This is a genomic window from Halomonas llamarensis, assembly GCF_023555005.1.
Lineage (GTDB): Bacteria > Pseudomonadota > Gammaproteobacteria > Pseudomonadales > Halomonadaceae > Vreelandella > Vreelandella llamarensis.
Genome location: NZ_JAMJPJ010000017.1, coordinates 1 through 57,671 on the forward strand (window position 1 = coordinate 1; position 57,671 = coordinate 57,671).

Genomic DNA, 57,671 nt, shown 5'->3' on the forward strand with positions numbered 1-57,671 from the left:
GTTTTTCCCAACGCAATAAATCGGCTAAGGTTAGCCCTTGTTGCGCAGCATACTGGCTTAGCGGCCTCTGGGTGACGGATGCGTGATAGAGATGGCCGAGCCAGAAAGCCTGCATGGCATTGAGTTCGTGGTTCATGAGAATCTCCTGGATAAAGGGAGCCTCAGTGTGGTCAGCAAAACTCAACGTGAGAAGATGTGTTTGGTGGAGCGCTTACGTAAGTGGGTAAGCCAGAGTGGGGGCGGAATTCTTCATCCTGCACAGTTACGCCCATTGAAAGCGTCGTGTCGGGCGATAAGTCGAACTCCAATGTGCCATAGCCAACCTGGTTCTCTGAGTAGACGTGGTCGATGAAAGAATCCCTATCATCATAAACGCCAACGAAGCGCCCTCGAACTCGCCCTTCGCTGTCCAGTGCGCCGGTAACGTCGACAACACCCCGGTAAGCATCATCCGTACCGGCAGAAAGGGAAACAGAAGATTGGCTTTCAGCTAGTGCGCCTTTGCGCACTAGGTTGATGGTACCGCTGGGTTCACCGGAGCCATGGAGAATCCCCGCAGGCCCGCGCAGAACCTCGATACGATCAAGTAGGGCTGTATCAAATACGCCTGCGCTCTCCCAGGCACTTCCTGCACTCTGAGCAGGGCTGCCATCCATCAGAAAGGAATCGACGCTATAGCCCCGTGCTTTGATTTCATACTGATTGGTCCCGTACTCACGCACGGTCATACCAGTGACATTGCGTATGGCCTCGGCCAGAGAAGTAGTTCCTTGGTCATCCAAGCGTCCCCGCGTTACAACGCTGACGGACTGAGGTGTTTCCTTAACTGACTGCGAAAACAGCCCGATACTAGCGCTTTCACTCGTATAGGAATCGCTGTTCTCGGTCATGCCGTAGGGCAGACGCGCTCCAGTCACCTCAACCGTCGACAACGCCACCCCATCTGGCCGCTCCTCCAACCGATAACTCCCATCCCCCTGCCGCACGGCCCTAAGGCGGGTGCCATTCAGCAGCCGCTCGAGCCCTTCGTCTACCCCATACTGGCCCTGCAGGCCGGGACTTTGGCGCCCTTGCCCCAGCTCGCCCGCGCCGCTGATAAAAACACCGGCCTCAGAGGCAAAGCGATTAAGTGCTGTGCTGACCGGGCCCGCAGGGATATCGTACTGGCGTGTTTGCTGCTGGCTGGTCTGCGCCATGGCGGGTAGCGACAGCAGCGGCGTGGCTAACAAACCGGCGGCGGCGAGGTGAACCGCCAGTGCGAGGGCGCGGCGGCGCTTTGGTAACGGACGGGTGGCGGTAGGCGATGGTTGTATTGCAGAGCGTTGTTGCGGCATATTGATTCCCCTTGCAGATGGTTTTTGGCTGCTTACATAGGGGAATCGAACCCGCGCGGAAAAAGGGAACCAAGAAAATCAACTTTTTCTCTTTTATTCTTGGCGCGCTTTTATTCGCGCTCTGACTCAGCCGCTTCGATCTTGATCCACCAGGGCATGACTCGGCGCACCGTCACCGGCAGCGTAGTTTCGACCATGTGCAAAGTGCGCTCCAGGTCGTCAAGCGGGAAAGCGCCAAGCAGCGTGAGATCCGCCACCGCCGGGTCGACCTCTAGACGGCCACGGTGATGCTGGCTCAGCTCCGCGGCGAACGTCTTCAGCGACATATTTTCCGCCAGCAAAACACCGTTGGCCCAAGCAGCCCGCCTGCCATCGGCAGGATTGAGTTCGCCAATGCCGCCAGCGGCGTAGCTGGCCTGTTGCCCCGCATCAACCACCTGGCGCTGGCTGGCATGGTCAGTATCGCCACGGGTCTGAATAGCCACCGCGCCCTCAAACACCGCCAGCAGTTCGTCGGCTTGGCGTTGGCGCACGCTAAAACGGGTGCCCAAGGGCGTTAGCCGGGCACTGCGGGTATCTACATAAAAGGGTCGTTCGGGGTCTTGGCTGGTCGTAATCAGCACTTCGCCCGCCACTAGTTGCAGTCGGCGCCGCCGGTGGTCGTAATCAACATCCAGCGCCGAGGCGCTGCTTAGCCACACTTGGGTGCCATCCTCTAATTCAATGCGGGTAATGTCACCGGTAGCGGTACGGTAGTCGGCGCCCCAGTACGCGACCCATTGGGGCAATGGCGTCCACTGCCAGGAAAGCCCGATCAACACGGCCGCAAATGCCAAGCTAGAAAGGCCACTCAGCAGGTGCCACCGCCCTCGCCGTCGTTGCCGCGCCGAGCTGATCACCCGGTCGGCGGTGTGGCGCTCGGCCTCATCCAGGTGATGGGTAAAACGTTGGCTAACACCTTCCACCTGTTGCCAGGCCCAGCGGTGGGTATCGCTGGCCTCCAGCCATGCCTGCCAACGCTCACGCTGGTCTGAAGAGAGCTCGCCTGCCTGCCATTCAGCAAACCACTCGGCGGATTCTGCCAGCGCACGGCGCTTGGCGGCTTCATCATGGCTAGCGGCAGAGGCCATGTTAGAGACTGGCCTCAAAACCAGCTTCGATCAATGCACATTGCAGCATGGCCTGGGCCATGTACTTCTTGACCATACGTTCGGAAACGCCGAGTTCTTCAGCAATCTGGCGATAGGGTTTGCCGTGGAGTTGCGACGCCAGGAAAGCAGTGGCCACCTTTTCGGGTAGCCGCGTCAGCATACGGTCGATCTCGCACAGAGTCTCGATGACGATCTGCTGGTGCTCGACGGAGGGCAAATGCGCCTCTGCGCGGGCAGCCAGCGTCTCTTGCCAAGCTCTTTCGATATCCTGGCGTCGCCAATGATCAACGCACAGCCCTTTGGCCATGCGGCTAAGGTAGGCTCTGGCACCGTCGAAGCTATCCAAATGCCGCGGCGTTTGCAGCAGGCGTACAAAGGCCTCCTGGGCCAGGTCCGCCGCCGATTCGCCGCAGCCCAGCCGCCGGCTCAGCAACTGCTGCAGCCAAGGCTGGTGATGGTGATACAATTGGCCGAGTGAGTCCCGGCAGCCGGTGTGATACGCCGTGGTCTTGGCTGATTGGGGAGCCGCCGCCATAAGAAAGAGTCCAACGCCACTTACGAAAATGATTCTTATTCTTTTTCAATTTGAAGGCAGTGTCAATGTTCAACCTTGAATATTGCGCCTAAGCGCTGGCGTTTGACCTCTGAAGGGTTGATGCCAAATTGCTTTTTGAACGCGGCGGCAAAGTGGCTCGCATTGGTGTAACCAAGCTCAGCGGCGACGACCAATACAGGCAAGCCCAAGTTGAGTAGCCGTCGCGCTTCCTGCATGCGTTCTTGCTGAAAAAGCCCGTAGACGGTATTACCAAAGAGTTGTCGAAATCCACGTTTGAGTTTCAGTAGACTTAGGCCTGCCTCTTGCGCGAGCTCGGGCAATGTGGGTGCGGCGCTCAAGTCATGTAACAAAAAGTCCCTCGCACGGAGCAGATGTTGTTGATCACGCCAGGGTATCCGATCAGAGTAGGGGTCTGAATGAGCGTTTCCTTCCTGTATCAGGCTCACCATAACCAAACATTGGCCGAGCAACCAAAGCGGTGGGCGATCACTACTGCTGCCAGCAAATGCCTGAGTAGCACACAGCCCTTGGCTCAACATCTGAGCTGTCGTGCGAAGTTCTGCATTGCAAGCGCCACGGGTTAGAAAACAGTCTTCGCCAGTGATATTTAGTGGGATCGCACCCGTATCACAGAACCATCCTTCCAAGATGTCAGGCCGCACCATAATCGTAATACTGTCGAATTGCCCCGCTTGGGTGAAGGTGCCATGGCGCCCAGGATGGAAGCTAATGCTGGCTTCTTTTTCTTGCAAGGTGTGTATAAGCGGTGAGGCACCATCATCGAACCGACTTTGCGAGCTACCTGCAAGCGAACAGGAAAAACTAATCCGGTGATCGTCATCATGAATATCGAATTCCAGCGGCCGGGTCAATCGCCCCTTCCACACAACGATATCAACGCCTTCCTGAAGAGTGCGCCTTAACAGTGTGCACGTATCTTCCTGCGCCACTGGCAGTGATGAACCCATCCCTGGCGCTAGCAATGTCGACACGTCGATCTCTGCCTTAGCGTCAAATGAAGAATAAATCGGCATAGCACCACCTTTCCTCGACTTAAGCACTCGCCAACCAAATCGGGTAGAGATTGATCCGATTCGAGTAGATACGCAAATGATTATCAATCATAAATAGTGCTGTATTTTTGAAGAAATGTCGAGCTCCACAAGCTCACAGCGCTAATCGGTTGCCATGCCCTGCAAGGTCAAGTTCGCCGGTTGCGTCTATCCGTCACATTATTGCGAGGAGCTATCAATGGGGATGAAAAGATCAAATAACAGCCTGGTTCGCCATGATGTTTTAGGAGCGCACGATGCAGGATACATAAAGCTGCTCATCTGTATCTCTTTGTTGTCGATGAATGCAGCTCATGCCCAGCAGAACGATATCGTGCCAGATTTGGAAGCAGAGGAGACGGTCATTCATCAACTGCCAACCATCACTGTCTCAGCGCGGGGGAGCCAGACACAGGAAGATCCTAAAGATCTTCCTTTTGGCATTACGCGGGTGTCCGGCAAAAAGCTCGAGGAGCGCGGCTTAACGTCGGTCGAGGACGTATTACGCGCCACGCCCGGCGTGAACGTCAATTCGTCAGGTGGTGCCAACGTATCCACCCTTTACATCCGCGGCGTCGGCGCTCTCTACCCAATGAGTATGGATGATACTTCCGTTGCCGTGAATCTCGACGGCAGCCCGCTCTCCTCCCGGCACATTTCACTGGGCAATTTGGATGTTGAACATATTGAAGTGCTTAAAGGATCGCAAGGTACCCTGTTTGGTGGCTTGGCCGAAGCAGGGGCTATCAACATCACCACCCGCAAACCCACGCGCCACCTCGAAGGCTACGCACGGGGTGAGTATGGTCAGGAAGGGCAGCACCTGATGGCGGGTGCTATTGGTGGGCCTCTCTCCGAACAATTGAGCGGCCGCATCGCTATTCAACAATCGGCTTTTGACTACCCCATAACCAACCTGCAAACGGGTGAGCCGGTTTCCGAACCGGACCTGCTGGCACTCCGCGGCAGCCTAATGTGGGACTTCACACCTGAGACCTCCATTCTCGCCAGCATAGAACGGCAAAAGACTCGATACATGGGAGAGAACATCGTTCTTTATCCCTACGAAGACGATCCGGTAATGGATGTGAGCCCAGACATTTATGACGATAGCCATAAAACGGTGGAGCGCTCCTCCCTACAGATCGAGCATGAATTCGACAATAGCCAGTTTACAGCCGTGACGTCCTATACCGACGGCTTCAATACCTCACCCGTCGTCTACGATCGGTTGATCCAGGCATCCAGAACCGGAAACCCTAACGCCACCGAATATTGGCAGGTTCAGGAATCCCATGAGCAAGTGCTGACCCAGGATCTTCGCCTATCATCGCTACCCGGTGCACATACCTTCTGGGTCGGTGGGTTAAGTCTTTTGCACTCGGATCGCTCCTATGACAACCCGCGCAATACCTATGGCAGCTCTAACGCCCAGTTCCGGGATTTCACCACGAAACGCTATGGCCTTTATGGGGAAACGACGCTTCCTCTCTCCAGGGACTGGAAACTGACCGCGGGGCTACGCCACACCTGGGACAGCAAGACTTTCGATGCCACCTATCTTTCTGGCGGAACGGCAGTAGGCGAATCGGAAGCGTTAGACGACAACTTCACCACCGGTCGTATCGGGTTAACCCATGCGCTAACGTCAGAGGTTAATGTTTACAGCATGCTCTCTCGCGGTTACAACCCCGGTGGATTCCAGGATTACGGCAATGCCCCAGGCACAGCCAGTTACCGCGCGGCAACCTCTCAATCTGCGGAGCTAGGATTTAAGTCGGCAATGGCAGACCAGCGTCTGACCATGAATGGCGCCCTTTTCTACACGGATGTCGAGGATAACCACCTGCTTTCCTACGACTCTGCCACCTACGCCGTAAGCGCGGTAAATGCCGACACCCGCAGCATGGGTGCCGAGTTACAAGCAAGCTGGCATTTTGACAGTGGCCTCACTCTGTCAGGCGATGTGAGCTATATCGATGCAGAAATTACCACAGATGCTTTCGGGATAGGGGATGGTGACGTACATGCCGGTAATCGTATGCCCGATATTCCCAAGTGGTCTAGTCACTTGGCGCTCGTCTATCAACGACAAGTTTCACCCTTCCTGGGTATCTCCTCTCCATTGTTAAACGCTCGGTTGGATTATAACTATCAAGGGGCGAGACCTGCCGACCCTCAAAATTCCTTCGACCTCGACGCCTACCACAAGATCGATATGCGTCTTGGCGTCGGCAGCGGCAACACTGAAGTGTATGTATGGGGGCGCAACCTGCTGGATGACCACTACGACCTGTATGGCTATTTTGCACCACCGTCTACCTACTATGGCGCGCCAGCCCAGGGCCGCGCCCTAGGGCTGGGTGTAAACCACACGTTCTGATTGTCATGAGGTCTCGCATGAGTTCGAAAACATCCAAATTTACCTGGTGTCTATTGGCCAGCCTGTACACGACGCAGTATCTCGGCTTGGGGTTCCTGGTAGTGGCGCTGGTGGTCATCCTGCGAGAACAGGGGGCCACGTTGGGGCAGGTGAGTCTTATCTATCTGATGGGGATGGTCTGGCCTTTCAAATTCCTTTGGGCACCCCTTGTGGACAAATTCAGCATTGCCCGTATCGGTCACTACCGAACCTGGCTGATCGTCATGCAGAGCGGGCTGGCGCTGACCTTTCTGGGGTTCGGTCAATTCGATCCACTCAACGACTTTACGGTGATTTATACGCTGTGTTTGTTCGTGGCGGTGTTCTCGGCAACACAGGACATTGCCATCGACGGGCTGGCGTGCCGCCTACTCTCTCCCGATGAACGAGGCTTGGGTAATGGCATCCAGATCGCCGGCGGCTTATTAGGCAACATGCTGGGCGGGGGCGCCGTGCTACTGGCCTATCCTCATCTAGGGTGGCATGGCAGTGTGGTGATACTTGCTGTCGGCACTTGTTTACCCCTGACACTACTGGCAGGGTTTCGTGAGCCACGTTGGGATACGTCGCAAGCAACTGGCCATGCTCTGATACGGTGTATCAGGTCATTCTGGCGGCAACCCAATGGCCGCCGCTGGCTCGTATTGTTGCTGGTTTATCCCATGTCGAGCAGCCTTGCCTACGCCCTCATTACACCGATACTTGTCGATGCAGGATGGCGAATGGAGCGCATCGGCTTTTCCGTCAATATCGTCGGCTCATCGCTGGGTGTATTAGCGGCACTATCGACCGGCTGGCTACTTACCAAACTGGGGCGGCGCAAGGCGCTCATCGGTGCTGCCCTGGTGCAGATTCCAGGAATCGCGATCATTGCCCTTCCCGTGTTTGACTATACCAGCGAAATGGTCGCTACCCTGTCCGTTGGCCTCTTCTTTCTACTTTACAACCCGGCGGCGACCGTTCTCGCCACGGTCATGATGGATCATGCCTCATTCGAACGCCCGGCGACCGACTATACGTTTCAGTACAGCCTCAATATGTTCGTTGCCATGGGCATGATGTCTGCGGGTGCTGCGCTAGCGGACACATTCGGCTACGCAGGTGTATTGGCACTGGCGGTATTGGCGGCGATCATCGCTGCACTGCTGTCATGGCGTTACCGTCCAACGGGAAGAGCCTTGTATCCCACGGATGATGTGTCGTTTCCGTCTGCCACATCGGCGATTGCTGAGGAGGCGGGATGAGTAAACCGTGGGATATCCTTCGACCGGTTCAGAGACAAATACAGCTTGCCATGTTGCTCTCGGGCACAAGTGTGGTGCTCGGGCTCGCATCGCTTGCCCTGCTGGCGCTTGTCCTGGGGCATTTGATCCAACACCCCCACGTCTGGCCCTGGCTACCCATGGCCTTAGCCACTGCCAGCCTGGCCACCAGTCTGCTACTACGTCTAAGCGCCTTCAACCAGTCCCACTATGCCGCCTTTCGTTTGGAGACGATTCTGCGTACTAACATGGCACAGCATTTGGCACAGGTGTCGCTAGGGCACATACAACAGTATGGAGCGGGAGCACTGGCCAAGGTGATGCAGGATGATATCAAGGCGCTGCACATTTTCGTGGCCGACAGCACGCCGCTATATGCCCGCGCGACTGTGGCGCCATTATGCACCTTGCTGATCCTTGTCTGGTTGGATTGGCGGCTCGCATCCGGTGCAGTGGCCGTACTGCTATTGGGGCTGGGCGTACTTGGCCTGGCAATGCGTAATACAGGTCCGATGCAGCGTCGTTACAACGCCGCGCGTGAACGCGTTAACGCGGCTATCGTCGAGTTCGTCCAGGCCATGCCCGTGGTGCGCAGCTTCGATACCGGCCATGCGACCTTCAGCCGCTATCAGCAGGCACTGGAGTGCTATCGAAAGGTGCTCAACGACTGGTACCAGCAGGCAGGTTTCACAGCCCGTTACTCCTTTGCAGTGCTGAACCCACTGCCGACCCTGATCGTATTGCTGGGACTAGGGGGATGGTTAGCGACCCAAGGCACGCTGAATTTCGCTACCTGGGCGGCTGTGCTGTTGCTAGGCGCCGGTATGGCCGAGGCCGTTATGCCATTAATGGCACTCCATAACCTGGTTGCCAGGGCGAAGCTGAGCATTGGCCGTATTCAGCAGGTCATGGCGCTGCCCGCATTGCCACCCCCCGTGCAGGCTCGCTTGCCAGCGAGTAACGCTATCGATTTTGAGAGTGTCAGCTTTGGATACGGTGCTGACCCGCTGAGCGACGACGAACTTGCCCTGTGTGATGTCACCTTCCATGCAGCACCCGGCACCATAACCGCACTAGTCGGCTCCTCGGGCGCTGGCAAGACAACCATCGCTCGGCTGATACCACGCTTCTGGGATGTCAATGCGGGATCCATTCGGATCGGTGGCACCGATATCCGAGATATGACCACCGAGACGCTCATGGCCCAGGTCGCCTTTGTCTTTCAGGAGAGCTTCCTGCTCGCCGACAGCGTTGCCAATAACATCCGCCTGGGGGTGCCGGAAGCGACCATGGAGGAGGTGGTGGCAGCAGCACGCGCAGCCCAGGCGCACAGCTTCATCGAGAAGCTACCCGAAGGCTACGCCACTCCCGTAGGGGAGCGTGGAGGTCTTCTCTCCGGTGGCCAGCGCCAGCGTATTACGATTGCCCGCGCCCTTCTACAAAACCGCCCTATTCTGGTTCTCGACGAGCCCACTGCCTTTGCCGACCCAGAAAACGAGGCAGCAGTGATGAAGGCGCTGTCAGCGCTGATGCGTAACAAGACCGTGATGATGGTGACACACCGGCTTTCCACTATCCGCGAGGCCGATCAGATTCTGGTCTTAGAGCGAGGCCAACTGGTGGAGAACGGTCAACACGCTGAGCTGGTGACGCAGAGCGGTGTCTATGCCCGACTCTGGCAAAACCATGAGCAAGCCCAGCGCTGGGCGCTGAAGCGTCAACCTGCAGCCCTGGGGGATGATGATGCCAAGGAGAATAAACGATGAACCCCACCGGCACAGACCGCAGCCCCACCGCCTCCTGGCTCGCAACTTGGCGCTGCTTACTGAAGACCGCCGGCGGGCATGCTGCGGCACTGCGCAACAGTCTGCTCGGTTTATTGGCGGCCGCCATTGCCCAAGGCCTGGCACTGGCCTGCCTGTTCCCGCTATTCAGGGCGGTGCTCTCTACTGGCAATGCTGAAGCAGCACTGTATTGGCTAGCGATCATGTCGCTCCTGGCCATCGCTGCCACTCTTCTGCGCTGGCGCGCACAGGGTTTTGAGTACAACGGCCAGTTGGCAGCGATGACCCACGCGCTGCGCACCCGCTTAGGTGAACAGTTGCGACGCATGCCATTGGAGCGCTTGCAAGACAGCCGTACGGGGGAGATGAGTGCCGTATTGCTTGGCAACGTGGACGAGAACCTCAATTACACCCTGGCCATCGCCAATCTCATCATGCTGGCGGTAGTGACGCCGCTGACCGTTGCCTTGGCAGCGCTGTTCGTGGATTGGCGGCTGGGTGTCATGCTGCTATTGATCTTCCCCGTCATTCTGCCCCTCTACGGCTGGCGCCGCCCTGCCATGCGGCGCGGCATGCGCCAGCTTAACCAAGCGCATCGGCGCACCAGTGCCGACATCGTCGAGTATCTCCAGGGCCTGCCGGTTCTGCGCGCGGCGTGCAGCGAAGGGGCAAAAGCGGCAGCACTGCACGCCAGTTTCCAACACCTTGAAACAGTGCAGACCGAAACCCGTCGACAAGCGGCCAAACCCGACGTTGTCGTCGCTAGCGTAGTGGAGCTTGGCTTATTCGGGGTGGCTGCCTGCGGCATCACATGGGTGGTGATGGGAACCCTTGATATTGCGTCTCTAGCGGCAACCCTGGTCATCATCGTGCGCTTTTCCGAACCACTGGCCACCTTTGTCAGCTATACCATGATGCTGGAAATGATCGAGGCAGCACTGGAGCGCATCGAAACATTGCTGGCGGTCGCCCCTCTGCCACAGCAGACTCCCGCTGCCCTGCCCGATACCTTCGACATCCGCTTCGAGGATGTCTCCTTTCGCTATACACAAGCCGGCGCTCCTGCACTCGCAGGCTTCAGCGCCATGTTTCCAGCGTGTAGCATGACGGCGCTGGTGGGCCCTTCGGGCGCAGGTAAGACCACGGTGACGCGACTTCTGATGCGCTATGCCGACCCCCAGCAAGGGCGGATCACGTTGGGCGGCACCGACCTGCGCCAGATACCCAGTGAGGCACTGAACGGTCTGATGTCGGTAGTATTCCAGGATGTCTACCTGTTCGACGACAGTGTCCTTGCCAATATCCGTATGGCGCGACCCGAGGCAAGCGAAGACGAGGTTCGGGCCGCCGCTAAGACTGCGCAGTGCCTGGCCTTTATCGAGCGCTTGCCCCAGGGTTGGCACACACGGCTGGGAGAGATCGGTGACCGACTTTCCGGCGGTGAGCGCCAGCGTATCTCGATTGCCCGAGCACTGCTGAAAAACGCTCCAATCGTCATCCTCGACGAACCCACTGCGGCGCTGGATGCAGAGAATGAGCTGGCCGTGCAGCACGCCATCGATGCACTTGTGCGCAATCGCACAGTGATCGTCATCGCCCATCGCCTGTCAACCATCGTCGGCGCCGACCGCATTCTGGTCGTTGAAGACGGCCAACTTATCGAGCAAGGACAACATGACGAGCTGCTGGTAAAGGCTGGCCGCTACCGGACACTATGGGATGCGCAGCAAACGGCCAGCATGCGGTTTCTTTGATGAATAAAGAGCGGCAACGGTAGGGCTATCCAGAGGTCTGCAGCAGGTTGGCGGACAACCCCATTGCTCACCGATCCAGAGCGGGATAGAGGCTTATTTGAATGCTTTAGACAGATTTTTTGGCTGCTTAAATGTGACATTTACTGGTTTCGCAGGGCGTCTCGGGGTTCAGCCAAAGGTGATGAAGGGTGATAGAAGACGATGTGGTATCCGCCCCACGCCGATGGACACTGCCATAGACGTCATCGTCCTCTGCTGTCTTTCCCAAGTACCTCAAGTTTTCCTCGACTCGATAAGTCTGACGGCCAGCATCGCCTTCCAGCACATACGCCAACCCTTCGGGCAGTGGGCAGGTATTGCGGACATACCCCAGCATGATGGCGCGATCCACGGCCCAGGCATAATCCCCTCTCACGAACCGACTGATACCAGCCTTACAATAGGTGCTACCAACCGGATGTTTCGAATCGATGGGCTTGCACTCGACGAAGATCGCTGCCATGGCACTGCTTCGCGTGTCCAATTGCCCTCTTAGCGGGCGGAAAGCGAGATCGGGCTGGTTATCGAGCTTATCCCCTGCTCGGTTAGCCAAATTGCCTTCCCGAACCGGGAGCTGAAACAGTGAAAACCCTCGAATGGTGTCCGGCTCATTGGTGTAGAGATCATCCAGGATCATGTAGAGCCGTTCAGTGATGACATCTTCATGCTCACTGCAAATAGCGAATTGGCCCTTGGCGCATTCCTCGAGCAACAGCCGCCAAGCGTGGGCGAGGGCATTCTGGGCCACTGTCATCAAGGACATGGGAATCGCACAGGGTCTTCCCGCCGCCGCTCCGCGCCCTGTCATCAATCCTCGCATTACTGACTCAGCTCCTCTAGGCGCGCCCCGAATTCCCAGATCAGCTCCGATGCCAGCAGCCGGGCCTGACTCTGCGTCCAGTATCGGTAGCGGTTGAGCAAGCCCACGGTCAGGCTAGGCTGGTCTGCACTCAGCAAGGTGATTCGGCTAACACCGAGGTTACCCACCTGATCGACCCACTGCGTGGGAAGTTCAAGCGGCGGAGTAGCACCTTCCAAAGCGATGGAGAAGAAGCGCCAAGGCAGTGCCTCACTCGGGCTGTTCAACGCCTGCACCCGTACACTATGCCCACCTAGATCAAAGACAGAGGCTAGCTCTTTTTCCAGGTGATTGATGAATGTTTGGGCCTGTTGCTCCGTAATACGAGCTAGCCCCCTGTTGCGAGCAGAGGCGTAGGGGGCATTGATCGCCAGGGTATCGGACACGACTTGCTGGTCAGCCGATGATAACCCATAGAGGTTCGCCACAGTACGATCCAGCATTGGCCAGTCAGGTTCATTGTCGACCAGTTGCTGGGCGCAAGCTGCTATTGACTGGCGCTGCTTAGAAGACAGCTTTTCAAGTGAAACAAATGGAAACTGGTTGACATCCATTTCCTGAAGAACTTCACGTTCTACTCCAAATCTACCACTTACCATCAGAGCAAGATACTCAAACACTTGGCTGTGCATAAGGACAAGTAAATAGTGAATTAGAAATGCTCCTTGGGGATATGAAGCGGCAGAGTAACCGTAATAAGATCTTGAATAAGCAACATCATTACGACAAATCAAAGCGCGACCCCTGGTTCGATCAGCCCGACATGCTTCCCTGACTAACAATAATGGGGCTTTGTATATCCTTGAATGACGAGGCCACTGGAGACCCTGAGGCTTATAGCCATGTAGCCTCTCATCCAAAACAACAAAAGGATGCAGATCGTAATCGGCTTGCAACTCTGGTTTTCCTTCGAGGAAAGTGTCGTCGTGAGACCGGTTAGCAACTTGAAAGCCCTGTCCCTTATTAAGCTCGGCGTTCTCTTTCCAGTATTCGCCGACCGTATATTCTGCTCGCTGCTTGATCTTATTGACAATGACCACATCCAGCACCGTGCCGCGATACAGAGTCTTCAGTGCAGCTGGGGTGCTCGTCACCAGATGAAAAGCCACTGGATTAGCATCACTGGCATCGACCCTTAACAGCCCCTTATCATTCAAGGCTGGCTCATAATGTGGGCTAACGAAAACGAATTGGTCATCTGGCTCAGGCAGCACATTGTCGGCAAATAGCAAGCAAAACGGCTGATCTACACTGGGCCATACTTGGGTCTGCCGCAGCGCAGCACCGTTCAGAATCCCCGTTACTTTCAGCGCTTCGAACAGTGCATTGCGGGCGGCAATGCCTTTTGGAGACTGCTTGAACAGCCAGCGCCCAGCCAGTGCCAAAGCAATGCGACCACCGGGCTTGGCCCACGCCATGGCTCCCCACACAAAAGGCAGGTCAGGCACGCGATCCGGATTATGGTAACTGGCGGCAATCTCATCTAAGCCGCGCTGTGCAGCCACCTCACGGCATCGCTGGGTAAAAACGCCATCAATGGCGTTGTATTGCGCGGTCAGGCTCGTCCAGGGGGGATTGCCAATCACCACATCGAAAGCTTCTCGGTAGTGATCAAACACATGGTCACCCAAGCTTCCTGCCATCGGCACCAGTTCATCGGCTTGACTGCCAGGGTCAGCGACATCAATCAGAGTGCTGCCTTCCAATTTCTTGAAACGCAGCGCTTCCACCGGTGTCGGGTGTGGGTCAAGCTCCAAAGCGGTAAGGTACAAGGCCAATGCCGCCAGAGTGCGTGCGTGACCATTGATATCGAGACCCACCAATTGCTGATGAAGAATATCTCTGATCTGCTCACGAGTCGGACGCTCGCCAGTTTCACGAAAGCGCACCTCCACCAGCTTGCGCAACCCCGCCACCAGAAACACGCCAGCCCCGCAGGCCGGGTCCAGCAGCCGCGCTTTCGAGCCCACCGGAAGCCCGTGAAACGCCTCTTCTACCATGTATTCGGCTATATGATAGGGCGTATAATAAACACTGGTGGCGTGACGTGCTGATTGATCGAAACGGTGGATCAACTCTTCATAGGTCTCGCTCAATAGGCCGATGGGTAGGTGGTCGAAATCCAGATCGCCCCACTCCAGCTGCCGTTGTGACACCCCTGGTTCAATGGCGGTATCCAGCGTCAAGATCGCACTTAGGGGCTGCGTGACAGCCTGTCCGTATTGCTGCACAAGCTGGCGAAAATAAGCGATGTAATCCGTTGCAGGGAGTGCGAGAAGATCACCGTTAAAGGTGTTATCCAGCCAGTGATTTGCCTCTGCCAGTACGACGTCGGAGCTCATGCAGGCATCCAGCGAGGCAGCGCTGGGCGCGATTTTGGACAGGTGGTCGGGTAGTACGATCTTACGCCCAATCAGATAACGCAGAAATAGCGCCCGCCCGGTCAGCGCGATGGCCTCGTCGGTGGATACGCCAAGGGCACGCAAAGCGTCTCCTGCATCAATCATCAATTTGAGTAGCACATCGCGTAGGCGTAAAGTGGTGGGCGGTGCTAGGTTTTCCCCCTGCGCCAGCCGGGGAAGAATACTGGCTGCGTCGCGGGAGTCCCGCGAAAACCAAACCGGCAAGGTATCGGCAGCAGGCTGTAAATCAGTGGCATAAATATCCAGCCGTCCCGGCTTTAATACCCCCAGCCAGGCTGGCTCACCACGCATGGCCAAAATGCGTTGAAGATTAGGAATTGGCGTGTCGTCGTGACGAAAACGGGTCTGGTCGACAACATAGAGTAGCGCCTGAGATTGCTGTTCAACCACGGAGTCGACTAACGGTGTGTGTCGATTGCGGATTAAATCAGTGTATCTCAGGCGACGAGCATCTTGATCGTTGTGCAGGTCGACGCAGCTCTCGCTAGGTGCACCGTATGCTTGTAACAAATCCATAAGCCAGCCTATTGGCGCCCCGACTTAACGTCCGAGATTAAAGAAAGTTCCTGTTGCGGCGGTGTAAAGCCCAGATAAAGATCGATACGTTCGCGCTCCTTAGCCATGTCAATCACCCAGCCTGGGGTGGCAATTTTCTGCCCCTGTACTAAACGTACAGCCCCTTCCTCCCTCGGGATAAAGACCCACTCTTCCATAGGCGCCTGACGCGGTGCGCTGACATAGTGATGAATAGCGGCTGATATGCGACCAATGTTCCCGCGCCTCATGCCAAAATAATCCTCAAGCGTCTGTAAAATGGCAAACGTCAGCAAATCGGCTTTTGTAAAGCGTCGCGCACTTCTCTCACGAGTCGGCCTTTCGGAAAAGGGTGGCAGCTGCGCCCATGTGTGCAGCCTTGAGCGGCTAATACCTCCCAAGGCGGCACAAACATCCTTGGCGGTGAAAGATTTGGTCGAGGACATTTTCCACTCTTTGTTTTAAGAAAAAAGCAAAACTGCTTTCAGTTTAAAACAGTTTATCGTCCCGCGATACCCTCTTCTAGTATTTATACCGGCGCAGTTGGTTGGGGAGGTCAAGGACGCTGAAGCACGGCCTCAAGCCTCCTACTCCCCAGTAGCGCCAGCACCACTACCGCCGCCATGCATAGGGCTAGCGCCGTGAACATAGCCGGGTAGCCCAGCCTGTCAAGCACAATACCCGCTAGCACGGGCACGGCTAGGCGTGACAAGGTAAATAGACTTGCCTGTAGGCCGTAATCCAACGCCCGGCGCCCCGCACGAGCGAAATGCATCATCAGGCCGAACATTACGCCCGATAGCGCTCCCATGGCGCAAGCTATCAGGCCCGCTCCCCACAACCATAGCGACTGCCCGGCCGCCATGTGGCTCACCAGCCCCAAGGTCGCCAAGGCCAGTGCTCCCAAGCCTGCGAACAGCGGCACCGCTCGGCCAAGCCCAATACCTCGTGCCAACCGTTGCCCCGCCAGACTCGCCAGGGCGCCCGTTACGCCACCGCCAACCCCCACCCACCAGGCAACTTGCTCCACTGGCATACCCAGGTCGAGCATCAGCGGTTTGAGATAAACCCAGCCAGCGCCAACGAAGGGAAAGAGCAACATCAACAACGCTACCCAGACACCAACGGCAGGTTGGTGGAAGAAGCCCATTGCCCCGCCATCGCCGCGTTCCGAAACGGCCAATACCTCCGGCTCTTTTTCTGCCTCTGCAGTCACCACCCTGCCGCATAACATAATGACGCCCAACGCGAGTAGCAGCGCCATCAGCACGAAGGGAGCCGCCCCACCCGCTCGCTGGTGCAGCACCAGTAGCAGGCCACCGCCCACCACTGCAGCCAGGAACAGCGCCGCCGAACGAATCCCACCGGCGCGTAGCCGCTCTTGGGCGGGCAGGCAGCGAATCGCCAGCGCGTTAACGGGCACATCTGCCCAGGTTGCCAACCAGCTGATCAGCAGCACCCAGGCATAGAAGCGCGACGGCTGCGCGAGTGGAAAATCGTACGCTAACCCCAGCAACGCCAAGCCCAACAGCAACCCAAGCAGGCCAGCCCAGGCGCGGTAGCCTCCACCCCCGAGGCGGTAGCGCTCAACGGGAATCGCCATCACCAGTTTGAGCACCGCTGGCAGGCCCGCCAATTGCAGTAGGCCAATCTGGGTACCGCTCCAGCCCTGCTCGCGCAGTACCAGGGGCATTCCCAACAGCAGATAGATACTGGGCAAGGCTAAGGCGAAGTGGAGCCAGCCGAACGCCAGTTGCTTAGCCATCAGAGAGCGGTTCATTTTACCCTCCTGCGTGCCACCAGGGCCGTGGCGGGCGCCATAGGAAGCGTAATCGGGCGCTCCTCACACACCTCAAAATCCTGCGCAGACAGTGCCTCACACAGCTCACCGGCCTGAGTCACCCGGCGCCCCTGCCACAGCAGCGGCAGATAGTAGGACAGCATGCGGCGGGCTGCCTCGGGTTCGTCAGGAATTTCAGCGTGCACGCAGATCAACTCACCGCCGGGTTTCAGCGCGGCATGCAGTTTGGCCAGGCAAGCCGAGAGATCCGGCACGAAGTGCAGCACCGAGGAGCACCAGATCAGGTCATATCCGGTGCCGACGCCATCCCTGACCACATCCCCGCCCCGCGCTTCGAGACGTGATGCCAGACCAGCCTGGGCGATGTGTTGCGCAGCGACATCGGCAGCTTCGGGTAGCTCAAAGACCACACCGCTCATCTGCGGAAACGCCTTAGCCAGGGCGACGGCGACTAGCCCTGGGCCACCGCCTAGATCCAGCAGCCGCCAGGCTGCTTCAGGCGACATCCGTTGTGCCACCACTTCACAGGCGGCAGGCGCTGTCACCGATATCTGCTCACGTGCCAGATGGCTACGTGCCGCCGCGGCCCAGCGCTCACCGCTGGCTAGCGTCGCTGACCGCCCCTGTTCGTGCAACCCCTCGGACAGCCCTGCGCCAGAGTCTCGCAGCGAGGCGAGCCGAAAGCGCCAAGCTTCGCCACAGTACAACGGCGAAGAAGATGCCAGGTAGCGCTGTGCAACGTGAGTGCTGATATAGCGCCACTCACCTGCGGCATCTCGATGCCGGTCGATAAGGCGCATGCTCCACAGCAGGGTCAACCAGTGTTCGACGCTCACTGGCCGCCACCCTCTGGCGTTGGCCAAAGTCGCCGCCGAGTGAGGTTGCTGAAGCGTTTCGAAGAGCCCCTCTTCCAGCGCCAATTGCAGGGCCTCGGCCTGCACGGAGGCCAGCGCTAGATCCCAATAGGGTTGCAGTGCATGGGGAAGGAGGTCGCCAGCATGGTTCATAACGACACCCCCAAGCGCAGGCCAACCTCACGGGGCGGGCTGTACTCCCGCACGCTGCCATTGAGCAGGCCGACGGCGTCGTAACGCCGGTCAGTCGCGTTGTTTACGTAAACCCCCAATTGCCATGGCCCATGGCGATAACCTCCCGCCACATCAAGCAGAACATGCCCAGGGCGGCTGAAGCGGTTGGCCGCATCCAGGTAGGTTTTGCTCATGCCGCTGAGATTGGCCTGGGCATACCAGTTCTGAGGCGAGTCGTAGCGCAGCCCCAGACGAGCGCTAATATCGGGCGCAAAGGGGTTATGGTGACCGGCATGGTCACCGCTAAGATCATTGAACTCACGAAAACGGGTACGATTAAGGGCCAGGCCCGCTTGGAGCGTCCAATGTCCGCCCAGCAGGTAGTCAAGATCCAGTTCGAGACCCCGCGAGCGTGCGGCGGCGGCATTGGTGATCAGTACGCTGCCGGGCTGGAGAACCTGCTGCACCTGCATGTCATCAATGGTCATCCAGTAACTGGCGAGCCCATAGCGAAGTCGTTGCGAAAACGCCGTCCCCTTAATACCCAGCTCATAGGAAGTAACTTCTTCTGGAGCGTAACCGGGGTAGCCACTCTGCGCCGAGAAGGCGTTGAAACCACCGGCACGAAACCCTTCGGCATAGCGGGCATACAGCCAGTCGTCATCACCCAGACGGTACTGCAGAGCCAACTGCGAGGTAACATCACTCCAGCGCTCACTGCGTTGCCCGGCTCCCTGGGGCGTCAACGCCACCCGGCTCTGCTCTAAGCGCAGGCCTGGTGTCAGGCGCCAACGCTGGCCCAGCGGCAACGTCCACTGCCCGAACAGTGCCAGGTTTTCAGCCTCTAGCGTCGCCTCACTGCGCTGGATCCCCATCGGGTTGTTTTGTTCGAACCGTAGTTGATGATCATCGCGGTCGCCGTAAAGGCCCAGCACCCAACTGCTTTGCCCCTCCTCGCCCTGACGCTCCAGGCGCAGTTCCTGCGAAAGGGTGGTCAAACACTGGTCGCGGCCTACGGCAAAACGCTGGGCTGGCGTCAGATCGGTGTCCTGGGTGACGCGGTCATGAACTTCCCGTCGAGCGGTAATAGTGCGTAGCGTCAGATCTGGCGTCAGTGCATGGCGCACATCCAGAGAGGCATCTTCACCGGACGAGTCATTGCTGCCAGGATCAACCGATATCACGCGGCGTGGCTCACTTTCGGCTCGCCCCCAGGGGGCAGCGCTATCGCGATAGTCCAGCCGACCATAGCGCAGGGTAACGTCTGTATCCTGTGCCGGTAGCCAGCGTAGGCTCAGGCGACCACTCTGGCGCTGGCGGTCATCCGCTTCGTTCCCATCCGCCAGGTTCACCACAAAACCGTACCGCTGACGCCACTCGCCGCGGATGCCCAGGTAGAGCCGTTCGGGCACCAGCGGCTGGGCGGCGTCGACGCGTAACGAGGTTAGATCACGGCTTCCCAGCGTCGCCTCCACCTCGGCATAAGGACCTTCATCCGGCGGACGGGTATGCACGCTAATCACTCCGGCCTCGGCATTGCGACCATAGAGAGTTGACTGGGGCCCGCGCAGCACTTCGACCCGCTCCACGCCCAACAGGTTGTGGTCGAACCCTTGACCACTCACCACCGGCACACCGTCGACCAACATTAGCACCGATGAAGAGAAAGCCGTGGCGCCCGAGGTCAGCCCGCGCATTACCGGCAATGCGGTACCCGACTGGCCAAAGGGCTGAAAACTCAACCCAGGCGTATAGTGCGCTAATTCGGTGATATGGGAAGCGCCTGTATCAGCTAGCGTCTCGCCCCAGATCACCGCCAGACTCGACGGCACCTCCTCTTCGGCCTGGGCTACCTTATTGGCCGTCACCTTCACCACAGGCAGCCCTTCCCCTTGAGCGATGCTGATCGCACCATAGCCTCCCACCACGAGCATAACTGCGACTTTCTTTAGCCCTTTCTTTAGCCCTTTGCTCTGCATCGTTCCCCCTTAAACGCTGTTTCTGCCTCCTACTGGCGCAGGAGTGCTTAAGGGAGTAGGCTAGCGACAAACGATATCAATTATCATGCTCATTCATATGCAAACCAATTCACTTCTTATGCATAGCGATACACCATTGCCCTCCGATAGGCCTCTGCAAGGCTCCCACTGCTGCGTTCTAGATGATGGCCTCTCGGTGGTGCTCACCCGCTATCGTGCTCGCCAAGCGCTGGTCGAAGAGAGCCATACCCCTCATACGGGGGCGGGCGTGATTATTACCTTCGGTTTGCAAGGCCACTCTGATTATCGAGAGCGCTGGGGGCCGCGTGTCGATTTTCACCACGGCCACACCACGGTTACCGCCTTTGACCATAGCCAAGGAGAACGTCATATACCGGAAGGTGAGGCGGTGCTTCAGCTACGCCTTGTTGCCAGCACCGGCTGGCTAGCGCGCTATTTGGGGGAGCGTTATCAGTCAGCACTCCCCGCCTCTAAGGGCGTTCGATCACTGGCGTTTCAGCCCACGTCAGCGGGCAGTCGCGCGCATCTTCAGGCGCTCCAGGTTTCCCTTCAAACAGATAGCGCTCGTATCCAGAAGCACATTCACGCCCTAAGCCTGCTGGGAGAACAGCTCGAAGCGCTGCTACCGGAACCCCGCCATACACAGCCCATCGCCACCGCCGACGTCGAACGCATCGTTCTGGCCCACGAGATTCTTCTCAACGAGTTAGACCGTCCATTAACGCTGGCTTATTTAGGGGCTCGGGTAGGATTAGGGGAACAGAAACTCAAGCAGGGGTTTCGTCGCATGTTTGGCACGACACCTCAGCACTTTCTTCATCAACAGCGCATGCGTCACGCCCATGCACTGCTGGAAAGCGGCCAACAGGTCGCTCAGGCTGCCTACGCCACGGGCTATCGTCACCCTAGCAACTTCAGTTTAGCTTTCACGCGCTACTTCGGTTATGCCCCTAAAGCCATTAAACAGCGCAAAAGTTGATAACGGTCGATGGCCTTTTCAACTCTCTCCCGCCACCGCGTCACGGCTCGCCGCTGAATTCAACGAGCTGTGCCGTACCTGGCGCACAAGAAAAAACCCGGCGGGGGGAACCGCCGGGTAAAAGCAAGGGATCATTCAAGGGAACACTTACTCTGATAACGCAAAGCGAACGAAGTTCAGCCATTGCGACAGAAATATGTAACAATATGTATATTTTCAAAAACGCTGCTCAGACGGCATCCACTTCCCAGTGTTGGGGTAAAACGTTTTCTTCTTTGGGCACTCGCACCCACACAAAATGATCGGCGCTCAGTTTGGTTTCACCACTCCATCGATACGCCACCAAACGTCCGTATTTGACCGCACTGTAGTCTAAACAGGCAATATTGGCGGTGGGTAAAGCGGGAATCCCTTCACACCAGTAGTGCCCAATAAATAGCGGCGGCTCATCCGGGCCGTAGTAACTCAGTCGCGCGCGTTCAGTGTCAGTCAAAGGGCGCGCTTCCAAATCACCGGGTAAGTTATCCGGTTGAAATACCACGTCGCCCCACACCTGCGGCGCTTGGCTCCAAAAATGGGTGCGAAAACTCTTACGCGTAAAACCATCACCGGAGTGGATTTCAATACCGCTGGGTAACGGAACATGCGTGCCACGGGTTAAGCGATCAAGAATCCGAAATGCTTGCGTCGAGGGGTTGGTGGACTCAATCAAAAAAGCCTCGTCCATGCAGGCATTGGGGCTGCGCTGGCGTAATTCAGCAATCAGTGCGTTATCCCAGCAGGCATGCACCACACGGATACCGTCAAGTTCTAGAAACAGGGGAATTGTTTTGAACCAGGCGAGGGTATCGTCCCACTCGTTGGTGTGATCACGGTACTGCTCTAAGGTATCCTGAATGATGCGGTTGTGGCGCGGCGTATGCTCGCGCAACCAGCGCTTACCACTGGTCGCCGGTGCAGGATGACAGTAGGCCAAGGCGTTGTATTCGTGGTTGCCCATGACGATATACGCCTCGCCTGCTTCCACCATGCGTCGCGCAATCGAAACCGCCAAGCGAATGCGTGGGCCGCGGTCAATCAAATCACCAAGGAAAATCACTTTGCGCCGTGGGTGGCGATAGACGCCGCCATGCTGCGTATACCCGAGCTTTTCCAAAAGCGCGGCAAGTGTCGCGCCACAGCCGTGAATATCGCCGATAAGGTCGTAGCCTTCGGTCTTACTTACCGCCATGCTCAGTCTCCCAGCCGGTTGCTCCACCCCAGTTTACTGCGCAGCACCTCGTAGAAATTGTGCCCAAGCGGATGCACTAGCTGAACGCGCTGCGGTTTGCGGGTGATGATCAGCACATCATCCGGTTTGGCAACTGAGCGGGTTTGCCCATCGCAGCTGATGTGTGGATAGGTTTGATTGGTCTCACCGATGTGAATGCGAATTTCACTGGCGGCATCGACCACGATTGGGCGGCTTGACAGCGTGTGCGGGAACATCGGCACTAACGTCACGACATCAAGCTTGGGGTGCATAATGGGGCCGCCGCCAGAGAGCGCATAAGCCGTTGAGCCAGTAGGGGTGGCCACAATTAAACCGTCGCTGCGTTGGCTGTAAACAAACTGGCCATCAATGAAGAGCTCGAATTCGATCATCCGCACCGCCTTACCCGGGTGCACGACGACTTCATTAAGTGCTTCCCCTTTGCCCACCGCGACACCGCCACGGTAGAGTTCGGCGTCGAGCAAAAAGCGCTCCTCGCGCTCAAACTGCCCGGCCAATACCTCGCCGACTCGCGTTTCTAACTCGTCTGGAGAAATATCGGTTAAAAACCCTAGTCGGCCACGGTTAACGCCCAAAATTAACGTGCCGGTATGGCACAACGTGCGCGCCGCCCCCAAAAGGCTCCCATCGCCGCCAATCACGATGACTAGATCACAGAGCTCACCCAGTACACGACGGCTCTCTTCTGGCTGACCATGATCGGGGATGACCGTCGCCGTCCGGTCTTCAACCAGCACTTTATACTCGTGATCCACCAGGTACGTGACGAGGCGCCGAAGCGAATCGACAACTTTCTGACTGCCCAACCGACCAATCAAGCCAATCGTTTTGAAGGGTCGATCAGCAAAGGCCGTTCCCGTTGGCGGTAGCGATTGCGATGAAGACGTATGCGTCATGAGGCCAGCTCGTTAAGATTAGGCCCCATTATCACTATCCGCATCACAGCGGGCAAATCGAGTTATGCCGTTTTATAGCCGTGTCGCTCCCGCCACCAGTTGTTAAGCCACAGTGAAAACGCAATGATGAGCGCCCCGAGCACCAGACGAATTAGGTCGGCTTCACGGTTCCAAATCACCAGATTGACCAGTAGTCCCGCTGGGATTAGCGCGTTATTCATGATGGCAAGCGTTCCAGCATCCACCATCGTCGCGCCACGGTTCCATAAAAAGTACCCGCCGCCCGAAGCCGCTAACCCGAGCCACGCCAGCACTCCCCATTGTAAACCGTTTGATGGCAGCGCCGCTGCGTTACCCAACAGCAGGAAAGCCGGCAGTGCCACGACCAGAGCGCCAAGGAAAAACCAGCCAAAAACATTATGCCAAGGCAGCGACGTCGAAAGCTCTGCGGCAAAACGCCGGTAGCCGACCTGGCTCAGCGCAAAGCATATATTAGCCCCCTGCACCACCAAAAAGCCGACCCAAAAGCTACCATCAATACTGTCGTAACGAATCACCGCCGCCCCTAGCACCGCAAGGAGTGCTGTCAGCAGGTAAAACGGGGTAAAGCGGCCGAACAAGATGTCATCAAGCAGCGCGATATAAACCGGCGTAAAAATGGTAAACAGCAACACTTCGGGAACGGAGAGCAGCAAAAAGGATTGATAAAAAAAGATATACATCACCCCCAGCTGCACGGCACCTATTGCCATGAGCGTCACCCGCTGCTTACCGCTCAAAAGGCGGGGGCGTAAAAAAGGTAAAAATATCAGGGCAGCCAGCCCAACGCGCAGCAGTACAGCAAAATAGCTATCCACCTGTCCGGCGAGATAGACACCAATTAATGAAAACGAGAACGCCCATAGCGCTGTCACGCCAACCAGATAGCTCATGGTAAACCTCAAATAAAAATCAAGTTGACGGAATTATACCGGGCTCTTTAACACTGCCAAGAGGTAACCGTAAAAACAGCGGCACGTTAACGACGCTTTAGCCGGGTGCTGGCATAATGCACGGCGTAAATGGCGCCCGGCACCCACACAAGCAACGTCAATGCGAGCGCAATGCAGACGTTGCGAGCACGCCCGCCGAGCAATCCTACCGCAAGCGGAGGCAGCAGCACGGCAAGGGCAATATAAGCGGCTTTAAACCCAGCGGGAAGTTCTGCCGTCGACGGTGCTGCGGGCTGCTCCTCGGCTTGAGGTGAAGACGTTTTTGACGAAGATGGCGGGGGCGTAAAGTGCTGGACGCTTGCGTCCTGCTTGGGTGGCGCACCTGCATGTTCCGCTTGACGGTGCGCATTTTTATCAATTTTTTGCTCTATGGTCTCGGCATCTTCGGCGAGATCATCGTGGTAGCGCTCCCACTCTTCCCAATCGTGAGGTGTGCCGACTTTCGGGCGTTGTTGCCCTGCCCCACGCGCACGCTCCCAGGCTTTTTCTTCCAGTGTATTGGGTCGCTCGGGGTCTCGATCCAGCCCGACCCCTTTACGACTCAAATATTCACGCGCATCCATAACAGTCGCTCCTTTAAAATGTTAACCGTTTAACGTTGAAAGCGATGCTCGAACCTTACCCATCGTATGACTACAGTAAACGTGTACGTGCACGCGTGGCGAGCCCGTTTGTTGTCACGCACAGGAAATGATATCGGTAAGCGACATATAAACATCAGACTAGCGGTCAGTCAGTTCTAAGGAGAATAGCCATGAGTCAAAAGCAACCCGATACCGTTCGCGACATCATGTCCCGCGACTGCTACCGCGTTTCCCCTGAAACGTCGATTACAAACCTTGCCCAGGGGCTTGCACTTCACCGTTTACCAGGGGCACCAGTAGTCGATAGCACCGACCGGCTTATCGGTTTTATCTCTGAACAAGATGTCCTCGGCCAGGTACTTGATAGCATCTACAACGATGGCGAGGCACCTTTAGTGAGGGAGATGATGCGCAATGAAGTGTTAAGTGTGACGCCTAATAAGAGCATTACCGATCTTGCGCAAGAAATGCTAGGAGCAAAACCCAAAATTTACCCGGTAGTCGAACAAACCCGCTTAGTGGGTATCGTCACCCGTCGCGACATACTGATTGCGCTGTTGAAGATTCGCCGCCATTAACTCTTGGCGACTGTCTTCTCTTGGCAATTGTCTTAAGCAAAAAAAACCGCTGCTCATTGAGCAGCGGAAGCAAGGGATCGAAAACAATAGCCAGTGCAACAAACCTAAAAAACCTTTTAACGTCACTTTTAGCGACGGCTATCACTTGTTGCCTGTGCTTAATCAGACACCCATACGTGAAGAAGTTCGTCAGCTTAGAAATTTTTTTCTTGCGCAGCATAAGCGTATACTAAACGTGTGTTTTACCACTCGTCTTTCCACCCCTCTTTTGGAGGCGCTGCATGGCGCTCTATTTATTGGTGTTCGGCGTGTGTTTGCTAGTGATCGGCAGCGTGATCGCTATTTTGCTCACCGCTCGAACACCGCGTTACCGCACGGAACCAGAAGATCTGCTGGCTCTTTTTGATAAGGCACTGGTCAGCCAAGTCAGCGAAAGCGAATGGAATGCGATCATTGGCTATCCCGTTCGCCATAACGAATACCTTGACGGCGTACGCCGCCGCGCAGCCCGCTTGATGGAGGAGCATGGTCGTCGCTGGCAAATCGCCCAAGGCAAACCGCTGCTGGATACGAAAGGTCAAGACGAGCTTCAGGCGCTGCGTGACCACCTCGCGGCGCACACGGCACTACACCAACAATAAGCCGTGCTACCGAGGATACTGCCATGCTCAGCACCATTCGCCACCTGCCTCTCGATACCGCCACCCGACACCACGCCCACGATTTCCATCAGATCGTTATCACCCTGTGCGGTACCTCGGATTTTGAAATCGAGGGGCTGGGCGGCCGTGTCAATGCGTTTTCGGGCTGCATTGTACCCGCCAATCACGAGCACTATTATTCGGGCAATCCCCAGAACCGCCAGTTGATTTTAGATCTACCTGAACAGGCACCCGCACTTTCCGGCGAGCATCGCGAACTGGTGGCACTCTTCGATGCACCACGTTTTTTCTCTCTCGATACCGCCTTGCGCCACTACTTAGCTTTTCTCGACAGCGAGATCGTGCAAAATCCTCAACGTAGCGACGATCTTCACCACGACCGTCTCGCTGTGACATTACTCGGCGCGCTAAAATCACGCCTCGGGGATGACCCCATGACGCCGCATAAGCGCCTCAATTTGGCAAACATTCACCGTTATATTCAGCATCACCTGAGCGATGATTTGCGCGTTGCTGACCTTGCCCGCCTCGCCTGCCTAAGTGAAGCCCACTTTTCTGCGCGCTTTCGCGCCCAAACCGGCCTCTCTCCCTGGCAGTACGTTCGACGCGAACGCCTAAGTGCAGCACGTCAGCTTCTTCTACAAAGCCGCTTGCCGTTGACCGACATCGCCTTACAAACAGGGTTTGCCAATCAAAGCGCGCTCTCCCACGCGTTTCGGCGTCGCTACGGTATCGCTCCCCGCCACTTTCGCGAGCATGCTCACCCTTCCCCTTTGCATTGCCCCGTTACGGCATGGGTAACACACATTGAGTCAACGCGCCGTTGACAAGCTCACTGGCAAGCTTACAGAAGCTCAACTAATGTGATTTGACCACTAACGCACACGACTAATGTCTAACGTTTCATATGCTTGCCATGAAATTGACACGTTTTGCCGCGCTTTAGACATGCACCTTGCGCCAGCTAGCTCTACATTCGTCCACTAACGCAGGCATAACGACCTGTAGCCCATTCGTTCCTGCTCTGACTTTTGGGGGCTTCAATGCTCGACGCGAAGAAACTGCGTGACACTGCTACCTGGCAAACCGACTTCGACACCTTATTAGCTCGCGTCAGCGACCATTATGTTGTCGATGAAGAACGTTTTGTTGGCGAGTTGATCACACTGCTCGACACTGACCAGGACGATTTCACCCGAACCGAAGCCAACACGGCAACGCTGGTTGAGGATGTCCGTAAGATGGATACGGCCGTTGATACCATTGATGAGCTATTGCAGCAGTACAGCCTGGATACCCACGAAGGGCTGATGCTGATGTGCCTTGCAGAAGCCATGCTGCGCATCCCCGACAAAGCCACCGCCGATGCCTTGATTGAAGATAAACTCGGCCCAGCTGACTGGCAAGCCCACGTAGGTAAGAGTGAATCCTGGATGGTCAATGCCTCCACTTGGGGGTTATTAATGACCGGGCGCGTTCTCAAAATGGACCAACCTCAAGAAGGTCAACCAGCCAACTTTATTAACCGCCTGGTTAATCGCATGGGCGAGCCGGTCATTCGCCGCGCCATGTACGAAGCGATGAAGATCATGGGCAAGCAGTTCGTACTTGGCCGCGATATTGATGAAGCCCTTAAACGCTCCAATCCCCTGTTCAATAAAGGTTATACGTATTCCTACGACATGCTGGGCGAAGCCGCCCGCACGCGCGATGATGCGCAACGCTATTTCGACGACTACATACGCGCCATTGAGCAGGTAGGCAAAACATGCAAGACCCTAAGCGATAAAACCCCGGCGCCGTCGGTCTCCATCAAGCTCTCTGCGCTACACCCACGCTATGAATTTGGCCGCCGCGAGCAAATCTTAAACGAGCTGGTCGACAGCGTTATCAAGCTGGTTAGCAAGGCACGCGAGCTGGATGTGGCCATTACCATTGACGCCGAAGAGGTTGATCGCCTGGAGCTTTCGCTGGAAGTCTTCCGCGCCGTTTACGAAAGCGCAGCCGCCAAAGGCTGGGGGCAATTCGGCTTAGTCGTGCAAGCCTATTCCAAGCGCGCGCTGCCGGTGCTGCATTACATCAACCGGTTGGCCGAGCAACAAGGCGATGAGATCCCGATGCGCCTGGTCAAAGGCGCCTACTGGGATACTGAAATTAAAGAGTCCCAGCAGCTTGGGGTCGACGGCTATCCGGTCTTCACCCGCAAGGCTGCTACCGATGTGGCCTACCTGGCCTGCGCCCAATTCCTGCTATCAAACGACACCAAAGGGCGTATTTTCCCGCAGTTTGCCACCCATAATGCGCATACCATCACCACTATTCTGGAGCTGGCCAACCGCGACAACCGTTCGTTTGAGTTTCAACGGCTGCATGGGATGGGCGAAGCCCTATACGACGCTGCCCTTGAGCGCGCACCGAAAGGCACCTACTGCCGCATTTATGCGCCGGTAGGCGCCCACAAGGATCTACTGCCCTATTTGGTTCGCCGCCTGCTAGAAAACGGCGCGAACTCGTCGTTTGTACACCAGCTGGTCGACCCTGATGTACCCGTAAAATCACTGTGTCAGCACCCGATTGAGACTCTGCGCCAGCAGAAAAATCTGGCCAACGCGAACATTCCTCTACCCAAGAATATTTATGGCCCTAAACGTCGCAACTCACGCGGGGTCAATCTCACTATTCGCAGCCACTACTACCCGCTGATGGAGCAGATGAGCGCGTTTATGGATAAGCAGTATCCTGCTAAGCCGCTGCTCGCCTTTGACGTTGCCGACGACGCCGCTAATACCCATAGCGTCACCAGCCCTTATGACCGCCGCAACACCGTGGGTAGCGTGCAGTGGACGAGCCAGGAACAAACCGCCAAAGCAGTCGATGCCGCCTGGGCTGCGTTCCCGTGCTGGGATGCCACGCCCGTTGCTGAACGTGCGGCCATTGTGCGGCGCCTAGGCGATTTGATGGAAGCGCATATGGCCGAGCTGATGACGCTATGTTCCCGCGAGGGCGGTAAGTTACTGACCGATGGCGTGGATGAAATCCGGGAAGCCGTCGACTTTTGCCGCTTCTATGCCATGCGCGCAGAAGAAGACTTCGGTCAACTCATTGAACTTCCTGGCCCCACCGGCGAATCCAACCGTTTGATGATGGGCGGCAAAGGCGTATTCGCGGCCATTAGCCCCTGGAACTTCCCGGTGGCAATCTTCTGCGGCCAGGTCGTGGCCGCGGCGGTGTCAGGCAACACCGTGCTGGCCAAACCCGCGGAACAGACCTCAATTGTCGCCCACCGGGTGATTGAACTGCTGTATGAAGCTGGCATGCCCAGGGATGTCGTGCAGCTACTGCCAGGCGACGGTCCTACCGTCGGTAGCGTGCTGACCTCAGATCCGCGGATTACCGGTGTGGTATTTACCGGCGGCACCGACACCGCGCAGATCATTAACCGCGCCCTGGCAGCACGGGAAAATGCCCCGCTGCCGACGTTGATCGCCGAAACCGGTGGCATGAACGCCATGATCGTCGATTCCACCGCCCTGCCCGAGCAGGTCGTCGTGGATGTGATTCAGTCAGCCTTCCAGAGCGCCGGGCAGCGTTGTTCGGCACTGCGCGTACTGTATCTGCAAGACGACGTTGCCGACCGGGTGATCGAGATTCTCAAAGGCGCGATGAACGAGCTACGCATTGGCGACCCTCGCGACCTGGGAACCGATGTCGGGCCCGTCATCGACGAAGACGCCCGCAAAGGCTTGCTGGAACATATCGAAAAGTTAAAGGCCGAGAATCGCCTGATCGCGGAGACGCCGATGGTCACTGAACATACCCAGGACGGTACTTTCGTGGCGCCCGCGGCCTTCATTATCGACAGCATTGACGCGCTTACCCGCGAGCAGTTCGGGCCGGTACTCCACATCGTACGTTACAAAGCCAACGAGCTTGATAAGGTCATCAACGATATCAATGGTCGCAACTACGGCCTGACATTTGGTGTGCACAGCCGCAATGAATCATTCGCCGCTGAAATAGCGAAGAAAATGCACGTGGGCAATGTGTACATTAATCGTAATATCATTGGTGCCGTCGTGGGCGTTCAGCCATTTGGTGGTCGAGGCCTTTCCGGCACCGGCCCCAAAGCCGGTGGCCCACATTATCTACAACGCTTTGTAAATGAAAAAACGGTGACTAATAACACCGCTGCATTAGGCGGAAACGCGTCGCTGTTGGCGCTAGGCGATGAGTGAACAGCTCATCAACGACAAACCACAACTCCTGAACAGGAAACCACCTCATGGTTAAAAATAATACTGGGATCATTGCTATCAAACGCACCACAAACCTCTCTAACACTATTTTTGGCGGGCGCTCGTTAGGCCTCGTGACATAAATAGAAAACAGGGTTAATAAAAATAATGCGGACAACTACCGGACTCAACACGGTAACCGCGCTAACCGGTCGGACCTAGTTCCGTCCTGACGAACTGGAGAAGTTACATGGCTATTGGTGTTTGGATCAGTCTATTGGCTTACTTTGCGCTCATGATCGGCATCGGCGTTTATGCGATGCGCAAAGCCACCTCTTCCTCTGAAGATTATATGCTGGGCGGCCGTACGCTCAGCCCAAAAGTAGCGGCCCTGTCGGCCGGCGCATCGGACATGAGCGGCTGGTTGCTGCTGGGCTTGCCCGGGGCAATGTTCGTATCGGGTTTGGGCTCCGCCTGGATCGGTATCGGTTTGCTGGTTGGAGCGTTTTTCAACTGGGTGTTAGTCGCCCCTCGCCTACGTGAACAGACGGTTCACTATGGCAATGCGATTACCATTCCGGCTTTTCTGGCAAACCGGTTCCCGACACGGGCGCTTTCCCTGCGCACGGTGTCCGCCATCGTCATCGTTATTTTCTTTGCGGTCTACACCGCATCAGGCCTAGTGGCAGGCGGCAAGCTGTTTGAAAGCGCGTTTTCCGGCATTTATAACTTCGGTGACATGAGCAACTACGCCATGGGCGTCATGATTACACTGGGCGTGGTGCTTATTTATACGGTGGTTGGCGGCTTCCTGGCCGTGAGCATGACGGATTTCGTGCAAGGCTGCATCATGATGCTGGCACTGGTGATCATGCCAGTGGTTGTGCTGTTTGGCGAAGGAGGCGGCGGTTTCGGCCAGGCGACACAAACCCTGAATGAAGTCGATCCCACCCTGCTTTCCTGGACATCGGGACTGACCTTCATAGGGTGGCTGTCTGCGGTTACCTGGGGGCTGGGTTATTTCGGCCAGCCGCACATCATTGTACGCTTCATGGCGATCCGGACACTGAAGGATGTGCCGATTGCCCGTAACATTGGCATGGGCTGGATGCTTATTTCCCTGATTGGTGCCGTTTCTCTGGGCATCTTCGGCCGGGCCTATGCGATCCGTAATGGTATGGATATTCAGGATCCAGAAACGATCTTTATCGTCCTGGCGGACCTACTGTTCCATCCGCTAATTACCGGCTTCCTCTATGCGGCGCTACTTGCTGCGATCATGAGCACCGTTTCCAGTCAGCTTCTGGTGGCGTCTTCATCACTCACCGAAGACTTCTATCGTCTGTTCCTGCACAAGAAGGCGTCCGAGCAACAGTGTGTCGCCGTCGGCCGCGTCTGCGTGGTCCTGGTGGGCATAGTGGCAGCGATTATTGCGTCTGACGAAAATTCTCAGGTTCTGGGGCTGGTCAGTAACGCCTGGGCAGGCTTCGGTGCGGCGTTCGGCCCGCTGATCATTCTGTCGCTGATGTGGCCACGCACGAACGGCAATGGTGCCATCGCAGGCATGGTAGTGGGTGCTGTCACCGTCATGATCTGGATCTCACTGGGCTGGAACGGTGAGTTCATGGGCGGCCCCGGTGTCTACGAGATTATTCCTGGCTTCATCGCGTCCTTCATCGCCATCCTGGTGGTGAGCAATGCGACAACCGACGCCGGTGAATATCAGCATATCACTCGCTAGTAAGCACGCAGGATAGCTGCAATGTATCCAGAGGGCTCCCGCGGGAGCCCTCTGTTGGTTTGAGAACGACTACACCCTGGCCGACGCCGTAACGCTACGTGTCGGCCAGCAAGGAGAGACCCTGTATGAACGATCATCTTCATAGCGACGTGAGTGATCTACGCTCGCGCATTCGCACCCACTACGACGCCAATGAGGCAGATGTGCTGCACGGGCTTGTCGAGCGACTCAAGCTATCGGAGGATGACCGCAAGCAAGTCGCCGCCGTGGGCGCCAACTACGTGGAGCGTGTGCGCAAGGAAAGGTCGCCCTCGATGATGGAGGCGTTCCTGGCCGAGTACGGGCTCTCGACCACTGAGGGCGTTGGCCTGATGTGTCTGGCAGAGGCGCTGCTGCGCGTGCCCGATGCGGAAACCATCGACGACCTGATCCACGACAAGATCGAGCCGTCTGACTGGGGCGCTCACCTGGGCAAGTCGTCGTCGTCGATGGTCAACGCCTCGACATGGGCGCTATTGCTGACCGGCAAGGTGCTAGACGACGACCCCAAGGGGCCCACACGGGCGCTACGTGGCCTGGTACGCCGCATGGGCGAGCCGGTGGTGCGTAAGGCGGTTGGCCAGTCGATGAAGATTCTTGGCCGTCAGTTCGTGCTCGGCCAGACCATCGAAGAAGGCATGAAGAGTGCCCGCGAACTCGAGAAGCAGGGCTATACCTACTCCTACGATATGCTGGGCGAAGCGGCGCGTACCGACGAAGACGCCGTTCGTTATCATGAAGCCTATGCCGAGGCGATTACCGCGATCGCCAAGCAAGCCAAGGGCGACGTACGCGGAAGCCCCGGCATCTCGGTGAAGCTCTCGGCGCTGCACCCACGCTATGAAACCACCCACCGCGACACGGTGATGGCGGAACTGCTGCCCCGCGCCAAAGTGTTGGTGCAGCAGGCGGCCAAGGCCAATATCGGCTTCAATATCGATGCCGAAGAGCAAGACCGGCTGGATCTGTCCCTCGACGTGATCGAGGCCCTGATGGCCGACCCCAGCCTCGATGGCTGGGATGGCTTCGGGGTGGTCGTACAGGCCTACGGGCGCCGCGCCGCGCCGATGATCGAAACGCTCTACGAACTCGCCGAGCGGTTTAACCGCAAGATCATGGTACGTCTGGTAAAAGGCGCTTACTGGGATACCGAGATCAAGCTGTCGCAAGAGATGGGCGTCAAGACCTTCCCCGTCTTCACCCGCAAGGTCAACACCGATGTCAGTTACATGGCCTGCGCCCAGATGCTGCTCGACCGGCGCGACCGCATCTATCCGCAGTTCGCCACTCACAACGCCCACACCTGTGCTGCCGTCGTGGCGATGGCGGGCGACGACAAAGACAGCTACGAGTTTCAGCGTCTGCACGGCATGGGCGAATCGCTGCACCATATCGTCAAGGAGTCAGAAGGCACCCACTGCCGCATCTACGCCCCGGTCGGCGCCCACCGCGACCTGCTGGCCTATCTGGTCCGCCGCCTGCTGGAAAACGGCGCGAACTCGTCGTTCGTTAACCAGGTGGTGGATAGCTCGATTCCGCCAAGTGACGTATCAAAAGACCCAATAGAAGGGGTTAAGCAGCTCGGCAACGACGTCTCAAGTCCCTTGATCCGCCAGCCGGGTGAGCTGTTCGAGCCTGATCGCAAGAACTCCAAGGGCTATCGCATCAACGAACCCGCCTCGATCCTGCCGCTGCTTGAGGCACGGGAAGCGTTTGATGACGCCACTTGGACGGCAGGCCCGATGCTGGTAGGCAACCCGGCACCCCAGGGCCCGGCACGTGATGCTGTCTCCCCCGCCGACGGCTCAAAGGTGATCGGCAAGGTACATGAGGCCACCCCGGAAGAAGTCGCCACCGCGCTCGACGCCGCCGAAGAAGGCTTCAAAGCGTGGTCAGCGCGCCCGGCAGCCGAGCGCGCCGCAGTCCTGCGCCGTACTGCCGATCTTTACGAGGAACACATTGCCGAGCTGACGGTGATCTGCACCCGCGAGGCCGGCAAGATGATGTTCGACGGTATCGCCGAAGTGCGTGAAGCAGTGGATTTCCTGCGCTACTACGCCAACGAAGGCGAGCGGCTGGAAGCGGAAGAGCCCGGCAGCGCCCGCGGCATCTTCGTCTGCATCAGCCCGTGGAACTTCCCCCTGGCCATCACCACCGGCCAAATTGCTGCCGCCCTGGTGGCCGGCAACGCGGTGCTTGCCAAGCCTGCCGAGCAGACGCCGCTGATCGCCGCTCGCGCCGTCGAGCTGATGCGCGAAGCCGGTTTGCCAGAAGCGGCCCTGCAGCTGTTGCCGGGCGACGGCCCGACAGTAGGCGGCCCGTTGACCAGCGACCCGCGGATTGCCGGTGTCTGCTTTACCGGTTCAACCCCGGTGGCGCAGATCATCCACAAGGCGCTGGCCGAGAACGCAGGGCCTGATGCCGTGCTGATCGCCGAGACCGGCGGGCTCAACTCCATGATCGTTGATTCCACGGCGCTCACCGAGCAGGCGGTGCGCGACATCCTGACATCCTCCTTCCAGTCGGCCGGTCAGCGCTGTTCTGCACTGCGCATGCTGTATGTCCAGGAAGAAGCCCGCGACCGGTTGCTCAATATGCTCTACGGCGCCATGGACGCGCTCACCATTGGCGATCCTTGGAATACCGATACCGACGTATCACCGGTAATTGACGCCGACGCCCAAACCGAGATCAACGACTATGTGGCGGCACACGAGAACAACGGCAAGGTGCTGAAGAAATTGGCGGCGCCGGACACCGGCACCTTCGTTACGCCAGCGGTGGTCGACGTTGGCGGCATTGAAGATCTCGAACGTGAAATCTTCGGCCCGGTGTTGCACGTCGCCACCTTCAAGGCGCGCGACATCGACAAGGTAGTCGACGCCATCAACGGCAAGGGCTACGGGCTGACCTTCGGCCTGCATACCCGCATCGACGACCGCGTGCAGCAGATCGTCGAGCGCATCCATGTCGGCAACGTCTACGTCAACCGCAACCAGATCGGCGCCATCGTCGGCTCCCAGCCGTTTGGCGGCGAGGGCCTATCAGGCACCGGCCCCAAGGCGGGTGGCCCGCTCTACGTGACGCGCTTCCGCCGCACCGCTGACGCCGAACATGTTGAGGCGCCAGAAGGCAAAACTGTCTCACTCGGTGATCTTCAATCCGCGCTTGATGGGCTGGATGCGCGCAGCTGGGCGGCACGCACCAATCAGGTCGAGGTGTTGCGCAAGGCCCTTTCCGGCAAAGGCGGCGTGATCCGCAAGGCACTTAATGAGACGGCCGCATTGGATATGACGCCGCAGACGCTCCCGGGGCCGACGGGTGAAAGCAACCGCCTGGCGATGTACCCGAAGGGAGCCGTTCTATGCCTCGGACCAACCCTGGATATCGCCATCGCTCAAGCCGCTCAGGCCCTTGGCGCGGGCTGTTCGGCTATCGTAGCCGCACCCGGTGCCGAGCAGGCGGTGAAGCCGCTGTTCGATGCCGGGGCGCCAGTGGCAGGACTCGATGGAAGCGTTTCGGCCGCGATACTGAGCGAGATCAAAGGCATTGCGGCAGTTGCCGCGGCGGGCGACAGCGACTGGACCCGCGAACTGCGCATTGCGCTGACCAAGCGCGACGGTGCCATCATCCCGCTCGAGACCCAGACCATCTCGCCGGATCGCTACGTGGTGGAACGCCATCTGTGCATCGATACCACTGCAGCGGGTGGTAACGCCAGCCTGCTGGCAACGGCTGAATAGATTCGCCAACGCTCTTTTAAGACCACCTTTTTTAAGACCACCTTCGGGTGGTCTTTTTTTATGTGTACCAGGGAGATTCTCAACACTTGCGCCAGGTCAATATCCGACCGTTAAACGACCATTATAATGCTAAATATTGAATACGTGGTTGTCTTCAACACGCGGTTGCCCGAGCGGTAATCCATGTTTCTTGCAAGGAGTTGTCCCCATGCGCAAAGTTGCTCTGCCTACCCTTCTCGCGGCCGGTATCGCCGCCGCTGCCATCACCACCTCAAGCCAAGCGTTTGCTTACGGTGAGGGTGACTTTTTTACCCGTGTGGGTGTAGCGAAGGTAGATCCGAAAAGCGATAACGGCGAGATCCTCGGTGGCGTCGACGTCAATGTCGATTCTGAAACCAATTTTGCCTTTACGCTGGGCTATCGCTTCCATGACAAGATGGGCGTCGAATTGCTAGCCGCCCTGCCCTTTAAGCATGACTTGCAGGTCGAGGGCGTGACCGATGGTTCCACCAAACACTTGCCACCGACCTTGACGCTGCAGTACTACCCGTTGGGCGGTACCGACGCTCGCGTGCAACCCTATATCGGTGCAGGTATTAATTACACTCGCTTCTCCGACGAAAAAACCGATATTGGCGCATCGCTAGAACTCGATGATTCTTGGGGTGCAGCTGGCCAAGTGGGTGTCGACCTACTGATTGACGATAACTGGGCACTTAACGCCGCTGCCTGGTACATCGATATCGACGCCGATGCGAAAGTAGGCGGTGCTGATGCGGGTACCGTCGAAATCGACCCGGTCGTGGTGATGGCAGGTATTAGCTACCGCTTCTGAGCGGATACAGCGCACAACGACAACAGCCCGCCTTTTGGCGGGCTGTTGTGTTTAGGCTAGCGCTTTAGTTTTGCGTCACCAATTGATCCACCCTTTCCACCGCCCGCACGACCAACACCTGATCGCTCGCCCGAATCTTTTCTTGCTGCAGGTAGGCGGCGATGGCGGGTGCCACCTCGCACTTCGCTGGCATGGGTGCTTTCGCCTCCACTAATGTTTGCAAACGTTGGATAAACACAAAGCGCAGCCACTGGGGTAGCGACATCGTGTCGACACAAAATGGCTGATGGCTGGCGAAATCTGCCGCACTCGGCTTTTCAACTCGCCATAGGTTCGACGCTTTAAGCGTTGCTTCCAACTCGTCTAACGCCTGCGCTAATTGCTGATGTGCTGTCATCATCGTGATCCACTTAAGAAATATGGTCATATTATCCCAGCCAGACACCATTGCGGCTACCTGATTGACGAGCACATTATCCCCACGAAGAATAGATTCACAGAAATCTTGTAAGAGCCTGTGGATAAACTATGGAAAGATGTCGCTTAGCCCTTACTCATGGGCTTTCGTCGTAACTGTTCATTATTTAACCACCGCATAAAACGTTAGGCCGTTTTTTCACTCTGACTGGCTGACACTCAGCAAGCGGCAAGGTAAAGTGCTCGCTCAAAACGCGGAAGGAAGCCATGCAACCTATTCATACGCTTGACGACTTTTTTATGCGCAGCGGCGCTGATGTTTCGTTTTACCACATGGGTCGCAGGGTCGTGCCCTGCCCACGCGAAGTACTGACAGCGCTTGAAACCGGTAACGCGCCGTGGCCTGAGCCGTGGCAAGGACACGCGCGTTTGGGTATTGTGTTTCGCCTAGGCGATATGCCTGAGCCCGCTATTTGGTTTCTCAGCTTGCCGCTTGATGAACAAGGGTATTTATCGCCTGCTCAGCGCGATGCCTTCTTGCAGCGCCTGCTCGAAACACTCGGGCGCAATGCGAATAAGAAAGAAGTCGATCAAAACGGTGCCAAACAGATCAGCGATAAGAGCGCCCGTGAGGTTGAGCACTTAATGAAGGATAATCCGCTGGCTTTCACGCCGAGCCTGCCTTTTCAGGCGATGCTCAACGCGCGCGCAACCCATGATTTAGGTTTGCCTGCCAGTCAGCACCTAGAGCCGGTTGAGGCCTATATCAGCCGCCAGCAAACCATTGACTGGCAGGCACTTGGGCTTCAAGGCGTCGCCGATTTTGTGGTGCGTATGGATGACACGCAGGCGCAGCAACTTACCGGCGCCCTTGAGGTACTGCCGATCGAGATGCTGCACTCGGTTTGTTACTGCCTAGAGCACACTGCCCTGCCCACTGCCTTGGTGAATGTATTACGCGACCGCGGCGAGCAGGCAGCGCAAGAAGGCGATGTAGAAACCTTATGCGCTTGCGTACGCGCCGTGGGTAGCAGCCAGGCACCGTTTGTCGGCGAGTGGTACCAGCAACTATTGGAAGATGATCACGCTTGCGGGCCGGATTTACTCGCGGCGATTGCCGGTCGTGGCTGGATGCACTTGGAAGATAACGCGCGCTTACCGCTTTACCTAAAACGACTGGCGGAAGATGACCGCAGCGACTTTGGCGCCACTATTCGCGATCTTGCGTTGATTCCGCGGCTACGCTTACCGGTGATTATGCTATTGCGCGATGCCCCCGAGGGCTCCACTATTCAACAGCGGCTTGCGTCTATCATTTAAGCGCAATGGACGATTAAGGAGGTACCGTGAAGGAGCTACCTTTTCAAGCAAAGGCAGTGATCGGTCGACGCGAAATGGTCACCCTGCCTGAGCTCAATTTACACCTGTGCTGCAAAGCCGACACCGGCGCTCGAACATCGGCGCTGCATGCAGAGGATATTCATACCTCTGAAGATGAACACGGCCAGCTATGGGTGAGCTTTGTCACTCACTCCGGCGGCCCCGACACGCCAGTACACCGGGTTAAGCTGCATTTGCACGACCGGCGACGCATCACCAGTTCAAACGGCCATAGCGAATGGCGCTATATCATCCGCACGCCGATGCAAATGGGCGAGCTGAATTTCCCGGTGGAATTGTCGCTCACCGACAGAAGCGACATGCGCCACCCTATGCTCCTTGGGCGCCGTGCGATGCGTCGGTTGTTAATTGCCCCTGGGACTGCTTTTTTACACGGTGAACCCTAACCGGGTGCGACCACACCGGAAACATTCTACCCTTTGCCGCCAAGATCACTTTAGTCTGGCATGGAGCTTCCTATGCATATCGTTCTGCTTTCACGAAATCGCAATCTGTACTCCACCCGGCGCCTGGTCGAAGCGGCAGAAAACCGCGGCCATACGGCGCGTGTAGTCGACACGCTGCGTTGCTACATGAGCATTGCCTCGCACCACCCTTCGATTCATTACAAGGGCGAAGAGATTGAGCCCTTCGATGCAGTAATTCCGCGTATCGGCTCATCGGTCACATTTTACGGCTGCGCGGTGCTGCGCCAGTTCGAGATGATGAGCACTTACGTACTCAATGATTCCGTCTCGATTACCCGCTCTCGCGATAAACTTCGCTCACTGCAACTGCTTTCCCGCAAGGGGCTGGGCTTGCCGATTACCGGCTTCGCCCACTCGCCTGACGACATTCCCGACCTCATCACGATGGTCAAAGGTGCCCCGCTGGTGATCAAACTGCTCGAAGGAACGCAAGGGATCGGCGTCGTACTCGCCGAAACCAATCAGGCGGCGGAGTCGGTGATTCAGGCGTTTATGGGCATGAAAGCCAATATCATGGTGCAGGAGTACATCAAGGAGGCCAAAGGCGCGGATATCCGTTGTCTTGTGATTGGTGATAAGGTCGTTGCCTCCATGAAGCGCCAAGCGGCTGAAGGCGAATTTCGTTCTAATCTTCACCGTGGTGGGAACGCCAGCGTGATTCGCATTACCCCCGAAGAACGCTCGACTGCCATTCGCGCGGCGAAGGCCATGGGGCTGAGAGTCGCCGGTGTCGATTTACTGCGCTCTAACCACGGCCCGGTGATTATGGAGGTCAACTCCTCCCCCGGCCTGCAAGGCATTGAGACGGCCACTGGCAAAGATATTGCCGGGCTGATTATCGACTATATCGAGAAAAATGCCATCACGCCGCGTAAAGCGCCGCCCAAGCCGAAAGGCTAAGGACGAAAAGCAAAAATAATCCATAGAAGGGGTGGCAAAAGCACGCTGGCACCGCCACAATCTGCCTCACCTAAGGAGGTAGACGCTCATGTTTCTCGACAATCGCCAAGTGGCGATGGACAGCGCATTAGAAGCGCTGGCCGACAGCATTGATTATTTTCAGGATAATGTCGAACGCCTGCGACCCTCGCTGCGCGAAGCGCTGAAGCCGCATTACGAGCAGCGCCTAGAGCAGATGAGAAAGCTGCAGGAGCTTGCCCGTGCGCATTTAAAAATGCTACCACGAGATGCTGACGTCGAGCGCGACGATTTTCTATGGCTTTGGAGTCGGCTCAAAAGCTTTGTCGGTAACGACAGCCAAGTGCTTATCAACGAGCTTTTGGAACAAGAGCGCGTATTAATGCAGGCGCTATCGACGCTTTTCACGCACCCGCTCCCCGACCCTATCGAGCCGGTTATCGAAGAGTGCATGAAAAACTGCCGCCAGCTGATCCGCGAACTTTACGGGCTGCAAAAGCGCAAACCACAGCGCTAACGTGTCACAGGCTCTGTAACGTTTAGTGGCATAACCGGTTCTGCGGGCCCTAAGAAATAGGGCTCGCGATGCCATATGTACAGATCACCCAACATTGCCGCCCGTGCAAACCACTCGCGCAATCTTAAGCGCCACTCCCCCGTCACAGCATTATCGTTCGCCACGCAACCTACCACGTCCATCCCCAGTGCTCTGCCAATAAACACCGCGCGTGGCAAATGCCAGCGCTGAGTAATCAGCACTGCCTCGTCAAGCACAAACACGTTTTGCGCTCGCACAAGCGTATCGAAGGTGCTAAAGCCAGCAAAATCGAGCGTGAGCCGCTCACTGTCGACACCACGGCGCGTTAATTCCTGCCACATGGCACGCGGTTCATTATACGCTCGTGTGCGGTTATCACCGGAAAGCAACAACTGCTCAACGCGACCGGCATGAATAAGGGCGGCGGCGGTACGCATACGGGAATGAAAATGCGGGTTACGCAACCCGCTGCGGGTCCAGTTTGAGGTGCCAAACACGACCCCAACCCGCTCGGGGCCACACTGGGTAACGGTTGATTCAATGTACGATGAGGTGCGGGCGATAACCCAAGCATTACCCACTAAAAACAATAAAGTCGCCAGCAGCAACAAGGCCCCTAGCGACATCAATACCCGCTTCAACCACGCCAACCACCTTAAACTCATCGCTGGAAAACGCGATGGTGTGTAAAGCAGTGGCAAGTATCACAAGATTTAGAACATGCCCAGTTCAAGCTTGGCCTCATCACTCATCATGTATCGGCTCCAAGGTGGGCTGAAGACAATCTCAGTATGCACTTTGCTAATCTGAGGTGCGCCCAAAATCTTATTACGTGCATCAGCGGCAATCACATCGCCCATGCCACAGCCCGGCGCAGTTAACGTCATGCGGATAGTGACAATCCGTTCACCGCTAATCAAGCGCTCAATACGGCAGCCATAAACCAACCCTAAATCGACGATATTAACCGGGATTTCCGGGTCGAAGCAGGTCCGCAGCTGATCCCAGGCAAACTGCTCAATCTCATCATCCGTGGCATCTTCATGTAGCGTTGGGCGTGGCAGCGACTCTAATCCAAGCGCATCAAGGTTGTTGCCTTCTACCAGGTAAAGACGCCCTTCAAAGCCCACGCTTACCGAACTGCCCTTGGCCTGCATCACGCTGACCACACTATCTTCGGGTAGCGTTTCGCTCTTTCCAAAAGGGATCGCAATCGCTTCCACATCGCGCTGGAGCGGCAGCGTTTGCCCCCTTTCTAACTGAGCAATTTGTTCAATATCCATAACGCTCCTTGCTATTACCTCTAGCGCACCATATTGATGACACGCTTGAGCGACGCGACAAAGGTATCAATTTCTTCAACCGTATTATACGCGGCAAATGAAGCGCGGCACGTGGCGTCTACGCCAAAATGATGCAAAAGCGGCTGAGCGCAGTGGTGACCCGTGCGAATCGCCACGCCTAGCTGGTCGATAAGAAGGCCAATATCTTGCGAGTGGGCGCCATCCACCACAAAGGAGAGCACTCCCGCTTTATGCGGTGCGGTGCCCAAAATACGCAGCCCATCGATTTTGCGCACTTGCTGCGTGGCATAACTTAGAAGCGTCTGTTCCCAATCACCGATAGCCCCAAGGCCGACGCCCTGCACCCACTCAAGCGCGCGACCTAGTGCGATGACCTCGGCAATTGCCGGTGTACCCGCTTCAAACTTATGCGGAATCGCGGCAAACGTGGTGTCCACCTCAAACGACACGGTGCTAATCATTTCGCCCCCGCCCTGCCAAGGCGGCATCACCTCTAGCAGCTCGCGCTTACCATAAAGCACGCCGACCCCCGTAGGGCCGTACACTTTATGACCCGAGAAGGCATAAAAATCCGCATCGATTGCCTGAACATCGACGGTTTGATGCGGCGTCGCCTGGGCGCCATCGACCAAAATGTTGGCCCCCACTTCATGCGCTAGTGTCGCCATTTCGGCAACCGGGTTGATGGTGCCCAGCGCATTCGACACATGGTTGACCGCAACGAGCTTGGTACGCTCGTTAAGCAAGGTGCGATAGGCCGTCATATCCAAGGCGCCATCAACGTCAACGGGAATCACTTTAATGGTAAAACCAAGCTCGCGCGCGAGTAGCTGCCAAGGCACGATATTGGAGTGATGCTCCAACATTGAAATCAACACTTCATCGCCAGGGGCTAGGTTCGTTCGCCCCCAACTATTGGCCACCAAGTTGATCGCCTCTGTCGTACCGCGAGTAAAGATAATTTGGCGCGAATCTTCCGCATTAAGAAATGCCCGCACCGTTTCGCGCGTGCCTTCAAACGCCGCCGTGGCTTCGTCGGCCAACGTATGCAGCCCGCGGTGAATGTTGGCATTATAACGACTGTAATAGTCGTTAAACATCTCGATCACCTGACGAGGTGTTTGACTCGTCGCGGCATTGTCAAAATACACCAGCGGCTTGCCATGAACCTCGCGACACAGGATAGGGAAATCTTCCCGCAGCGCATTGAGATCAAACGCTGGCGCAGCGGCGCTGGGTGCAGGGGCGACATCAACGGTGTGGGACATTCATCACTCCTTTAAATCGGTCAGCGCGATCACTCGTTAAGCGCCGAGGCGGTTTCAACAAGCCCGGTCAAATTGAAGCGCTCGGGCAACTTACCGGCCACCGCAAGCTCTACCCGCTCGGATATGGCATCTAGCGTGACCGCTTCAAGAACTTCGCCAGCAAAGGCGAGCGTGAGCAGCGCTCGCGCCGTGGCTTCATCGACGCCGCGGGTGCGCATGGCATACACGGCCTCTTCATCAAGCCGACCGGTCGTCGTCCCGTGGGAGCACTTCACATCATCGGCGTAAATCTCAAGCTCGGGCTTAGCATCGATATGCGCGCGATCCGAAAGCAGCAGGTTTTGATTGCTTTGAAAGCCTTCAATCTTCTGGCTATCACGCTTAACAAATACCTTGCCGTTGAAGACGCCGTGGGCGCGGTCGCCCAAAATGCCCTTATAGTTTTCGTTGGAGAAGGTCAGCGGCGCATTGTGGTTCACCTTGGTGTGGTTATCCACGTGCTGGCGCCCTTGACCAAAGAACAAGCCGAGGAAGTTCGCTTCAGCTCCCTTTCCGTTTAGATCGCTGATCAAGTCGTTGCGTACCAGCGCCCCGCCCAGGTTCAGGTTGTAAGAGCTATAACGGCTATCGCGACTTTGTTCCACATGCATGCTCGCCACGTGGTAGTCGCCCAGCGGCGCTTCCTGCAGCTTGTAGTGGTTGAGAATCGCACCGCGATCAAGCATGTACTCGCCCACCACGTTAGTGAAATTTTGCGCGTCAGCTTCACCCGTATAATGCTCAATCAGCGTTGCCTCGCTGCGACCCGCTGCTTCGACCAATACGCGCGGGTGGCACATGGTCGGCTTAGTATTAGCGCGCGACAAAAACTGCAGCACGATAGGTTTTTCCACTACGGTGCCGGGTGCTAAGCGCACCACTGCACCTTCTTCCATAAAGGCGGTGTTGAGCGCAGCAAACGGCGAAAACTCAACGCCGGTCAAACGACCCAGCGGCCCACCCACGGCTTCATGATTTTCGCTTAGCGCTTGCGACAGCGGTAGGATTTGCACCCCTTGCGGCAGGCTATCGAGATCCGACAGCGCTGCGGAAAAAACGCCATCCACAAGCGTCAGCCGATAGGCATCAATGGGAAGCGTTAGCGCTGCGGCTCCTGCCTGAGAAAACTCAGCGTTCTCGGCGAGGGCGAAGTTGGTCTGCGAAATGGCGCGCACATCGGTGTACTTCCATTCTTCATCGCGGCGTGTAGGAAAGCCCATTGCCTCAAAGCGCGCTGCTCCCGCCTGTCGACGTGCAGCGATCCAGGTCGGCTCCTCTGCTCGCTGTTGGCTGCGCGCCTCCAGCGTTTCCAAAAAGGTTAATACCTCGCTCATGCTGCAGACTCCTCGATACCTTCGTACCCGTTCGCTTCCAGTTCTTTGGCCAATTCCGCATCGCCGCTTTTGACAATACGTCCATCGACCAACACGTGCACTTTATCCGGCACGATATAATCGAGTAGGCGCTGATAATGTGTTACTAACAAAATCGCTCGCTCTTGGTTGCGCAGGCTATTAACGCCATCGGCAACGACTTTCATGGCATCGATATCGAGACCGGAGTCAATCTCGTCGAGCATGGCAAGCTTCGGCTGTAGCACCAGCATTTGCAGGATTTCGTTACGCTTTTTCTCACCACCAGAGAAGCCTTCGTTCACCGCACGCTGTAGGAAACTGGGGTCCATTTTCATGAAGTTAAGGTGCTCTTTGATTAACTTCATAAATTCCGGTGCCGGAATTTCGCTTTCACCACGGGCCACGCGCTGCGCATTAAGCGCAGCTTTCAATAGATAGATGTTTTTCACCCCAGGGATTTCTACCGGGTATTGGAACCCGAGTAGTAGCCCGGCCTGGGCACGCTCTTCGATTTCCATTTCGAGAACGTCTTTGCCTTCGAACGTAACCGAGCCTTGCGTCACTTCATAGCCGTCTTTGCCCGCAATCACCGCAGATAGTGTCGACTTGCCAGCGCCATTGGGCCCCATGAGGGCATGCACTTCTCCTGCCTTGATGCTTAGAGACAGGCCTTTGAGAATCTCATTACCGTCAACGGTGACGTGCAAATCTTTAACTTCAAGCATGGTAAAACCCTTTCAAAAATACATATTAGTGGCGCGTCGCTTAACGCGGCGCGCGTTTATCTGGTAACCGTCGGCTTAACCCACAGCGCCTTCGAGCGTAACGTTTAAGAGCGCTTCCGCCTCGACGGCAAACTCCATCGGTAACTCCTGGAAGACATCTTTACAGAAGCCGTTAACGATCATGCTCACCGCGTCTTCCTCGGTAATACCGCGGCTCTGGCAGTAAAACAGCTGATCTTCACCAATTTTTGAGGTGGTGGCTTCGTGCTCCACGGTGGCGGTGCTGTTATTAATCTCTTGATACGGGAAGGTATGTGCGCCGCACGTATCACCAATCAAGAGCGAGTCGCACTGGGTAAAGTTGCGCGCCCCTTTCGCCCGTGGGCCGATTTTGACAAGGCCGCGGTAAGATTGGTCGCTCTTGCCGGCGGAAATGCCTTTGGCAACGATGTAAGAGCGTGTGCCCTCGCCAATATGGATCATTTTGGTGCCGGTATCCGCTTGTTGACGACCATTGGTCACTGCCACAGAGTAAAATTCACCAATGCTATTTTTGCCGCGCAGCATGCAGGAGGGGTATTTCCAGGTAATCGCCGAGCCGGTTTCGACCTGCGTCCAGCTGATGCGCGACCGATCGCCACGGCAGTCGCCGCGCTTGGTTACGAAGTTGTAGATGCCGCCTTTACCGTCTTCATCGCCTGGGTACCAATTCTGCACGGTGGAGTACTTGATGTAGGCATCGTCTAGCGCCACTATCTCAACAACCGCCGCGTGAAGCTGGTTCTCATCGCGCATCGGTGCGGTACAGCCTTCGAGATAAGACACCTCAGCGCCGCTTTCACACACAATCAGCGTGCGCTCAAACTGCCCGGTATTAGCCGCATTGATACGGAAATACGTGGAAAGCTCCATTGGGCACTTCACGCCTTCGGGCACGAAGACAAACGAGCCATCGGTGAACACGGCGGAGTTCAGTGCAGCGAAGTAATTATCGTTTTTAGGCACGACAGTACCCAAATACTCTTTAATCAGCTCTGGGTAATCACGCACGGCCTCAGAGATCGAACAGAAAATAACGCCCGCTTCGGAAAGCGTTTCTTTAAACGTGGTGGCAACCGACACCGAGTCGAAAACAGCATCAACGGCAACACCGGCCAGTGCCGCACGCTCATGCAGTGGGATACCTAATTTTTCATAGGTTTCCAACAGCTTGGGATCGACTTCATCAAGGCTTTGCGGGCGATCTTCCGGGCGCTTGGGTGCGCTGAAATACGATATCGATTGGTAGTCAATGGGTGGGTAGTTCAAATGCGCCCAAGAGGGCTCTTTCATCTTGAGCCACTGGCGATACGCGTCCAGGCGCCATTCCAGCATCCATTCAGGCTCGCCCTTCTTCTGAGAAATAAAGGCGATGGTATTTTCATCCAAGCCGGGCGGCAGCGTGTCACTTTCGATATCGGTGACAAAACCTTCTTTATATTCGCGACGAACCAACTGTTCCATTTCTTCAGTTGCCATGGTCATACCCTCCGGGCAGTTGGGTGGCGAGGTCAGCTCGCCGTAATCAATAAAAAATCAATCCGTATAAAACCAATCAAAATGGCACTCGCACTAGGCGGAAACCGCCGACACACTCACGCTTTGAATCGGTAGCTGTACGGGGAGTTTGATTGGCGTGGCATCCGCTAGATGCGAAAGCGTCACGCTCTCAAGTAAGGTACGCATCGCAAGCGAGACACGCTGCCAGTTATCGGCCACACCACAAGTATCGACCAGCTCACAGTCACCCTCGGCTTGGCTGCATTCGGTCATCGCCACCGGCCCTTCAATGGCAGCGATGATGTCCGCGGCTGTAATCTGAGACGCCGGACGCGCTAAACGATACCCACCTTGGGCGCCTCGCTGTGAGACTAAGAGGCCTGCTTTTACTAACATTTTGAGCGTCTTACTCACCGTGGGATGAGGAAGCTGTACCGCCTCGGCAAGTTCCGCAGCCGCATGCGGCGCCTGCGGGTGCCGAGCAATTTGCGCCATCACCACTGCCGCATAATCGGTTAGCCGCGAAAGCTTGAGCATGTCATCTCCCTCTTTCGGCCAGTTTCAGCTAGTTTCAGCCACTTAATAACTGGGCGTTTAATTGAGTACCATTTTAGTCCTGTATAAATTTGATGTGAAGACCCTGAGTAAAATACTCAACAATTATCCCGTATTTTCACGGCACGATCGACGCTTTTAACAACAAAAATAACAATCATTATTATTCGTAAAAGCTATGGGCTTCACTGGGATGGTTTATACAAGCAACAAAAAACCCGCCTGGGCGACAGACCAAGGCGGGTGAGAGGCATCGCAAGCAGGGGCTTCCTTTACATCACCGGGACACCTGTGACCCAAACGTGCAGATGAAAGGCGAAGAGGTAGTAAGCCACAAGGCCGATTACCACCGCTGCCAGGGTACTTGTCATGCGCGGCGCCTGAGGCGTCTGTTGAGGACGACGACGGGCATCACGGAAATCGAAAATAGCCCAAACGAGGAAGGCGCCAAAGAAGACGATATCGCCAAGCCGTCCGTTGATTAGCAGATGCGAGAACGCCCAAAGCTTCACCGCAAGGATCATGGGATGGCCAAGGCGCGCCTTGATATGGTTGCCGGGCACATAGGCGGCCACCAGCAAAATGAAGGCGGGAATCATCAGCAGCGCCACGAGGTGGGCAAGGCCAGAGGGTGGTGACCACACCCAGACCGGGCTTAGGCGCATCTGACCATAGCCCCAAATCGCAAGCCCTAAGCCGATGATCGCGATCACCGAATAGATCGCCTTCCAGGGCATAAGACCCAAACGCTGTATCAGGGTGTGGCGCCAATCGGCAGCGACAATGCGTACCGAATGCAGGCCGAGAAATATTACCAGGCCGAGAATCATCACAGTCATACGGTCTTCCTTTTCTTTATGGTATGTCGTTATGGGGTGTCGCTATGGCGAATGCAGCATAAGCGTAACCCCGAATTCAACCGCTCACCAGGAGTCGCGCCAGAGCTAAAGGCCTTTTCATATTTCAGATGTAGAACGACAAAACCCGCCAGCACAAGCCAGCGGGTATCACGATGCCGATCACTCAGAAAAAGCGTGAAAAATATTTTAACCGTCGCGCTTAAAGGTACCGATCAAACGGTTCATGCCCAGCAGATTGGGCTCAAGCTCTTTCAACAGCTCAGGAAGGCTCAGCCCTTCAGGCAGCGAGGTCTGGCGATCAAGCGCCAGCACCCAAAAGTAATAGTGGTGCTTACCGTGCCCATCCGGTGGCATAGGACCACCATAGCCTACGTTGCCAAAATCATTTTTGCCCGCAACGCCCTCTTGGGTATTCTCTTGAAGCTCACTCAGCGTTCCCGGCAGGTTGTAGAGTACCCAATGCACAAAACCGTAGGTACCGTCCTGCACCAGGGGGGCATCGGGGTCGTGACACACCACGGCAAATCCCTGTGTGCCTTCGGGTGCGTCCTGCCACGCAAGCGCTGGAGAAATATCCTCACCCTCACCGGTATACTGGGTGGGAATATCACGATGATGACCAAATGCGTCACTGGTCACCTGCATATTGGAAAGGGCAAATGCCATAGGAACCTCCTTGGTCGTTTAACTTGCTTCATCAAAGATTGCAGCGTTGTAGAAACGCGCCGCTGTGTCAACATGGTAAGCACCCAAGATCGCTAGCGGAGGCTTAGATGAAAACATTATTAATGATTGCCCACGCCCCTTCGCCCAATACCGAGCGCCTACGTGATGCAGCGGTAAAAGGCGCCCAACACAAGGAGATTGATAATGTGCACTGCGTGGTTAAAGCCCCGCGTGAGACCACACCGGAAGACATCCTCGCTTGTGACGCCCTTCTGTTGGGTACGACCGAAAACTTGGGGTATATGGCCGGTTTGGTAAAAGATGTATTTGACCGCTGTTACTACCCGGTACTGGAGGAAAAGCAGGGTCTACCGTTCGCGCTTTATATTCGCGCGGGCCATGACGGTACCGGCACCCAGCGTGCCATCGAAAGCATTGTGACGGGGCTGCGCTGGCGCTTTGTTCAACCGCCGCTTATTTTACGCGGCGAATGGCAGGATGATTTTGAAAATCAAGTGGAAGAGCTCTCGATGTATTTAGCGGTGAGCCTGGAAAGCGGCATTGTATAACTCAGCTAAGCCTGCCTTACTGTAAAGACGCATTCCGTGTCTGTTGCGCTAATAGCGGCCGCTTTATTTATCACGGGATTTATCACGGGATTTATCACGGGCCGCTATTAGCGTGACTCAACGCATGTACTTCAGGTAATCATTATGCACAATGTCATCGCTTTTTATGATGATCGTGTCCTCGCTCACGAACCCAACATCGAGGCCGATTTTTTACCCGACCGTATCGACAAGCGCATTCGGCAGCTACTTTCCGGTCTTCCCCTTCCATGAAAATATCCCGAACACCCTGGGCGGCTGATAGCCATTCAACACTTACTAACCAAAGCCCCTATTGAAGGCTTGGCGTTTGAAGGAGGCAAAGCGGCCACCCGAGAGCAATTGGCCCGGGTGCATACAACGTCTTATTTAAGCGATATTTTTAGTTTGAGAGGCAAAAACGCCTGGCTGGATGTCGATAACACCGCAGTCTCCCCTGGCAGCATCGAAGCGGCTGAAGTCGCTGCGGGCACGGCTATTGCCGCCGTCGAAGCGGTCATGGAAAAGCGTACGCAAAGTGCTTTTGCGCTCATTCGCCCGCCAGGCCGCCAGGCCACCATGCAGAACCGGTGCGCGCACGCGGTTTTTGCCTATTTAACAACGTCGCCGTCGCGGCAGCGCATGCACGCAGCGTACTTGGCTGTGAACGCGTGCTGATCGTCGATTGGGACGCCCACCACGGCAATGGCACACAAGATATCTTTTGGGCAGAACCCGACGTGATGTTTTTTGATATACACCGCGCCGCCCCCTTCTATCCAGGCTCGGGCCATCTTGAAGAAGTCGGCGCCGGCTTAGCCGAAGGCACCACGGTCAATGTGCCGCTCCCCGCTGGCGCAGGCGATGAAGCTTTACTCAAAGCCTTCCGTGAAATTTTGGCCCCGGCAGCTGAATGGTTTAAGCCCGATATTATTCTCGTCTCAGCCGGATTTGACCCGCATTGGCACGATTTAGCGCTGAATGTTTCTTACGAAGGGTTTGGCGCGATGACGGGGTTTCTACAACAACTGGCCGAGCAACATTGCGCAGGCCGACTCGTATTTATATTGGAAGGTGGCTACAACTTGGAATCGCTCGCCAACGGCACCCACGCCGTGCTCTCGGTACTGGCCGACAAAAGCGTCCCGGTACCAGACACCTGCGGCATTGCGGAGGTCGACGCGGCGGCTAAGTTTCACCGCACGGCGTTTCAAGCTGAATAATAGGCAGACAGCAAAACGGCACCCCGTAAGGTGCCGTTTTGCTGTCTCACTGCCTAGTGCAAGGTCAAATTACTTAAGTCGTTCAAACACCGTCGCAACGCCCTGCCCCATGCCGATACACATCGTGGCAAGCCCCAAGGTGGTATCGCGCTGTTGCATTACGTTAAGCAGCGTGGTGCAGATGCGCGAGCCCGAGCAGCCCAGCGGGTGCCCCAAGGCAATGGCGCCGCCGTGCAAGTTGACCTTTTCGTCCATGGCATCCAGGAAGCCCAGGTCTTTCAACACGGGAATACCCTGAGCGGCAAACGCCTCGTTGAGCTCGACGGTTTGAATATCGTCTGCTGTCAGGCCGGCCGCTTTTAGGGCTTTTTTGGATGCTGGTACTGGGCCGTAACCCATAATGGAGGCATCGCAGCCCGCCACACCAGTGGAGAGTACTTTGGCAATGGGCTCAAGCCCTAGGGCCTGGGCACGCTCATAGCTCATTACGGCCATCGCCGAGGCACCCACGGAAAGCGCCGATGACGTACCCGCCGTGACGGTGCCACCGCGTGGATCAAACACGGGCTTTAGACTTGCCATTGATTCCACACTTGCCTCGGGACGAATCACTTCGTCGTTTTTCACCAAGACTTTAAAACCGCGCTGATCGTGGCCTTCAACGCCGACGATTTCGTTATCGAAATAGCCTTTCTCCATCGCAGCCTGTGCGCGCTGATGCGAACGCACCCCGAACTTATCCTGATCTTCACGCGAGACGCCGTGCATTTTGCCCAGAAGCTCAGCGGTTAAGCCCATCATCATGGCCGCTTTGGCTGCGTGCTTGCTCGCCGCCGGGTTGACGTCGACACCGTGGGCCATTGGCACGTGCTCCATGTGCTCAACCCCGCCGATGACGAAGAAATCCCCCATACCCGCCTTGATATTGGCAGAGGCAATATGAAGTGCTGTCATTGAGGAGCCGCATAGGCGGTTAACCGTTTGCGCGGGCACAGTGCGCGGAATGCCGGTCATGATAGCGGCGTTACGCGCAATGTTCATGGACTGCTCTAGCGTCTGGTTAACACAGCCCCAAATCACATCATCCACTTCAGTTGGATCTAAGTTAGGATTGCGATCAAACAGCGACTGCATCACCGCCGCCGATAGATTCTCAGCACGAACGTGACGGAAGGCACCGTTTTTGGCTTTCGCCATGGCGGTACGCGTTGCATCGACCACCACGATATCTCTTGGGTTCAAGCTCATCTTTTGTCTCCTTAGCGCGGTGGCTTACTGAGTGTTGGCAGCGTAAAAACATTCGTTGTTTTGCGCCATTTGACGCAGCTTATCGGTCGGTGCATAAAGCGGCCCCAGCTCCTCGGCAAGCCCTTCAGCTAGCTCAACGAACTTGGCCACGCCCATCGCATCGATATAGCGCAACGCGCCACCGCGGAACGGGGGGAAACCAATACCGTAAATTAGCGCCATATCCGCCTCAGCCGGAGAATCAACGATGTCATCTTCCAAACAGCGCACGGTCTCCAAGCACAATGGCACCATCATGCGGGCAATAATGTCGTCGTCAGAGAGCTCTTTCTGTTCTTTAACAACTTCTTTCACCAACGCGTAAGCTTTGTCGTCGCTGACCTTTTTAGGTTTGCCCTTTTTATCTTCTTCATAGGCGTAGAAGCCTTTATCGTTCTTCTGACCTAAACGGTCATTGTCGAACATCACTTGAATAGCGGTTTTGCCCTCTCGCGCCATCCGATCAGGGAAGCCTTCAGCCATTACTTCATTGGCATGAACAGCGGTGTCCAGCCCGACCACATCCAGCAGATACGCAGGGCCCATCGGCCAGCCAAACTTCTCCATGACCTTGTCAACATGCTGGAAGTCGGCGCCCTGTTCCATCAAGAAGCTAAAGCCGCCGAAATAAGGGAACAGCACACGGTTGACCAAAAAGCCTGGGCAGTCGTTAACCACAATCGGCGTTTTGCCCATGGCGCGGGCATAGGCCACAGTGGCCGCGACGGCCGCGTCACCGGTTTTCTCACCGCGAATGACTTCCACCAGCGGCATGCGGTGCACCGGGTTAAAAAAGTGCATGCCACAAAAATTTTCTGGGCGCTTTAAGTTTTGCGCCAAGCGGTTAATCGAAATCGTTGAGGTGTTGGAGGTCAGGATGGTGTTCTCGCTTACCAAACCCTCGACTTCAGTCAGCACGGCGTCTTTGACTTTCGGGTTTTCGACAACCGCTTCGACCACCAGATCGACATTGCCGAAATCGCCATAGGAGAGCGTCGGGCGAATATTGGTGAGCTTTTCCGCCATCTGCTCAGCAGTTAACTTTTTACGCTCAACCTGCTTGGAAAACAGTTTGCGGGCTTCTTTCAGTCCCAGCTCAATCGCCTCATCCTTGATATCTTTCATCAGGATCGGCGTGCCCCTGGAAGCGCTTTGGTAGGCGATACCGCCGCCCATAATGCCAGCACCGAGTACCGCCGTCTGATTAACCGGCTGGGACTGCTTCTCGTATTTGCCTGCTTTTTTCTTCACCAACTGGTCGTTCATAAATAAGCCGACCAGGTTGTAGGCGACATCCGTCATCGCCATTTTCGCAAAGGCCGCCGCTTCAATTTGCTGGGCGCGTTCGCGGCTCTCGCCAGCGCCTTTTTGAATGACCTTGATGGCTTCTACCGGCGCAGGATAGTGCGGCCCGGCTACCCCTTTCACGTACCCTTTGGCAGTTTCAAACGCCATCATTTGTTCGATAGCGTTGAGCTTCAACGGCTCTTTCTTTTCATTCCGGCACGCCTGATAATCCAGCTCACCGGTATTGGCACGTTCGAGAATATCGCGAGCGGCGGCGTCGAGTTCGCTATTAGGCACTACAGCATCTACTGCACCGACTTTTAGCGCTGCATCGGCCTTGTTTTCGGTACCGCCGGAAATCCATTCAATTGCGTTATCGGCGCCGATCAGGCGTGGCAGGCGTACACAACCGCCCCAACCGGGGATAATACCGAGCTTGGTTTCCGGCAGGCCGATCTTGGCCTTTTCGCCCATCACACGAAAATCGGTGGTCAACAGCACTTCACAGCCACCGCCAAGCGCTAAACCGTTAATCGCCGTCACCGTGGGAAACGCCAAGTCTTCAATGGCGTTGAAAATCGCATGAACACGTTCAAGCATATCGGAGACGAAGTCGTCACCCTTGCCGAACATGCTCTGAAACTCCGTAATGTCGGCGCCAACGATAAACGTCTCTTTGGCGCTAGTGAGAATCAGGCCTTTAACACCATTCTCTGCTTGCAGGGCATTGACTGCCTCGCCTAGCTCCGACACAACAGCGCTGGAAAGTTTATTGACCGACTCATCTTTCAGGTCGAAAGTGAGGGTTGCGATGTCGTCATCGCCACGCGCCACCGTGATGGCATTACCTTGATAAATCATCCGCGTCTCTCCACAGAAGGGCTCTTTCTCGGAATGGCTCGTTAAGCGCCACCGAAATAGAACAATTTCGCTGACACCGCACATTCATACGGCCGTTTGATTACGATAGCTTGGTTGAGATCTCAGGCGGCGTCAAGCCCTGACTTTTGGCGAATAAATTTCGCAGCGCGACTGATAACATAACGGGTGTTTCTTTGATGATGCCTCACCATGGTTAAGCTCTCTATTATCCACGCTACCCAGCTACAGAAGCATATCGAACGCCTAGTGACGCGCATTAGGCGGACAGCGCTTAGGGTTGATTCGATTGACCGTATCCGAGGATGAAGAAGATGCCACACGAGCGGATAGCCAAATACGCGCAAGTGGTTTAAGAAAGCTGGACTTACAGCGTTTTATTCCCGGCCAATCACAATCCAATGACAGCGAGGAATAATGAGTTGAAAAAGAAGTGGACCCACCGTGATTAACTCGCCTTGCATTCAACCGCTGAGCTGTTGAAAATTTGTCCATTCACTTATTCGGGTCGTTTTTTCCTTATGGCTACCACTCTTGGTTTTCGTATCGCTCGCCTTCCTCATCTTTGGCGCTCTATTTTAGATCGCCGCTTAGCGCCACTCGGCCTCACCCAAACGCGCTGGGTGACACTTTATCACTTATGGCGTATGGGTGATGGTCAGCCCCAATGCGAGCTAGCCCGCGCCATCGGCGTTGAAGCGCCGTCACTCGTCCGCACGTTGAGTCAGTTAGAATCGCAAGGATTGATTGAGCGCCATGCCTGCGAAAACGATCGTCGCACCAAGCGGATCTACTTAACCGATGCAGCCATGCCACTACTGGAAAAAATCGACCGCGTAGCAACCGACGCCCGACAGGAGATGCTGGCGGGTTTAAGCGAAGAAGACATTGATCAGCTTAATCGCTGGCTTGCACGTATTGAGGAGAACGGTCTCGCTATCCAAGCACAGGATCAAGAAATGCCACTATTACCCTGAGAGGCCGCCATTTTCAGAAGAGACAGGCGGCGTCAGCGGCTGCGAGCGGGGGCGATCAATTCGTCCGCGAAGCCCGTCGCGCAACTGTTGAAAATCCTCAACATACGTCACAAACCGCTCGCCGGTTTGTGACTCCCACCACCACAAAATAAGCGCGGCTTCCTTTGACTGCAGCACCAGGGCATCTTGAGGCAAGCGTTCCAGTAACGCTTTTAGCCGAGCGCTCACTTCACCAGGCAATGGGCGAAGCGGTTCGACCCGCCAACGCCAACCCGAATGATAGGGCTCTAGTTCTTCACTCGCCTCTTCTTCACGGACCAATAAAAAATCAGGACCGGGCTCATCCAACGGGTAACGCCAGCAGTACGCCGGCATTGTCCCTTTAAAGTAGTGAAGCGGTGGTGGCTCGATTTTGACCTCAACGCCGTGCTCGCGAGCACGCTTTCGTAGCTGCATCTGGCGCTTCTGCCTTGGGCTGGGCTGAAGCCACATGATAGGCGCACCCACTAACATCAAGACGAATATAATCAGTAGCCATTCCATCTTGTCGATTCCTTATACTAAAGCGTTGAAGGTATCATCAGCGTAATCATCATCGGCAAAGCTAAATGTTGATCTATATCGTTGTTAAACAACGGGAGTCATCCTACAGTATGGGGAGTTGAGCATCCGCAGCATAGCACCCTGCACGCTTCTGCCTCTCGCCAAAGGAGTACCCTATGAGTTATCACCATATTCTTGTCGCCGTCGATTTGACTAAAGATTCCCACAAGGTGCTGGAACGTGCCGTTAATATATCCACACGTAACGAAGATGCCAAAATCTCGATCATGCACACGCTTGAGCCGCTTGGCTTCGCTTACGGGGGTGATATCCCCATGGATCTCACCAGCATCCAAGATCAACTCGACGACCATGCTAAAAAGCGCTTAGCCGAAATCGCAAGCCCGCATATATCAGCAGAAGATCAACACGTTGTGGTGGGTATGCCCGACACCGAAATTCACCGTTTTGCTGAGGAAAACGATGTCGACCTAATCGTTGTCGGCTCACACGGCCGTCACGGGTTCGCCTTGCTGCTTGGTTCTACCTCCACCGGCGTACTCCATGGCGCAGAATGTGACGTACTCGCCGTACGCGTAGGTAAAAAAGGCGAAAAAAGCGACGAATAAGTGAAACTTAATATTCATTTAAAAGGCGCCTGCTGGCGCCTTTTATCGTTATGCTAGGTTTACGCGTTGCCTTCGGCCATTGCCTCCAGTTCCATCCAACGCTCCATAACCGCTTCCAATGCTTTTTGCGACTCACCTAATGCTTCAAGCTCGGCGGTGACAACGCTCGCTTCTTGTTGGTAAAAACCAGGATCGCCAACTTTCGCTTCCCGTGTTTCGATGTCTTTTTCCAACCGCTCAATCTCAGCTGGCAGCGTATCAAGCTCACGCTGCAACTTGTAAGAAAGCTTGACGGTCTTTTTCGGTGGCGTTTGCGCTGCAGGTGCGGAAGCCTCCGACGTAGAGGGTGTGGCATCAGTTGCTGACTTTCTGCTCTCAGCATCCCAAGGCGCGGGTGGCAGTTTGCCCCCCTGGCGCATCCAGTCTGTGTAGCCGCCGACATATTCCTGAACATGCCCTTCGCCTTCAAAAGCCAACACGCTGGTCACGACGTTGTCCATAAAGGTCCGATCGTGAGATACCAGTAGCAGCGTGCCGTCAAAATCAAGCAGCAGCTCCTCCAGAAGCTCAAGCGTTTCCATGTCGAGATCGTTGGTCGGCTCATCAAGCACCAGCACGTTAGCAGGCTGCGTAAAGAGCTTCGCCAACAACAAGCGGTTGGATTCCCCGCCCGAAAGCGCTTTCACCGGCTGGCGCACCCGGTCTGGGGTAAACAGGAAGTCTTGCAGGTAACTCATCACGTGGCGGTCTTTCCCTCCCACCGTGACGCGATCACTTCCCTGCGCAACATTGTCGTACACCGTTTTATTCAACTCCAAGCCGGCCCGAAGCTGGTCAAAATAGGCAACGTTGAGGTTGGTGCCGAGACGCACATCGCCCTCTGTCGGCGTAAGCTCGCCGAGCATAATCTTCAAAAGCGTGGTTTTACCCGCCCCGTTACGGCCTAAGAAACCAATCCGGTCCCCGCGCTGCACCTCGAGATTAACGTTAGCAAGCACCACCTCATCACCATAGCGTTGAGTGACATTCTTCAGCTCGACTACACGCTTGCCGGTGCGCTCGCCACTATCCACACTAAGATTCGCTGTCCCTTGGCGCTCGCGGCGCTGGCTACGCTCTGTGCGCATTTGTTCGAGTGCTCTCACCCGCCCTTCGTTGCGGGTTCGGCGCGCTTTGATACCTTGGCGAATCCAGGTTTCTTCTTGCGCCAGTTTTTTATCAAATTCAGCGTGCTCGCGTGCTTCCACTTCTAACTCGTGCTGCTTACGGGCCTGGTAGTCCTGATAGTTACCGGGGTAACGACCTAGCTTGCCGCGATCAAGCTCAAGAATATTGGTGGCCAATTTAGACAAAAAAGCGCGGTCGTGGGTAATCAACAGTACCGCACCGTTAAACGCCAACAGCTGCTCTTCCAGCCACGCGATGGTATCCAAATCCAGGTGGTTAGTCGGCTCATCGAGCAGCAGTAAATCTGGCTGCGCCACTAACGCGCGTGCTAAGGCCACACGACGACGCCAGCCGCCTGAAAGCGCACTCATGTCGGCTTCCGGCGGCAAACCCAAGCGGGTGAGCACCACGTCGATCTGCTGGTGGAACGACCAGCCATCAATCGCTTCCAGGCGGGTTTGCAGGGTGGCCATCCGCTGCATAT

Annotated in this window: 48 protein-coding genes and 1 pseudogene (1 of these 49 running past the window's edge); 21 read left to right on the forward strand and 28 right to left on the reverse strand. The window is 56.2% G+C overall.

The window, feature by feature from the left end; genetic code table 11:
- Positions 1 to 170: 170 nt before the first annotated feature.
- The 4 genes from M8006_RS11060 to M8006_RS11075 form a co-directional block, all read right to left on the reverse strand.
- Positions 171 to 1,334 carry a TonB-dependent siderophore receptor gene (locus tag M8006_RS11060; RefSeq protein ID WP_250082143.1) on the reverse strand — a complete coding sequence of 388 codons (1,164 nt, stop codon included), beginning with the start codon at positions 1,332 to 1,334 and terminating at the stop codon, positions 171 to 173.
- Between the two features lie 110 nt (positions 1,335 to 1,444).
- Positions 1,445 to 2,464 carry a FecR domain-containing protein gene (locus M8006_RS11065; RefSeq protein WP_250082145.1) on the reverse strand — a complete coding sequence of 340 codons (1,020 nt, stop codon included), beginning with the start codon at positions 2,462 to 2,464 and terminating at the stop codon, positions 1,445 to 1,447.
- Position 2,465: 1 nt separating this feature from the next.
- The gene (locus tag M8006_RS11070) at positions 2,466 to 3,020 is read right to left on the reverse strand and encodes a sigma-70 family RNA polymerase sigma factor (protein WP_250082148.1); all 555 of its coding nucleotides are present in this window, start codon (positions 3,018 to 3,020) and stop codon (positions 2,466 to 2,468) included.
- 62 nt (positions 3,021 to 3,082) lie between these two features.
- Entirely contained in the window at positions 3,083 to 4,075 is a 993-nt protein-coding gene (locus M8006_RS11075; protein ID WP_250082149.1) for a helix-turn-helix transcriptional regulator, read from the reverse strand.
- Between the two features lie 352 nt (positions 4,076 to 4,427).
- Between M8006_RS11075 and M8006_RS11080 the strand changes: the two genes are divergently transcribed.
- The 4 genes from M8006_RS11080 to M8006_RS11095 are packed head-to-tail and all read left to right on the forward strand — an operon-like array spanning position 4,428 to position 11,315.
- Positions 4,428 to 6,476 (forward strand): TonB-dependent receptor, encoded by a 2,049-nt coding sequence (locus M8006_RS11080; RefSeq protein WP_250082151.1) that lies wholly within the window; start codon positions 4,428 to 4,430, stop codon positions 6,474 to 6,476.
- Positions 6,477 to 6,493: 17 nt separating this feature from the next.
- Positions 6,494 to 7,759, forward strand: a complete 1,266-nt coding sequence (locus tag M8006_RS11085; protein WP_250082153.1) for an MFS transporter — start codon at positions 6,494 to 6,496, stop codon at positions 7,757 to 7,759.
- Entirely contained in the window at positions 7,756 to 9,543 is a 1,788-nt protein-coding gene (locus tag M8006_RS11090) for an ABC transporter ATP-binding protein (protein WP_250082155.1), read from the forward strand. Before M8006_RS11085 ends, M8006_RS11090 begins: the two co-directional genes overlap by 4 nt.
- Positions 9,540 to 11,315, forward strand: a complete 1,776-nt coding sequence (locus M8006_RS11095; protein ID WP_250082157.1) for an ABC transporter ATP-binding protein — start codon at positions 9,540 to 9,542, stop codon at positions 11,313 to 11,315. Before M8006_RS11090 ends, M8006_RS11095 begins: the two co-directional genes overlap by 4 nt.
- A gap of 127 nt (positions 11,316 to 11,442) precedes the next feature.
- On the opposite strand, the gene M8006_RS11100 is transcribed toward M8006_RS11095, so the two are convergent.
- From M8006_RS11100 to M8006_RS11125, 6 genes are all read right to left on the reverse strand, one after another.
- Positions 11,443 to 12,174 carry a hypothetical protein gene (locus M8006_RS11100; protein WP_250082158.1) on the reverse strand — a complete coding sequence of 244 codons (732 nt, stop codon included), beginning with the start codon at positions 12,172 to 12,174 and terminating at the stop codon, positions 11,443 to 11,445.
- Positions 12,174 to 15,152 (reverse strand): HsdM family class I SAM-dependent methyltransferase, encoded by a 2,979-nt coding sequence (locus M8006_RS11105; RefSeq protein WP_250082160.1) that lies wholly within the window; start codon positions 15,150 to 15,152, stop codon positions 12,174 to 12,176. Before M8006_RS11105 ends, M8006_RS11100 begins: the two co-directional genes overlap by 1 nt.
- An 8-nt stretch (positions 15,153 to 15,160) precedes the next feature.
- Positions 15,161 to 15,616 carry a nuclear transport factor 2 family protein gene (locus tag M8006_RS11110; RefSeq protein WP_250082162.1) on the reverse strand — a complete coding sequence of 152 codons (456 nt, stop codon included), beginning with the start codon at positions 15,614 to 15,616 and terminating at the stop codon, positions 15,161 to 15,163.
- Positions 15,617 to 15,726: 110 nt separating this feature from the next.
- Complete coding sequence (locus tag M8006_RS11115) at positions 15,727 to 16,950, reverse strand: MFS transporter (RefSeq protein ID WP_250082164.1); 1,224 nt, start codon at positions 16,948 to 16,950, stop codon at positions 15,727 to 15,729.
- On the reverse strand, positions 16,947 to 17,978 hold the full coding sequence (locus M8006_RS11120; protein ID WP_250082166.1) for an acetylserotonin O-methyltransferase: 1,032 nt from the start codon (positions 17,976 to 17,978) through the stop codon (positions 16,947 to 16,949). The genes M8006_RS11115 and M8006_RS11120 overlap by 4 nt, the downstream gene beginning before the upstream one ends.
- Complete coding sequence (locus M8006_RS11125) at positions 17,975 to 19,978, reverse strand: TonB-dependent receptor (protein ID WP_250082169.1); 2,004 nt, start codon at positions 19,976 to 19,978, stop codon at positions 17,975 to 17,977. The genes M8006_RS11120 and M8006_RS11125 overlap by 4 nt, the downstream gene beginning before the upstream one ends.
- An 85-nt stretch (positions 19,979 to 20,063) precedes the next feature.
- Between M8006_RS11125 and M8006_RS11130 the strand changes: the two genes are divergently transcribed.
- The gene (locus M8006_RS11130) at positions 20,064 to 20,978 is read left to right on the forward strand and encodes a helix-turn-helix transcriptional regulator (RefSeq protein WP_250082171.1); all 915 of its coding nucleotides are present in this window, start codon (positions 20,064 to 20,066) and stop codon (positions 20,976 to 20,978) included.
- A 229-nt stretch (positions 20,979 to 21,207) separates the two neighbouring features.
- Here the strand turns inward: M8006_RS11130 and M8006_RS11135 are convergent, their stop codons facing one another.
- The 4 genes from M8006_RS11135 to M8006_RS11150 all read right to left on the reverse strand — a co-directional run bounded on the left by M8006_RS11135 (position 21,208) and on the right by M8006_RS11150 (position 24,702).
- Entirely contained in the window at positions 21,208 to 22,209 is a 1,002-nt protein-coding gene (locus M8006_RS11135) for a metallophosphoesterase (RefSeq protein WP_250082173.1), read from the reverse strand.
- Between the two features lie 2 nt (positions 22,210 to 22,211).
- Entirely contained in the window at positions 22,212 to 23,147 is a 936-nt protein-coding gene (locus M8006_RS11140; RefSeq protein ID WP_250082175.1) for an NAD(+) kinase, read from the reverse strand.
- A gap of 62 nt (positions 23,148 to 23,209) precedes the next feature.
- Positions 23,210 to 24,079 (reverse strand): DMT family transporter, encoded by an 870-nt coding sequence (locus tag M8006_RS11145; protein WP_250082177.1) that lies wholly within the window; start codon positions 24,077 to 24,079, stop codon positions 23,210 to 23,212.
- Positions 24,080 to 24,165: 86 nt separating this feature from the next.
- On the reverse strand, positions 24,166 to 24,702 hold the full coding sequence (locus M8006_RS11150) for a YqaE/Pmp3 family membrane protein (RefSeq protein WP_250082179.1): 537 nt from the start codon (positions 24,700 to 24,702) through the stop codon (positions 24,166 to 24,168).
- A 191-nt stretch (positions 24,703 to 24,893) separates the two neighbouring features.
- On the opposite strand from M8006_RS11150, the gene M8006_RS11155 reads away from it, so the two are divergent.
- The 7 genes from M8006_RS11155 (at position 24,894) to M8006_RS11185 (ending at position 36,556) form a co-directional block, all read left to right on the forward strand.
- The gene (locus tag M8006_RS11155; protein WP_250082180.1) at positions 24,894 to 25,301 is read left to right on the forward strand and encodes a CBS domain-containing protein; all 408 of its coding nucleotides are present in this window, start codon (positions 24,894 to 24,896) and stop codon (positions 25,299 to 25,301) included.
- A 281-nt stretch (positions 25,302 to 25,582) separates the two neighbouring features.
- Positions 25,583 to 25,942: a hypothetical protein gene (locus M8006_RS11160; protein WP_250082182.1), complete on the forward strand. Its 360-nt coding sequence runs from the start codon at positions 25,583 to 25,585 to the stop codon at positions 25,940 to 25,942.
- Between the two features lie 23 nt (positions 25,943 to 25,965).
- Positions 25,966 to 26,790 carry an AraC family transcriptional regulator gene (locus M8006_RS11165; RefSeq protein WP_250082184.1) on the forward strand — a complete coding sequence of 275 codons (825 nt, stop codon included), beginning with the start codon at positions 25,966 to 25,968 and terminating at the stop codon, positions 26,788 to 26,790.
- Positions 26,791 to 27,006: 216 nt separating this feature from the next.
- Positions 27,007 to 30,198 carry a bifunctional proline dehydrogenase/L-glutamate gamma-semialdehyde dehydrogenase PutA gene (gene putA / locus M8006_RS11170; protein ID WP_250082186.1) on the forward strand — a complete coding sequence of 1,064 codons (3,192 nt, stop codon included), beginning with the start codon at positions 27,007 to 27,009 and terminating at the stop codon, positions 30,196 to 30,198.
- Positions 30,199 to 30,448: 250 nt separating this feature from the next.
- The gene (putP, locus tag M8006_RS11175) at positions 30,449 to 31,939 is read left to right on the forward strand and encodes a sodium/proline symporter PutP (RefSeq protein WP_250082188.1); all 1,491 of its coding nucleotides are present in this window, start codon (positions 30,449 to 30,451) and stop codon (positions 31,937 to 31,939) included.
- Positions 31,940 to 32,064: 125 nt separating this feature from the next.
- The gene (gene putA, locus M8006_RS11180) at positions 32,065 to 35,721 is read left to right on the forward strand and encodes a bifunctional proline dehydrogenase/L-glutamate gamma-semialdehyde dehydrogenase PutA (protein WP_250082190.1); all 3,657 of its coding nucleotides are present in this window, start codon (positions 32,065 to 32,067) and stop codon (positions 35,719 to 35,721) included.
- 208 nt (positions 35,722 to 35,929) lie between these two features.
- Positions 35,930 to 36,556 (forward strand): OmpW/AlkL family protein, encoded by a 627-nt coding sequence (locus M8006_RS11185; RefSeq protein WP_250082191.1) that lies wholly within the window; start codon positions 35,930 to 35,932, stop codon positions 36,554 to 36,556.
- A 64-nt stretch (positions 36,557 to 36,620) separates the two neighbouring features.
- On the opposite strand, the gene M8006_RS11190 is transcribed toward M8006_RS11185, so the two are convergent.
- Positions 36,621 to 36,953 (reverse strand): YqcC family protein, encoded by a 333-nt coding sequence (locus tag M8006_RS11190; protein WP_250082249.1) that lies wholly within the window; start codon positions 36,951 to 36,953, stop codon positions 36,621 to 36,623.
- A gap of 287 nt (positions 36,954 to 37,240) precedes the next feature.
- On the opposite strand from M8006_RS11190, the gene M8006_RS11195 reads away from it, so the two are divergent.
- The 4 genes from M8006_RS11195 (at position 37,241) to M8006_RS11210 (ending at position 40,276) form a co-directional block, all read left to right on the forward strand.
- A complete protein-coding gene (locus M8006_RS11195; RefSeq protein ID WP_250082193.1) occupies positions 37,241 to 38,293 on the forward strand; it encodes a DUF3549 family protein in 1,053 nt (350 codons plus the stop codon).
- Positions 38,294 to 38,319: 26 nt separating this feature from the next.
- Positions 38,320 to 38,760 (forward strand): ATP-dependent zinc protease family protein, encoded by a 441-nt coding sequence (locus M8006_RS11200; protein WP_250082195.1) that lies wholly within the window; start codon positions 38,320 to 38,322, stop codon positions 38,758 to 38,760.
- Positions 38,761 to 38,832: 72 nt separating this feature from the next.
- Positions 38,833 to 39,741, forward strand: coding sequence for a 30S ribosomal protein S6--L-glutamate ligase (gene rimK / locus M8006_RS11205; RefSeq protein WP_250082198.1), 909 nt, complete (start codon positions 38,833 to 38,835; stop codon positions 39,739 to 39,741).
- A gap of 88 nt (positions 39,742 to 39,829) precedes the next feature.
- Positions 39,830 to 40,276 (forward strand): hypothetical protein, encoded by a 447-nt coding sequence (locus M8006_RS11210; RefSeq protein ID WP_250082199.1) that lies wholly within the window; start codon positions 39,830 to 39,832, stop codon positions 40,274 to 40,276.
- Here the strand turns inward: M8006_RS11210 and M8006_RS11215 are convergent.
- The 9 genes from M8006_RS11215 to M8006_RS11255 all read right to left on the reverse strand — a co-directional run bounded on the left by M8006_RS11215 (position 40,273) and on the right by M8006_RS11255 (position 48,608).
- On the reverse strand, positions 40,273 to 40,962 hold the full coding sequence (locus tag M8006_RS11215) for a SanA/YdcF family protein (protein ID WP_250082201.1): 690 nt from the start codon (positions 40,960 to 40,962) through the stop codon (positions 40,273 to 40,275). The genes M8006_RS11210 and M8006_RS11215 overlap by 4 nt on opposite strands.
- 48 nt (positions 40,963 to 41,010) lie before the next feature.
- A complete protein-coding gene (gene sufT / locus M8006_RS11220; protein ID WP_250082203.1) occupies positions 41,011 to 41,580 on the reverse strand; it encodes a putative Fe-S cluster assembly protein SufT in 570 nt (189 codons plus the stop codon).
- 20 nt (positions 41,581 to 41,600) lie between these two features.
- Entirely contained in the window at positions 41,601 to 42,869 is a 1,269-nt protein-coding gene (locus M8006_RS11225) for a cysteine desulfurase (protein WP_250082205.1), read from the reverse strand.
- A gap of 29 nt (positions 42,870 to 42,898) precedes the next feature.
- Entirely contained in the window at positions 42,899 to 44,242 is a 1,344-nt protein-coding gene (sufD, locus tag M8006_RS11230; protein WP_250082207.1) for a Fe-S cluster assembly protein SufD, read from the reverse strand.
- Complete coding sequence (gene sufC, locus M8006_RS11235) at positions 44,239 to 44,988, reverse strand: Fe-S cluster assembly ATPase SufC (protein ID WP_250082209.1); 750 nt, start codon at positions 44,986 to 44,988, stop codon at positions 44,239 to 44,241. Before sufC ends, sufD begins: the two co-directional genes overlap by 4 nt.
- Before the next feature lie 75 nt (positions 44,989 to 45,063).
- Complete coding sequence (sufB, locus tag M8006_RS11240) at positions 45,064 to 46,506, reverse strand: Fe-S cluster assembly protein SufB (protein ID WP_250082211.1); 1,443 nt, start codon at positions 46,504 to 46,506, stop codon at positions 45,064 to 45,066.
- A gap of 93 nt (positions 46,507 to 46,599) precedes the next feature.
- Positions 46,600 to 47,064: an SUF system Fe-S cluster assembly regulator gene (locus M8006_RS11245; protein WP_250082213.1), complete on the reverse strand. Its 465-nt coding sequence runs from the start codon at positions 47,062 to 47,064 to the stop codon at positions 46,600 to 46,602.
- A gap of 290 nt (positions 47,065 to 47,354) precedes the next feature.
- Positions 47,355 to 47,921 (reverse strand): NnrU family protein, encoded by a 567-nt coding sequence (locus tag M8006_RS11250; RefSeq protein WP_250082215.1) that lies wholly within the window; start codon positions 47,919 to 47,921, stop codon positions 47,355 to 47,357.
- Positions 47,922 to 48,128: 207 nt separating this feature from the next.
- Positions 48,129 to 48,608, reverse strand: coding sequence for a YbhB/YbcL family Raf kinase inhibitor-like protein (locus tag M8006_RS11255; RefSeq protein ID WP_250082216.1), 480 nt, complete (start codon positions 48,606 to 48,608; stop codon positions 48,129 to 48,131).
- Between the two features lie 107 nt (positions 48,609 to 48,715).
- Between M8006_RS11255 and M8006_RS11260 the strand changes: the two genes are divergently transcribed.
- From M8006_RS11260 to M8006_RS11265, 3 genes and pseudogenes are all read left to right on the forward strand, one after another.
- Entirely contained in the window at positions 48,716 to 49,177 is a 462-nt protein-coding gene (locus M8006_RS11260; protein WP_250082218.1) for a flavodoxin family protein, read from the forward strand.
- 144 nt (positions 49,178 to 49,321) lie between these two features.
- Positions 49,322 to 49,450, forward strand: a complete 129-nt coding sequence (locus M8006_RS18165) for a hypothetical protein (protein WP_284047025.1) — start codon at positions 49,322 to 49,324, stop codon at positions 49,448 to 49,450.
- A gap of 60 nt (positions 49,451 to 49,510) precedes the next feature.
- Positions 49,511 to 50,418, forward strand: a pseudogene (locus M8006_RS11265) (histone deacetylase family protein).
- A gap of 69 nt (positions 50,419 to 50,487) precedes the next feature.
- Here M8006_RS11265 and fadA read toward each other — a convergent pair.
- Positions 50,488 to 51,666, reverse strand: coding sequence for an acetyl-CoA C-acyltransferase FadA (gene fadA, locus M8006_RS11270; protein WP_250082221.1), 1,179 nt, complete (start codon positions 51,664 to 51,666; stop codon positions 50,488 to 50,490).
- A gap of 24 nt (positions 51,667 to 51,690) precedes the next feature.
- Positions 51,691 to 53,853: a fatty acid oxidation complex subunit alpha FadB gene (gene fadB / locus M8006_RS11275; RefSeq protein WP_250082222.1), complete on the reverse strand. Its 2,163-nt coding sequence runs from the start codon at positions 53,851 to 53,853 to the stop codon at positions 51,691 to 51,693.
- Positions 53,854 to 54,392: 539 nt separating this feature from the next.
- On the opposite strand from fadB, the gene slyA reads away from it, so the two are divergent.
- Positions 54,393 to 54,848 carry a transcriptional regulator SlyA gene (gene slyA, locus M8006_RS11280; RefSeq protein ID WP_250082224.1) on the forward strand — a complete coding sequence of 152 codons (456 nt, stop codon included), beginning with the start codon at positions 54,393 to 54,395 and terminating at the stop codon, positions 54,846 to 54,848.
- Here slyA and M8006_RS11285 read toward each other — a convergent pair.
- Positions 54,840 to 55,391, reverse strand: a complete 552-nt coding sequence (locus M8006_RS11285) for a preprotein translocase subunit YajC (protein ID WP_250082226.1) — start codon at positions 55,389 to 55,391, stop codon at positions 54,840 to 54,842. The genes slyA and M8006_RS11285 overlap by 9 nt on opposite strands.
- Positions 55,392 to 55,567: 176 nt before the next feature.
- Between M8006_RS11285 and M8006_RS11290 the strand changes: the two genes are divergently transcribed.
- Positions 55,568 to 56,020 carry a universal stress protein gene (locus M8006_RS11290; protein ID WP_250082228.1) on the forward strand — a complete coding sequence of 151 codons (453 nt, stop codon included), beginning with the start codon at positions 55,568 to 55,570 and terminating at the stop codon, positions 56,018 to 56,020.
- A 59-nt stretch (positions 56,021 to 56,079) separates the two neighbouring features.
- Here M8006_RS11290 and M8006_RS11295 read toward each other — a convergent pair whose 3' ends face one another.
- Positions 56,080 to 57,671, reverse strand: the 3' portion of a protein-coding gene (locus M8006_RS11295; protein WP_250082230.1) for an ATP-binding cassette domain-containing protein. The gene runs 331 nt beyond the window's last position; only the last 1,592 of its 1,923 coding nucleotides appear in the window; its start codon lies off the right edge, out of view — the gene reads right to left on this strand; its stop codon occupies positions 56,080 to 56,082.

What these genes read in the sequence shown, in the direction of transcription:
- M8006_RS11060 (WP_250082143.1), bottom strand. Translation starts at nt 1,334, where the DNA reads ATGCCGCAACAACGCTCTGCAATACAACCATCGCCTACCGCCACCCGT.
- M8006_RS11065 (WP_250082145.1), bottom strand. Translation starts at nt 2,464, where the DNA reads ATGGCCTCTGCCGCTAGCCATGATGAAGCCGCCAAGCGCCGTGCGCTG.
- M8006_RS11070 (WP_250082148.1), bottom strand. Translation starts at nt 3,020, where the DNA reads ATGGCGGCGGCTCCCCAATCAGCCAAGACCACGGCGTATCACACCGGC.
- M8006_RS11075 (WP_250082149.1), bottom strand. Translation starts at nt 4,075, where the DNA reads ATGCCGATTTATTCTTCATTTGACGCTAAGGCAGAGATCGACGTGTCG.
- M8006_RS11085 (WP_250082153.1), top strand. Translation starts at nt 6,494, where the DNA reads ATGAGTTCGAAAACATCCAAATTTACCTGGTGTCTATTGGCCAGCCTG.
- M8006_RS11090 (WP_250082155.1), top strand. Translation starts at nt 7,756, where the DNA reads ATGAGTAAACCGTGGGATATCCTTCGACCGGTTCAGAGACAAATACAG.
- M8006_RS11095 (WP_250082157.1), top strand. Translation starts at nt 9,540, where the DNA reads ATGAACCCCACCGGCACAGACCGCAGCCCCACCGCCTCCTGGCTCGCA.
- M8006_RS11100 (WP_250082158.1), bottom strand. Translation starts at nt 12,174, where the DNA reads ATGCGAGGATTGATGACAGGGCGCGGAGCGGCGGCGGGAAGACCCTGT.
- M8006_RS11105 (WP_250082160.1), bottom strand. Translation starts at nt 15,152, where the DNA reads ATGGATTTGTTACAAGCATACGGTGCACCTAGCGAGAGCTGCGTCGAC.
- M8006_RS11110 (WP_250082162.1), bottom strand. Translation starts at nt 15,616, where the DNA reads ATGTCCTCGACCAAATCTTTCACCGCCAAGGATGTTTGTGCCGCCTTG.
- M8006_RS11115 (WP_250082164.1), bottom strand. Translation starts at nt 16,950, where the DNA reads ATGAACCGCTCTCTGATGGCTAAGCAACTGGCGTTCGGCTGGCTCCAC.
- M8006_RS11120 (WP_250082166.1), bottom strand. Translation starts at nt 17,978, where the DNA reads ATGAACCATGCTGGCGACCTCCTTCCCCATGCACTGCAACCCTATTGG.
- M8006_RS11125 (WP_250082169.1), bottom strand. Translation starts at nt 19,978, where the DNA reads ATGCAGAGCAAAGGGCTAAAGAAAGGGCTAAAGAAAGTCGCAGTTATG.
- M8006_RS11130 (WP_250082171.1), top strand. Translation starts at nt 20,064, where the DNA reads ATGCTCATTCATATGCAAACCAATTCACTTCTTATGCATAGCGATACA.
- M8006_RS11135 (WP_250082173.1), bottom strand. Translation starts at nt 22,209, where the DNA reads ATGGCGGTAAGTAAGACCGAAGGCTACGACCTTATCGGCGATATTCAC.
- M8006_RS11140 (WP_250082175.1), bottom strand. Translation starts at nt 23,147, where the DNA reads ATGACGCATACGTCTTCATCGCAATCGCTACCGCCAACGGGAACGGCC.
- M8006_RS11145 (WP_250082177.1), bottom strand. Translation starts at nt 24,079, where the DNA reads ATGAGCTATCTGGTTGGCGTGACAGCGCTATGGGCGTTCTCGTTTTCA.
- M8006_RS11150 (WP_250082179.1), bottom strand. Translation starts at nt 24,702, where the DNA reads ATGGATGCGCGTGAATATTTGAGTCGTAAAGGGGTCGGGCTGGATCGA.
- M8006_RS11155 (WP_250082180.1), top strand. Translation starts at nt 24,894, where the DNA reads ATGAGTCAAAAGCAACCCGATACCGTTCGCGACATCATGTCCCGCGAC.
- M8006_RS11160 (WP_250082182.1), top strand. Translation starts at nt 25,583, where the DNA reads ATGGCGCTCTATTTATTGGTGTTCGGCGTGTGTTTGCTAGTGATCGGC.
- M8006_RS11165 (WP_250082184.1), top strand. Translation starts at nt 25,966, where the DNA reads ATGCTCAGCACCATTCGCCACCTGCCTCTCGATACCGCCACCCGACAC.
- putA (WP_250082186.1), top strand. Translation starts at nt 27,007, where the DNA reads ATGCTCGACGCGAAGAAACTGCGTGACACTGCTACCTGGCAAACCGAC.
- putP (WP_250082188.1), top strand. Translation starts at nt 30,449, where the DNA reads ATGGCTATTGGTGTTTGGATCAGTCTATTGGCTTACTTTGCGCTCATG.
- putA (WP_250082190.1), top strand. Translation starts at nt 32,065, where the DNA reads ATGAACGATCATCTTCATAGCGACGTGAGTGATCTACGCTCGCGCATT.
- M8006_RS11185 (WP_250082191.1), top strand. Translation starts at nt 35,930, where the DNA reads ATGCGCAAAGTTGCTCTGCCTACCCTTCTCGCGGCCGGTATCGCCGCC.
- M8006_RS11190 (WP_250082249.1), bottom strand. Translation starts at nt 36,953, where the DNA reads ATGACAGCACATCAGCAATTAGCGCAGGCGTTAGACGAGTTGGAAGCA.
- M8006_RS11195 (WP_250082193.1), top strand. Translation starts at nt 37,241, where the DNA reads ATGCAACCTATTCATACGCTTGACGACTTTTTTATGCGCAGCGGCGCT.
- rimK (WP_250082198.1), top strand. Translation starts at nt 38,833, where the DNA reads ATGCATATCGTTCTGCTTTCACGAAATCGCAATCTGTACTCCACCCGG.
- M8006_RS11210 (WP_250082199.1), top strand. Translation starts at nt 39,830, where the DNA reads ATGTTTCTCGACAATCGCCAAGTGGCGATGGACAGCGCATTAGAAGCG.
- M8006_RS11215 (WP_250082201.1), bottom strand. Translation starts at nt 40,962, where the DNA reads ATGAGTTTAAGGTGGTTGGCGTGGTTGAAGCGGGTATTGATGTCGCTA.
- sufT (WP_250082203.1), bottom strand. Translation starts at nt 41,580, where the DNA reads ATGGATATTGAACAAATTGCTCAGTTAGAAAGGGGGCAAACGCTGCCG.
- M8006_RS11225 (WP_250082205.1), bottom strand. Translation starts at nt 42,869, where the DNA reads ATGTCCCACACCGTTGATGTCGCCCCTGCACCCAGCGCCGCTGCGCCA.
- sufD (WP_250082207.1), bottom strand. Translation starts at nt 44,242, where the DNA reads ATGAGCGAGGTATTAACCTTTTTGGAAACGCTGGAGGCGCGCAGCCAA.
- sufC (WP_250082209.1), bottom strand. Translation starts at nt 44,988, where the DNA reads ATGCTTGAAGTTAAAGATTTGCACGTCACCGTTGACGGTAATGAGATT.
- sufB (WP_250082211.1), bottom strand. Translation starts at nt 46,506, where the DNA reads ATGGCAACTGAAGAAATGGAACAGTTGGTTCGTCGCGAATATAAAGAA.
- M8006_RS11245 (WP_250082213.1), bottom strand. Translation starts at nt 47,064, where the DNA reads ATGCTCAAGCTTTCGCGGCTAACCGATTATGCGGCAGTGGTGATGGCG.
- M8006_RS11250 (WP_250082215.1), bottom strand. Translation starts at nt 47,921, where the DNA reads ATGACTGTGATGATTCTCGGCCTGGTAATATTTCTCGGCCTGCATTCG.
- M8006_RS11255 (WP_250082216.1), bottom strand. Translation starts at nt 48,608, where the DNA reads ATGGCATTTGCCCTTTCCAATATGCAGGTGACCAGTGACGCATTTGGT.
- M8006_RS11260 (WP_250082218.1), top strand. Translation starts at nt 48,716, where the DNA reads ATGAAAACATTATTAATGATTGCCCACGCCCCTTCGCCCAATACCGAG.
- M8006_RS18165 (WP_284047025.1), top strand. Translation starts at nt 49,322, where the DNA reads ATGCACAATGTCATCGCTTTTTATGATGATCGTGTCCTCGCTCACGAA.
- fadA (WP_250082221.1), bottom strand. Translation starts at nt 51,666, where the DNA reads ATGAGCTTGAACCCAAGAGATATCGTGGTGGTCGATGCAACGCGTACC.
- fadB (WP_250082222.1), bottom strand. Translation starts at nt 53,853, where the DNA reads ATGATTTATCAAGGTAATGCCATCACGGTGGCGCGTGGCGATGACGAC.
- slyA (WP_250082224.1), top strand. Translation starts at nt 54,393, where the DNA reads ATGGCTACCACTCTTGGTTTTCGTATCGCTCGCCTTCCTCATCTTTGG.
- M8006_RS11285 (WP_250082226.1), bottom strand. Translation starts at nt 55,391, where the DNA reads ATGGAATGGCTACTGATTATATTCGTCTTGATGTTAGTGGGTGCGCCT.
- M8006_RS11290 (WP_250082228.1), top strand. Translation starts at nt 55,568, where the DNA reads ATGAGTTATCACCATATTCTTGTCGCCGTCGATTTGACTAAAGATTCC.